Genomic DNA, 57066 nt, shown 5'->3' on the forward strand with positions numbered 1-57066 from the left:
CAGTTCGAGCAGTTGCGGGCGGAGGGCCGTTACGAGGGTCTGCGCTCGGCCATTCTCGCCCGCGATGAAGCCCTTGCCGGCTCGATCAACCCGATGCTGGCGCGGCATGGCGAGACATCGGAAGCGCGCCAATACAGCGGCCGCGCCGTCGAAGGAGATTGGGTCTGCCCGTTCAGGGGGCGCGAGACTGGGACCAGGGCCGGCGACTCCGCTCTTCGGGATGGCCGCGATGCCGCCTGACATCGCCCTCCCCCCGGTCCGACGCCACGAGATCGCGCCCCGCAGTGGCGTCGCCTTCGTGCTCGCCAAGGGCGACCGCCTCACTGTGATCGACCCGAACGGCGAGCAGGTCGCCGATCTTCTGGCCTTCTCCGCGGCCGACCGCGAGGAGGTGATCTCGTCGGGCCGGACCCTGGATTACGCCAGCCGCATCTACCTGACGACGGGCGACCCGATCTACTCGAATCGCTCGAACATCCTGCTGCGCATCGTCGAGGATACGGTGGGGCGGCACGATTTCCTGCTGACCCCCTGCTCTGCGGACACCTTCCGCATCATTTACGGCGACACGCATCCGCACCACGGCTGTTTCGGCAATCTCGCTGCCGCGCTCGCGCCCTACGGCATCGAACCGGACCGTATCCCGGTGGCCTTCAACGTGTTCATGAACGTCGTGGTGAACGGCGAGACCGGGGAATTGAAGGTCGAGCCGCCCCTCAGCCGGGCCGGCGACCGAGTGACCTTCGAGGCCGAAACCGACCTCATCATCGGGCTCACCGCCTGCTCGGCTCTGCAATCGAACAACAATGCCTTCAAGCCGATCCATTACGAGATCCGGCCCGCAGGTGCGCCCCCGCAATCGCCCTGACCCTGCGCCTTGTGCTAGGGGCCCCGCTGCCCCGGACATGAGATCAGCGTCATGACGACCACGAAGCCCGCCCTCGCCCGCGCCGTCGCCTATGCCGATGGCGGCTGTGATCCGAACCCGGGCCCGGGGGGCTGGGGCGTGGTGATCGAGGGACCGGAGGGCAAGATCGAGCTCTGCGGCGGCGACCGCGCCACCACCAACAACCGGATGGAACTGACGGCGGCAATCAAGGCCCTGTCGCATTTCCCCGCCGGGTCGGCGATCGAGATGCGCTGCGACAGCCAGTACGTCATCAAGTCGGTGACCGAATGGATGCGAGGCTGGAAGGCGAAGGGCTGGCGCACCAGCACCGGGCCGGTGAAGAACGTCGAGCTGATGCAGGAGCTCGACGCCCTCAACGCCGCCCGCGACGTGAAGTGGACCTGGGTGCGGGGCCATACCGGCAATGTCGGCAACGAGCGCGCCGACCGGCTGGCGGCGCAGGGTCGGCGGCAGGCCCTCGGTCTCGCTCCGGCCGGCGAACCGGTTCCGTCCCCCGCCGTCCCGGCGGTGGTGCCTCCTCCGGGCGTGGCGGCGGAAGCGCCGGCCCCTGCCCCCCGCACGACGCCGGTGGCGATCGATCTCGGCCTCGGCCTCGACGTGTCGCGAGCGGCCAAACTCGGCGGGCTGACGCCTCAGGCCTTCGTCGAACGCGCAATCCGCGTGGCCCTGAAACTCGGGCCGGACGGCATCGCCCGCGTGCTGGATGGCGGTTCCGCCAAACCGTGAGCCTCGGGCAAGCCGTGAGCCTCGGGGCGGATTTTTATGCGAGGCCGGCGGCGGCGGTCGCCTCCGACCTGATCGGATGCCGCCTCCTCGTCTCTGGGATCGGCGGGCTCGTCGTCGAGACCGAGGCCTATGACCGGAGCGACCCGGCCTCCCATAGTTTCAACGGGCCGACCCGGCGCAATGCCAGCATGTTCGGGCCGCCGGGCCATGCCTATGTCTACCGCTCCTACGGCATGCATTGGTGCCTCAACCTCGTCTGCGAACCGGGGAGCGCGGTACTGATCCGCGCAATCGAGCCGAAGGAGGGGATCGAGACCATGCGCGAGCGGCGCGGGCTCGACGCCCTCCGCCTCCTCTGCGCGGGACCGGGCCGCCTGTGTCAGGCCCTGGCGGTGACGAGCCTGCAGGACGGTCTTCCCCTCGACCGGCCGCCCTTCGAGCTGGAGCGACGGGACGCGACGCCGGAGATCCTGGCCGACCGCCGCATCGGCATCACGCGCGGGGCGGACACCCCCTGGCGCTTCCTCCTCGCGGGCTCGGCCTATCTCAGCAAGCCGGTATCGCGCCGACGGGAATAGGCCGGCCATCGAGGGACACCGGAGCCCAGGGTCGTTTCGGTCTCAATCGGGGGTGGCGGCGGAGCGCCGCCGATAGGCCTCGGCATTCTCGAGATCGGCGATGGGGGATAGGAGCGCGCCGTCGAACTCATCGAGGGAAAGTCCTCCCGCTACGCGGCGCGGCCAGTCCGGATTGGCGAGAGCTCCGCGTCCGAGAGACACGAAGTCCGCTTCGCCAGCAGCCATGAGACCGGCCGCCCGCGATGGCCGATGAAGACCACCATTGGCAATCACGGGTCGACGGCCGTGGCGCTTGGCCAGAGCCGCCAGACTTGCCGTCGCCTCGAAGGCGGGCTGCCACGCCTCATGCTCTGTCGTGTGCAGATAATCGATGGCCAGGCCGCCGAGCGTACCGAAGATGGCAGCGGCCTCGTCCTCGCCCCCGCTCCATTTATGCGTGAGGTCGTTGACCTTGCCCTGGGAGATGCGGAGGCCCACCACGAAATCGAGCCCGACAGCCTTCCGGACGGCATCCACGACTTCGACGATGAGGCGCATCCGCCGGACGACGTCGCCGCCGTAGCGATCCTGGCGCAGGTTGGTTCCCTCGCTGAGGAACTGGTCCAGGAGGTAGCCGTTCGCCGCGTGGATCTCGACACCGTCGAAGCCCGTATCCCGTGCCCGAACCGCCGCCTCGGCAAAGCCGATCACGACGGCCCTGACGTCCGGTTCCGACATGGCATCGGGGATCGGATACTCACCGCTTCCGCGATAGAAGATCATCTGCCGGCCCTTGGGCCTCACCGCCGAAGGTCCCCTGGTCCCGGTCCGGAACGCGTTCCCCTGTGAGAGGGCCCCGGCATGCATCAGCTGTGCGATGATCCTCGCACCGTGCCCATGCACGCCCTCGACGATCGGCTTCCAGGCATCGCACTGTCCGGTGTCGGTAAGACCCGGCTGGAACAGGTAACCCTGAGAATGCGCCGTGTCGGTGTAGAGGCCCTCGGTGATGACGAGGCCGAAGCCACCGGTCGCGAAGGCGGCATAGTAATCCGCCATGCGTTGCGTCGCACGGCCATCCGACCCGGCGCTGACCCGCGTCATCGGGGCGACCGCCATTCTGTTCCGAAGCGCCATCGGTCCGATGGCCGACGGCGTCAGGAGACGGCGCAGGGCGTCGGGATCCGGCATCGTCGCCAGCGCATCCACCTCAAGCACTCCTGACGCTGACGGCCGCGATGGCCTCGATCTCGATCATGGCCCGGGGATCGTAGAGCGCCTTGACCTCGGCGATGGTGTCGGCGGGATAGGGCGCGGTGAAGTACCGGCCGCGCAATGCCACGACGTCCCGGAAGTGGTCCATGTCGGTGACGAAGATCGTCACCTTCACCACGTCCTTCAGGCTCGATCCGCCAGCCTCCAACACCCTGCGGAGGTTGGAGAAGGCCTGCTCGCCCTGCGCCATGAAGCCACCGTCGACGATCCGCCCGTCATCATCCGCCCCGGCCTGGCCGGAGACGAAGAGAAGGCCGCCATACCGAATGCCCTGCGACAGCAGGAAAGGCTCATAATTGTCGGGCTGCGTGATGATGCGTTCCAGCATGGTCGTCTCGCTTTCGATGGACGGGAAAGCGGCATGAACCCATCTTGCCCCAGCCGCTCCGATGGCGGAGAGGTGGGCTCGAATCCGGAGCGCGACAAACTCCAAATCCTCGGGTGATGGATGAGCGGATCTCATCTCGGTCTGCGACGCCGCCTACCGCCGCTCGGCGCTCTGCGTGCTTTCGAAGCCGCGGCACGACACGGGAGTTTCAAGCTTGCGGCGGCCGAGCTCGCGGTGACGCCAACCGCGATCAGTCACCAGATCCGCGGCCTCGAAGAGAATATCGGACTGAGCCTCTTCGAGAGACGGGTCCGCCAGGTGATGCTGACCGAGGCCGGTCTCCAGCTATACCCTGTCCTGCGCGAGGGGTTCGATGCCTTCGAAGCCGCCATTGCCCGCCTGACGCGAGTGCGGAGCCGCGTACAGATCACCATCACCGCCACGAGCGCGTTCACGGCGAAATGGCTGGTCCCGAGGGTGTCCGGCTTCCGGGCTCTCCATCCGGATATCGACCTGCATCTGCTGGCCTCGGATGACGCCATCGATCTCGATGCCGCCGGCGCGGACCTCGCCATTCGCTACGGGCGCGGCCCCTATCCGGGCCTCTCCGCCGAGGCGATGTTCGCCGATCGTTTCGCGCCTGTGGTCAACCCTCTCCTCCGCAAGATCGCCTTCGACGACCTAACGGGCGACGATCCTGAAGCCGCGCCGCTCATCCATTTCCGTTGGCGAAGGAAGCATCCGCTGAACCCGACCTGGGAAACCTGGTTCGATCGCGCGGGATTGCCTTGTCCATCCCGGCCCGGCCAGATCCGCTTCTCCGACGAGGGGCACGCGATCCAGGCCGCGGTCGCGGGCCAGGGGGTCGCCCTGTTGAGCCTCGCCCTCGTGGAAGCGGAACTGGCGGCGGGCCAACTCGTCCAGCCGTTCGGGCCGGTTCTGGACGGCCATATCTACCATCTCATCACCAGCGAGGCAGGCCTCTCGAAACCCAGCGTACAAGCCACGACCGAATGGCTGCGCGCGGAGGCCGCCACGTTCCGGGCGCGGATGGAAGGCCATCCTTCGACCTGACATACCTGTCCTCGCGATATCGGGCATTGAACGAGCAAGGCTCTATCTCGGCAGGGCCAGACCATGACCGGAGAGATGTCGCGGGGATTCTACGGAATCTTGGCGCTCTCCGCCCTCGCCACGTCTGATGTTGCGTCCTATACCGCACTCGACCCGCGCGAGCGCCCCGCTCCTGGTTTCGCCGGACGCCCCCGCACCCCATGGAGGGCGCTCCCGCCCAACGAGGGTATTGCCCGAGCCGATGCCGCCCCACCTGCTCCTCGCCATCGCCGCCATCCTGCCCTTCCTCGGCAGCGTCGTGGCGATCTGCCTGCCGGGCCACGCACGCAACGCCGCCGCGATCGTTGCGGGTGTCGTGATGGTGACCTGCCTCGCCTGCATCGGGCTCCTTTACCCCGCCATCGCAGGCCCGGACCCCGTCATCTGGGCGGTCGACTGGCTGCCGACGTTGGGCGTCCGCCTCGTGCTGCGGCTCGACGGGCTATCCTGGCTGTTCGCCGTCCTGGTGCTCGGGATCGGCGCGCTCGTGGTCCTCTATGCGCGCTACTACATGGCGGAAGCGGACCCGGTGCCGCGTCTGTTCTCGTATTTCCTCGCCTTCGTCGGTGCGATGCTGGGCATCGTGCTCTCGGGCAACCTGATCCAACTCTTCGTCTTCTGGGAATTGACGAGCATCGTCTCGTTCCTGCTCATCGGCTACTGGTCCGACAACGCCTCCGCACGGGACGGCGCGCGGATGGCGCTGACCATCACGGCGGCCGGCGGCCTCTGCCTGTTCGTCGGTCTGGTGCTCATCGGGCAGATCGTCGGCAGCTACGACCTCTCGGCGGTGCTCGCCTCGGGCGACGCGATCCGCAACAATCCGCTCTACGTGCCGGCCCTGGTTCTGGTGCTGGCCGGCGCGCTCACCAAGTCGGCGCAGTTCCCGTTCCACATCTGGCTGCCGCGCGCCATGGCGGCACCGACGCCGATCAGCGCCTACCTGCATTCAGCCACCATGGTGAAGGCCGGCATCTTCCTGATGATCCGGTTCTGGCCGGTGCTGGCGAACACCGAGGCCTGGTACTGGATCGTCGGCACCGCCGGCATGATCACGATGCTGGTGGGCGCGTGGAGCGCGATCTTCCAGCACGACCTCAAGGGTCTGCTCGCCTATTCCACCATCAGCCATCTCGGGCTGATCACCCTGCTCCTCGGCCTCGATTCGCCGCTGGCCGTCGTGGCGGCGATCTTCCACACGGTGAACCACGCAACGTTCAAGGCCTCGCTGTTCATGGCGGTGGGCATCATCGACCACGAGACCGGGACGCGCGACATGCGCCGCCTCAGCGGTCTGTGGCGGGCCATGCCCTATACGGCGACGTTGGCGATGGTCGCCGCCGCCGCGATGGCGGGTGTGCCGCTCCTCAACGGCTTCCTGTCGAAGGAGATGTTCCTGGCCGAGGCGGTCGACAACGCGGACGGCCACCTGCTCAATCTCGCCTTGCCGGTGCTGGCGACGTTGGCGAGCGCCTTCACCATGCTCTATTCCGTGCGCTTCATCCGGCAGGCCTTCTTCGGACCCGCCCCGCACGACCTGCCGCACGCGCCCCACGAGCCGGTCCGCTGGATGCGCATCCCGATCGAGCTGCTGGTCCTCGTCTGCGTCGCCATCGGCCTCGTGCCGAACCTGACGATCGGTCCCCTCCTCGCAGGCGCGGTCCGGGCGGTCCTCGGCGAGCGGACCCCCGATTACGACCTCGCCATCTGGCACGGCTTCAACGCGCCGCTTGCACTCAGCATGGTGGCGCTGCTGGGCGGCATCGCGCTCTACGTTGCGTTCGGGCGGCGAATCAACACCAATCCCCGCGGCGGCCCCTGGCTGATGGACCGGATCGACGGCGGCTGGCTGTTCGAGCGGACCATGACCGGCCTCGTGAACGGCGCGCGGCGCCTGGAAGCCGGGCTCGGCGCCGAGCGGCTCCAGGCGCAGTTGCGCATTCTCTTCCTCACCGTGCTCCTGGCCGCATTGGTGACGGGAGCCGCACGGGGGCTCGACCTGTTCGCGCCGGGCAAGACCACGGAGTTCGACCCGGCCTTCGCGCTGATGTGGCTCGTGGGCGCGGCCTGCGCCATCGGCGCGGCGGAGCGGGCGAAGTACCACCGGCTCTCCGCCGCCATCTTCGTCGGCGGGGCGGGCCTCGTGAGCAGCCTCACCTTCCTCTGGCTCTCCGCCCCGGATCTCGCGGTGACGCAGATCCTGGTGGAGATCGTCACCACCGTGCTGCTGCTGCTGGGCCTGCGCTGGCTGCCCAAGCGCGACGCGGCAATTCCGGCGCCGGCTTGGGAGAAGACGCGGTCCCGCCGTCGACGGATGATCGATCTCGGCATCGCCGCCTTTGCCGGCCTCGGGCTCGCCGGCCTAGCCTACGCGGTGATGACCCGGCCCGCCGTCGACGGGATCGCCCGCTGGTTCATCGAGGAGGCCTACCCGCAGGCGGGCGGACGCAACGTCGTCAACGTATTGCTGGTGGATTTCCGGGCCTTCGACACGTTGGGCGAAATCTGCGTGCTGGGCATCGTCGGCCTGACGGTGTTCGCGCTTCTCCGGCGCTTCCGCCCCGCCTCGGACAGTCTCGGTCCTCCCAAGCAGCAGGTGAACCACGACGCCTATGACGATGCCCGCGAGGGCCGCGAGCTCGGCGACACCACCGCCGATGCTCTCCTCGTCCCGCGCGTGGTGATGACGTGGCTGTTCCCCTTCATCGTCCTCCTCGCGCTGCACCTGTTCCTGCGCGGCCACGACCTGCCGGGGGGCGGCTTCGCGGCGGGCATCGCGCTCACCATCGCCTTCATGCTGCAATACATGGCTCAGGGCGCGCAGTGGGTCGAAGAGCGGCTGCGGATCCAGCCGATCTCGTGGATCGGCATCGGCCTGCTGGTCTCCGTCTCGGTCGGCGCCGGTTCCTGGCTGTTCGGGCGTCCGTTCCTCACCGCCTATTTCGCCTATTGGAAGCCGCCTCTGCTCGGCAAGGTCCCGATGGCGAGCGCGCTTCTGTTCGATCTCGGGATCATGGTGCTGGTGGTGGGCGCGAGCGCGCTGATGCTCGTCGCCCTGGCTCACCAATCCCTGCGGCGCACCCGCCCCGCCGAGGCGGGGGTGGAGCGGGTCGTCGAGAAGGAGCCCGCCTGATGGAGATCGTGCTGTCCCTGGGGATCGGCGTCTTCGCCGCTTCGGGCATCTGGCTGATGCTGCGTCCCCGCACCTTCCAGGTCGTGCTGGGCATCTCGCTGCTGAGCTACGCCGTCAACCTGTTCATCTTCGCCATGGGCCGGCTGACGGTGGGCGCCCCGCCGGTGCTCGGAGCCGGGGCCGACATCGTCTCCGTGGACGATCCGGTGCCGCAGGCCCTGGTCCTCACCGCCCTGGTGATCGGCTTCGCGCTCACCGCGCTCTTCCTCGTCGTGCTGCTCGCCGCCCGCGGCATCACCGGCAGCGACCATGTGGACGGCCGCGAGCCGCATCTGGCGGAGCCGAATCCAGAGAACCCGCATCCATGAACGCCACGGTTCTGAATGCCCCCCTGGTCAGCGACTGGACCGACCATCTTGTCGTCCTGCCCATCGTTCTGCCGATCGCGGTGGCCGGGGCGATGTTCCTCATGGACGAGCGCCGGAGTCGGCTGAAAGGGGCGCTCAGCCTCGCCACGGTGCTGGCCCTCCTCGGCATATCCCTCATCCTCGTCTGGCGCGCGAGCGAGGCCGCGCAGATCTACCGCCTCGGCAACTGGGCCGCGCCCTACGGCATCGTGCTGGTGGCAGACCGGCTCTCGGCCCTGATGCTGGCGCTCGGCAGCGTGCTGGGCCTATGCGCCCTGGTCTTCTCCTTCGCCCGCTGGGGCCGGGCGGGTCCGCGCTTCCACGGCCTGTTCCTCCTGCTGCTGATGGGCGTCAACGGCGCCTTCCTCACCGGAGACCTGTTCAACCTGTTCGTGTTCTTCGAGGTGATGCTGGCCGCCTCCTACGGTCTCGTCCTGCACGGATCGGGCGAGACGCGGATACGGGCCGGCCTCGGCTACATCGCGGTCAACCTCGTCGCCTCGCTGTTCTTCCTCGTCGGCGTCAGCCTCATCTACGGCACGATGGGAACCCTCAACATGGCCGACCTCGCCCGGCGGCTCGCGGCGCCGGAGGCAGGGGAACTCGCTTTGTTCGAGATCGGCTGCGCGATCCTCGGCATCGCCTTCCTGATCAAGTGCAGCGCCTGGCCGCTCGGGTTCTGGCTGCCCACCACCTACGCGGCAGCGAGTGCGCCGGCGGCCGCGATCCTTGCGATCCTGAGCAAGGTCGGCATCTACGTGGTGGTGCGCCTGAGCCTGCTTCTGTTCGGCGCGGGACTGTCGGAGGGGTTCGGACAGACCTGGATCCTCGCCGCCGGTCTCGCGACGATGGCCTATGGCGCCATCGGCATCCTCGCCGCGCGCGACCTCACGCGGGCGGCGGGCTATGCGGTGATGATCTCGTCGGGCACGGTGCTGGCGGCCTTGGGGAGCGGCAGTGACCGGGCGCTCTCGGGGGCCCTGTACTACCTCCTCGGCTCCACCCTCGCGGCGGGTGCCCTGTTCCTGCTCGCCGAAATCCTGCAGCGCGGCCGCGACCCGCTGGAGGCCGCCCAGGCCGTCTTCGCCGACGAGTACCGCGACCCGTTCGACGATGCCGACGCCACCGAGATCGGCCGGGCGATCCCCGCTGCGGTGGCGCTCCTCGGGAGCGGCTTCCTCGTCTGCACGCTGATGTTGGCGGGGGTTCCCCCGCTCTCCGGGTTCGTCGGCAAGCTCGCGATCTTCACGGGGCTCACCACGGGCACGATGACCGCGTCCGCCTGGTGGCTCATCACCGCGCTGACCCTGTCGAGCTTCGCCACGCTGATGCCGATGGTGCGGCTCGGGATCAAGAACCTCTGGGTTCCGAGCGACGACCCGCCGCCGGTCCTGCGCCTTTCGGAATTCACCGCTCTCGCCGGCCTGCTCGCCGCCTGTGTGGCGCTCGCCCTTTGGGGCGGCCCGGCCCTCGCCTATGCCGACGAGACCGTGCGCTGGCTGGCCCAGCCGCAGGATTACGTTCGCGCCGTCCTCGGGCCGACCCGGGAAGGCGGTGGATCGTGAGCCGCCTCCTGCCCTACCCCATCCTGTCGGCCTGCCTCGCCGCGACCTGGCTGCTCCTGAACGCGCCGCTCTCACCGGGCAACGTCCTGCTGGCGCTGCTGGTCGGCCTCACGGTTCCGGCCGTCATGCTGGCGCTACGGCCTCCCTCGGTGCGGGTGCGGGCGCCCGGCACCCTCGCGCGGCTCGCCGTGATCGTGCTCTACGACATGGTGCGCTCGAACATCGATGTCGCCCGCATCATCCTCGGGCTTCGCGGCGGCGAGCGGCGGACCGGCTTCGTCACGATTCCCCTCGACATGCGCGAGCCGTTCGGTCTCGCGATCCTATCGATCATCCTCACCGGCACGCCCGGCACCCTCTGGGTCCAGTACGATTCCGACACGGGCTGCCTGCTCATTCACGTGCTCGACTACACGGATGGCGAGGAATGGGTGCGGCGGGTGAAGGACCGCTACGAGCGCCCCCTGATGCAGATCTTCGTCCCATGAGGTTCTTCCCATGAGCGCCAACACCGTTCTCGACTGGGGCCTCGGCTTCGCCCAGGGGATGCTGGTTCTCGCCATGGCGCTCGCCGCATGGCGGATGCTGCGCGGCCCCCGCGCCCAGGACCGGATCCTCGGTCTCGACACCCTCTACCTCAACGGCATGCTGGCGGTGGTGGTCCACGGCATGCGCACCGGCAGCGGCCTCTATTTCGAGGCCGCCCTGATCCTCGGCATGATCGGCTTCACCGCCACCGTGGCGCTGGCGAAGTTCCTGATGCAGGGCGAGGTGATCCAGTGAACGACGCTGAACTTCCAGTCTGGGCCGCGTGGCTGGTGGTGGCGCTGGCGATCGTCGGAGCGGGTTTCTCGCTCACCGGCGCCTTCGGCCTCATCCGCCTCCGTACGTTCTACGAGCGCGTCCATGCCCCCACCCTGGGCGCGACGCTGGGCATGGCGCTTATCCTCATGAGCTCGATGCTGCTCCTGTCCCTGATCGAGGGCCGCCTCGTCCTGCGTGACGCCCTGATCGGCGTGTTCCTCACCGTGACGACCCCGGTGACGCTGCTGCTCCTCGCCCGCGCGGCGGCGCAGCGGGACCGCCACGAGGGCAATCCCGGCGCACCGCCCGAGGTGTGAGACCCTACGCCTCAAGCCTCCACCGCATTCCCACGGATCAAGTCGCGCCCGGCATAGATCCCGCCCACGGTCTCCATATCGAGCCGCTCGGCGTCGCGGCGGCGGACTTCGGCCATGACCGCGCTGGCGGAATCCGGCTCGTCACCGATGGCCAGGAGTGCCTGCTCGCCGAAGGCCAGGGCCGATTCGAGCGTCTCGCGAAGCTGGTAGGCGACTCCGGCATGGATGAGCTCGATCGCGTGCTCGCGGTCGCGGGCGCGGGCAAGAACGGGAACGAGGGGGAACTCGGCCCTCGCCAGTTCGGCGATCCGCCGCGCGGCCTCGCGGTCGTCGATGCAGATCAGGATCGCCCGTGCCGTGGCGGCCCCGGCCGCGTGCAGGATGTCGAGGCGCGTACCGTCGCCGTAATAGACCTTGAAGCCGAATTGTTCGGCGACGCGGATATAGGCGGGGTTGGTGTCGATGATCGAGACCGAGCAGCCGCGCGAGATCAGCGGTTGGCTCACCACCTGCCCGAATCGGCCGAACCCGATGATGAGGGCGCTGCCCACGAGATTTTCCGGCACCTCGACGCCCTCCGTCGAGACCGAGGCCTTGGGACCGAAGCGGTCGAAGGCGATCACCATCAGCGGCGTGACGGCCATGGACAGGATGATCGTCGCCGTAAGGATGGCGTTGGTGGTGCCGTCGATGATGCCCGCGCTCGCGGCGGCGGCATAGAGCACGAAGGCGAACTCGCCGCCCTGGGCCATCAGGGCCGCACGCTCCATTGCCTCGGGATGCGAAGCGCGCAGGAGACGGGCGATGGCGTAGATGACGACGCTTTTCACCACCATGTAGGCGGCGACGCCCATGAGGATGAGCGCCCCATTCGCGGCGATGACCGTGAGGTCGAGGGACATGCCCACGCCGAGGAAGAACAGGCCGAGCAGGATGCCCCGGAACGGCTCGATATCGGCCTCGAGCTGGTGTCGGAAGCTCGATTCCGAGAGCAGGACGCCCGCCAGGAACGCACCCATGGCCATGGACAGCCCGCCGAGCTGCATGGCCAGAGCCGAGCCGAGCACGACGAGGAGGGCCGCCGCCGTCATCACCTCGCGGGCCTTGGCCGCGGCCAGCAGGCGGAACAGCGGGTTGAGCAGCCAGCGCCCGGCCGCCACCAGGGCGGCCACGGACCCAAGGGCGATACCGATGCCATAGACGCGGTCCATCGTGCCGGTCGCCTGCCCGCCGGGGGCCAGAAGTGCCACGATGGCGAGGAGCGGCACGATGGCGAGGTCCTCGAGCAGGAGGATCGCCACGATGCGCTGTCCCTTCGGCGTCGAGAGCGACCCGCGCTCTTCGAGAAGCTGCATGACGATGGCGGTGGAGGTGAGGACGAAGCCGGTGCCGGCCACAAAGGAGATCGCAGGCGAGAACCCCATGGCGATGCCGACGAGCATGAGCGCAACGATGCAGACGCCGACCTGGGCGAGGCCGAGGCCGAAGATCTCGCGCCGCATGCCCCAGAGCCGCGACGGCTCCATCTCCAGCCCGATGATGAACAGGAACATCACCACGCCGAGTTCGGCCACATGCAGGATGGCGTGCGCATCCGAGAACAGGCCGAGGCCGAACGGGCCGATGGCGAGCCCCGCCACGAGGTAGCCGAGGACGGAGCCGAGGCCGATCCGCTTGAACACGGGCACCGCGACGACGCCGGCGGCGAGAAGCGCCACGACCTGAACGAGTTCGCTCGCGGCACCGGATGCTTCAACTGCCATGACGTCGATATGTCCTCTCGGAGGGGATTCGCGGGCGAGGCCCCATCGGCCCCGCCCCGTCTTCACGCATCAGGGGTAGCGCACGGGCGGGGGTGATTCCGGCAAAGGGATGAACTCGGATTCGCCGGGCACGGTATCGAAACGGGCCTGGCGCCAATCCTCCTTGGCCTGCTCGATCCGCTCGGGGCGCGAGGAGACGAAGTTCCACCAGAGATGGCGCGGCCCGTCCATGGGCTCGCCGCCCAGGACCATGAAGCGTGCGGCCTCGGTGGCACGCACGCTGATGCGGTCGCCGGGATTGAAGACGAGGAGCTGGCCGGGGCCGAACCCGTCGCCGGCAATGTCGATGTCGCCGGAGACGGTGTAGATCGCGCGCTCGTCATAGGTCGGGTCGAGGGGCAGCACGGCGCCCGCCTCCAGCATCACGTCGGCATAGACCATCGGGCTCGAGGTCCGCACGGGCGATCTGGCGCCGAAGGCCTCGCCGGCGATCAGCCGGACGATCTTGCCCTCGCCGGTGAGGACCGGCAGCGCATCCGCATCGTAATGTTCGAAGGCGGGGGCGGTCTCCTCGTCCTTGTCGCTGAGCGCGACCCAAGCCTGGATGCCGAACAGCTTCGAGCCGGTCCGGCGCAGCCCGGCGCCGGTCCGCTCCGAATGGGTGATGCCGCGACCGGCCGTCATCCAGTTGAGCTCGCCCGGACGGATCGGCAGTTCGGTGCCCAGGCTGTCCCGGTGCATGATCTCGCCGTCGAACAGGTAGGTGACGGTGGAGAGGCCGATATGCGGATGGGGCCGCACGTCCATGCCCTGGCCGAGGAGGAACTCGGACGGCCCCATCTGGTCGAAGAAGATGAACGGGCCGACCATCCGGCACTCCGTCGACGGCAGAGCCCGCCGGACGGAGAACGAGCCGAGATCCCGCGAACGAGGGACGATCAGGGTCTTGATCGCATCGCAGGAAAAGTGATCGCCCGGAACCGGGTCGTCCGCACTGTGCCAGCTCATCGCCCGTTTCCCTTCTGCTTAATCCGATTGACGTCTCTTGCGGTTTGCGAGGCAGGCATCCGATCCGCAGCACCGTTCCCGCCGGTCCACCAGATCGGTCGGGCTATACGCTCGCTCCCGGCGCCGGGTCTTGAAGAATGCCGGCATGTCCGCCTCGAATGGGTTATCGAGCATCTCTGCTCTCGATGAAACAGAAACGATGGAAACCGATCGTTTCGGAAAATACGCTCTCGCCTCGTCACCTTTGCGCCGCGAGGTTATTGAGGATCCTACAAACCGCACCCATAGAATCCTTCGCAGAACCCGGGTTTGGGAACCTCCCGAAGTGAGACCGCCGAAGTCATCGCGCTCGATTTCGTTGGAGCTCGAGCTCGGAGCGGGCCGAGCCGGTCCGGTCCAGCGGCAGAGCGCGAGGCGCGCCGCGAAGACGCAAGCGGCGGTGTTCGCTCGGAAGCCCTCAAACGGGTCTATGGCAGTCGGTGCGAAAACGGATATCGGCAATGGCGCTTCACGATGAACAGCCCGGCGTCGCCATCTCGATCAGCGGCGGATAAGTCACCTGTCTCGCGGGGGTCGGTCTAAACTCACGGCAAACGGAACCGTGTAACAGGAAGGCTGTGGAATTTTTTGAACGAACATCAGTTAAAGACATTACGTGCATATTTCAGCGGCACCGTTACTTTTAATGAGTTCGCTTTTACTTCTTTTGGAAACGGTGGAAATCTTGAACCCGTTTTTACAGTCAACAAAGCCATCCTGTCGAAATCGGGCGACCCAGATGAGTTGACGACATTTGATTCCACGACGTTCCCGTCCCTTCCGACAATGAAGTTGACGACAACAATCACGTCCGAGTTAGATATGTACATTCTTCTCGCAGATTGATGTCTTATATAAACATACCTGGCCAAGGTACCGAGATATTTTTGCTGTATGGTCGGCCCAAATTCATTGTCTTCGGCTTTGGATGCTTCGGGATAAGAGCCTAGAATTGCGCAAAAGCCTGCAATTGCAATGGCAAAGAATTTATAAAACATGGCATCCTCCACCAACAAGCGCAACCAAACTGGTTTATACGCTTGATCTGTGCAAGCCTAGAATCGGCTCTTCCTTGCCGTACTGAGGACAGTCGCTCTCGAGGAGAACCCATACAAACGAAAGATCCCGCCACGGCTTACACCGGGCGGGACCAATTCGGGGAGTGAATTATCGTCGGAGCGTGACGCTAATTCTAGTAACCGTAGCGATAGGCTCGCCGACGATAATTGTGTTCCTGCCGGCGCAGGTGGGCGTCGTAACGCCGTTCACGCGCCCATTCGCGCCGAACCTGCTTCCGGTACCGATAGCGCTGGTACCCTTCGCGGCTGTAGAACTGCGCCTTCTCGACAAGAGCAGGCTGCTCGAGCTGGACTGATGACGGCGGCAATGGCGCAGCCTGGGCTGCCGAGGCGAAGCCCGCGACGGCAGCGACGGCCAGGAGAACCAGTTTTGAACTCGTTCGCATCGTTTTCCTCCGTGAAGCTCACGAGATGCGTCATGGCCCTTCAAGCATGAACGGAGCATTGACGCCATTCGCACACGCAAACACGGATTCGTGAGGCAGCAACCGGGCAGAACCACCCCCGCTTTGAAAAGGCGGCACCGTTCAGATGCTTGGCGCGCATCGTGATGTGGCGACCAATGCCGCCTCGACCGATGCGCGGTGGGACAGATTCTCTCATGCCAAACCTTTACCTCGGTGAGCCCGCCCCATGGCCGTACTCACCACGGCCCGCTGGCCGGCCGCCGCGTGGTCGCGTCTCGATGAGGTGGGCTCATCGGCACTTGATATAAGCCTGGATCACGCGGCGGTGACGCCACGAAGGACGACAGGTCGAGCGTCGTCGGCCGTACGAACGGCAGCAGCACCAGCGAGGTTCACGCCCCGGGCAGTCGCAGGCTCATCGTCGCTTCTCCGAAGTGTGCCCGACCGAATGCCGCAAAGCTTCTCGGACGCCCTGGGAACGCTATAGGAAGGTGATAAGATTTTCCTATGGTGGAGAATCCGTAAAATGATCCGGGTTAGGAACCCTTAAACCCGCCGTATTTACCATGCGGTACCTGAGCCTCTCGGATCGCGGGATGCTCACAGGTTCAGACGAAACGCATGGCGAACGGACGCAAGGGACGCGGGCGGGAGGAGCCGAACTTCGACGTGCCGGAAGGGCGCATCGGTGGGCGGGGCGACCTCGACCTGCGGCTCAGCGGCGACGATCGCGCCGGAGGCGGTGTGGGAAGACGCGCGACGAGCAGCAACGGCCAGGGCGAAGGCCCCCGGCGCCCCTCGGCGCGGGCCAAGACACCGGCCCGGAAGCCGCGCCGGCGCTCGTTCCTGGGCGGTCTCTTCTACGGCACGCTCGTGCTCGGCCTGTGGGGCGTCATCGCCATCGCGGGGCTGGTCGCCTACCACGCCTCGCAACTGCCGCCGATCGACCAGCTCGCCGTTCCGAAGCGCCCCCCCAACATCGCCATCCTCGCCAGCGACGGCTCGCTCCTGGCCAATCGCGGCGAGACCGGCGGACGAGTGGTGAGCATCGGCGAGTTGCCGCCCTATCTGCCGCGCGCCTTCGTGGCGATCGAGGACCGGCGCTTCTACAGCCATTTCGGCGTCGACCCGGTGGGCATCGCCCGCGCCGTGGCCCAGAACGTCACCCGCCGCGGCGTCTCGCAGGGCGGATCGACCCTGACGCAGCAGCTCGCCAAGAACCTGTTCCTGACGCCGGAACGCTCGGCCTCGCGAAAAATCCAGGAGGCGATCCTCGCCCTGTGGCTGGAGCATCGCTACACCAAGGACGAGATCCTCGAACTCTACCTGAACCGGGTCTATTTCGGCGCAGGCGCCTATGGCATCGAGGCCGCCGCCCAGCGCTATTTCGGCAAGCCCGCCAAGGCGGTGACGCTGGCAGAAGCCGCCATGCTCGGCGGCCTCGTCCAGGCTCCCTCGCGCCTCGCCCCCAACCGCAACCTGCCCGCCGCCCAGGCGCGTGCGGCCCAGGTTCTCGCGGCCATGGAGGAACTCGGCTTCGCCAAGCCCGCCGAGGTGAAGCTGGCGCTGGCGACTCCGGCGCGGCCGGCGAGCAGCCGTGGCGGCGGCTCGGCCAATTACGTGGCCGATCTCGTCATGGACGTCCTCGACGACTTCCTGCCCAAATTCGACACCGATATCGTCGTCACCACCACCGTCGACACCCGCCTCCAGAGCGCGGCCGAGAAGGCGCTCGTGGACGAGCTGAACCAGAAGGGCTCGCGCTATAACGTCGCCCAAGGAGCCGTGGTCTCGATGAAGCCGGACGGTGCGATCCGGGCGCTCATCGGCGGGCGCGACTATGCGCAGAGCCAGTTCAACCGGGCCACCACCGCCAAGCGCCAGCCGGGCTCCTCGTTCAAGCCCTTCGTCTATCTCGCCGCCGTGGAGCGGGGCCTGACCCCGGACACCGTGCGCGACGACGCGCCGATCAGCATCAAGGGCTGGAACCCGGAGAACTATTCGCGCGACTATCGCGGGCCGGTCCCCTTGCGCGAGGCGCTGGCGCTCTCGCTCAACACCGTGGCCGTGCGCCTCGGCCAGGAAGTCGGGCCGAAGGCCGTGGTCCAGGCGGCCCAGCGCCTCGGTATCTCCTCGCCGCTACAGGCCAACGGCTCACTGGCGCTCGGCACCTCGGAAGTGACCCCGCTGGAAATGGTGGGCGCCTACGCCGCCTTCGCCAATGGCGGCACCGGCGTGAACCCCTACGTCATCGCCAACGTGAAGAGCACGACGGGCAAGGCGCTCTACCAGCGCAAAGACACCAATCTCGGCCGGGTAATGAATGCCGAGACCGTCTCGATGATGAACGCGATGATGCATGAGACCTTCGTCTCGGGCACCGCGAGGAAGGCCGAAGTTCCCGGATGGGACCTCGCCGGAAAGACCGGCACCAGCCAGGATTTCCGCGATGCCTGGTTCATCGGCTACTCGTCGACCCTCGTCACCGGCGTCTGGCTCGGCAACGACGACGGGGAATCCACCAAGAAGGTCTCCGGCGGTAACCTGCCCGGCGAGATCTGGAAGACCTACATGACGGTGGCCCTCAAGGGCCAGACTCCGACGATGTTGCCGGGCGCGAACCATTGGCGAAACCGCGCCCCCGCGGAGGTTCCGGCCACCACCGGAAGTGCGCCGGGGGGACTTATCGGCGCCCTCCTCGGCGAGCCGCAATCCGCTGCCCCGCCGCCCCGCGTCGCTGCCAACCAGCGCGCCCGCGGGCCGAGCCAGGACGACCGGAATTTCCTGGAGAAGCTGTTCGGCGTGGGAGAATAGGCGAGGAAGAGAAGCGCCTGCCGAAGGCGGGCCGGACCGTCTGAGTTCGGTCGGCCTCTATAGTCCGACGAGACCCTTCAGCGCAGCGTTGATCCGGTCCTGCCAGCCGGGGCCGTCCTTCTGGAAATGCTCCAGCACGGCTCTGTCGAGGCGCAGGGACACCATCTCGCGGGCGCCGGGCGGGCTGAGCGGCGCGGCGGGGGCGCGTTCGGCGGGTTTGGGGGCGTCGGGCGCCTTGGTGGTGGCGGCCTTGAAGGCGGCTTCCGCCGCCTGGCGGGGGTCGCTGGCGCGACGGGTCCGATCGAATGCCATGGGTCGGTTTCCTGGTGAGGCTCTCTGGCTCAGCTCGCGGAGCGCTTGCGCTTGGGGGCCGGCGCGGGAGCAGCGGCCTTCGCCTCGGCATCGGCGGCTTCCTTGGCGAGGCGAAGCGCGCGAAGCTTCACGGTGCGCTCGTCGATGGCCTTCACCGATTGCAGATGCTCCGCCATCGCCTCGGCGCCTTCCTTGGCCATCCGTTCGGCGCGCTCGGCGCGCTCTTCGGAACGGGTCCGGGCGTCAGTTTCGTCGCTCATCGTCGTCCTTCCTCGCTCCCCTCGCCCCGCGTACCATCCTTCGATCGCATCATCCGGCCCTGGCAAGGGCTGCATCGGCGAATTCGCCGCTCGCGCCCGCTCGCGCGGCGCGTGACATCGACGATCTCGGCGGGTGCCAGCGGATGGGAAAACCCACGATCGGCGGCAAGGGAGGGTGATCCACACACCCTTCGCACGGGACCGGCTTCAGGCGGGATTATCGGGGCATAGCACGTCCGGAGACCAAAAAGCGAACCCTGGCAATGACCCGCAGGGGCAACGCCGACAAATCCCGGTGGATGGCCCGTCAGAACGCCGCGATGAGAACGATTCCGGCGACCGTCAGCACGGCGCCCGCGATCCGTGCCTTACCCGCACGGTGCTCTCGCATTCCGAGCCCGCCAAAATGCTTGATGGCCAGGATCAAAGGGATGGAGCAGGGCCGGGCTCAGGTCGGAGCGTTTTCGAACGGAGGAGATCACGGCAGGAGGAGCAGGCCGGCCAGCGCCAGGATCAGGGCCGGAGGCATCACCAGGAGGCCGAGCGTGAGGAAGCGCCAGAAGCCAACATTCTCGCCTTCGCGGCGGATGGCGGTTAGCCACAGGATGGTGGCGAGGGATCCGGTGACCGACAGGTTGGGGCCGAGATCGATGCCGATGAGGATCGCCCCGGCGACTTTCTCGGAGACATCGGCCTGCTGCACGGCCGCCCCCGCGATCAGGCCGGCCGGCAGGTTGTTGACGAGATTGGAGAGTACCGCCACGAGCGTGCCGCCGCCCCAGGCGGCCGCATCCGGCGAGATCTCGGCCGCGCGCTTGAGATGATCGGCGACCATGGTCAGCACGCCGGTCTTCTCCAAGGCCTCGACCAGAACGAACAGACCGGCCACCAGGGGCAGTACGCCCCAGGACACGTCCTTAATGATCTCGACGGCTCCGCCGCGCTTGATCGCAAGGACGAGGAGCGTCGTGGCGAGCCCGGCGATGAAGGTCGGTAGGCCGAGTTCGAGATCGTAGGCCGAGGCGGCGATGAGCGCCCCGGCGGTGGCGACGATGCCGAGACCGGCGACTTTGCCTGTGCCCGAGAGCGGTGTCGCCGCGACGTCCTTCGCAATCAATTGCCGCCGCAGGACCGAGTTCTGGGTCAGGCGCAGAACGATGTAGGTGGCGACGATGGCCAGGGCCGAAGGCAGGGCGAACCGGGCGAGCCATTCCATGAGCGGCGGCATATGCGTAGCGTAGACGACGAGGTTGGCCGGGTTCGAGATCGGCAGCACGAAGCTCGCCGCGTTGGCGATGAAGGCGCAGATGAAGAGGTAGGGCAGAGGCTCGGCCTCCGCCGCCTTGGCCGCCGCATAGACCGCCGGCGTCAGCACCACGGCGCAGGCATCGTTCGAGAGGAAAACCGTGACCACGATGCCGACGAGGTAGACGAGGAGGAACAGGCGCGTCGCCGATCCTCTGGCTTGGCGCACGGCGATGCCGGCGAGCCAGTCGAAGAGCCCCTCCTTCCTGGCGATCTCGGCAAGCAGCATCATGCCGACGAGAAACAGGTAGACATCCGTCCCCTTGCGCACGCCGTCCCAGGCCGCGTCCGGCGAGATCAGGCCCAGCACCAGCAGCGCCCCGGCGCCGAGCGCGGCCCAGACCGCCTCCGGCCAGGCGAAAGGCCGGGTAATGACCCCGAGCGTCGCCAGTCCGGCGATGATCCAGATCACCAGATGCGGCGTCATGGGAAGTGCGAACATGGGCGGACGAGATCCTGTATGCGGCGGAAGACCGGCGCCACGGGGCCGGTACCGATCGTTTCGGACGAGCCCCAGCTTGGTACGGAGGAGGCCCTTCTCTGGCCATGCGCCGATGGAAGAAGCGGCGCTGCCGATCCCGTTCGAGATCGGTCGCCCCGTCAGGCGGGGGAGACCACCATCGGCTCCGGCCCGCCGCCGCTCGGTGGCTTCGAGGCGGTTTTCGGCGGCTCGAAGCCGTAGGTCTCCGGCATGGCGACGAGGTAAAGGACGAACCCGGCCGCCGCGATGCCGGCCAGGACAAGGAACGCCGTCGAATATCCCGCCGACACGATGATGAGACCGGCCAGCGTCGCCGAGAACGAAGCGCCGAGTCCCTGTGTCGTCGCGACGGCCCCCTGCGAGACGTTGAACCGTCCGGTGCCTCGGGTGAGGTCGGCGACGACGATGGGGAAGAGCGCGCCGTAGATGCCGGCTCCGATCCCGTCGAGGAGCTGGACGGCGACGAGGTAGAACGGATTGTCCGAGAAGGTGTAGAGCACACCCCGGATGGCGAGCACGCCGAAGGCCACGAGGAAGATTGGCTTGCGCCCGATCGCGTCGGCCTTGGCGCCGACGAAGACCGCCACCGGCACCATGACGAACTGTGCGGCCACGATGCAGACCGAAATGAGCGAGGTAGCGCTCTCCTTGCCGGACAGCTTGGTCAGCAGCTGGCCCACCGAGGTCAGCATCGCCGCGTTGGATAGGTGGAAGATCGCCGCCAGTAATGCGAACAGCATCAGGGTGCGGTTCTGCAGCAAGGCCCGGATTCCGGAGGTTTGCTCACCGCCCTCCTCCGCCGATTCGTCGAGGCCGCGCGCGAGATCGTCGTCGATGTCCTTGGCCGGCACCATCAGCATGGCGCCGACGCTCAGGACCGCGAGCACGGCCATGAGCCAGAACACCACGATGGGTCCGAAGAAATAGGCCGTCGAACCGGCAATGGCGGCCGAGACCGCGTTGCCTGCATGGTTGAAGCCCTCGTTGCGGCCGATGCGCTTGGAGAACATCTTCGGCCCCACCACGCCGAGGGTGATCGCCGCGAGCGCCGGCGGGAACACAGCCCCGGCGATGCCGGCGACGGACTGGGTCGCGGCCACCAGATAGAAATTGGTGACGAAGGGAAGGAGCAGGCAGCTCGCCGTGACAGCCAGCGCCCCGGCAATGACGATGGCGCGCTTGTGGTTGGTCCGGTCGATCAGAGCCCCGGCCGGCGTCTGAGCGATCAGTCCGGCGATGCCGGCGATCGTCATGATCATTCCCGTCGTCGCCTCGTCCCAGCCTTGGTCGGGACCGCGCACGGCGATGAGGTAGATGGCGAGATAGGGGCCGAGCCCGTCGCGGACATCGGCGAGGAAGAAGTTGAGGGCGTCGAGCCCGCGCAGCGTCCGCTGCGACGGGGCACGCACGCGAGTCTGGTCGGCGGCCGTGTGGCTCGTCATCCGATCGATCCTTGGCGGGAATGTCGTGTTGGGGGGATCGATCGTCGCGCGTCCATGGCCGGCGAGCCGCGACCTTGCGTCGATCGCAGCGGCAAGTAGCGAGCCGAAACGATGGTTCCTGGCCGCCGCCTGAAATCTCCGTGAACGCAGCCGCACGCTCGCGGCCGGCGACCCATCCTGGACGGAACGGCTCACCCCGGCGGCCTTCTTCCATCGGCGAGGAAGAAGCCACCGGCGGCGGCACCTGGTGTCAGAAGCTGCGCTTCTCGCGGATGTCGCCGTCGAACCCGACATGGAGCAGGCGTTCGCGCCCGTCCTGGCCCTTGGCCGCCATGTCGAGGTGGCGCGGACCGCGCCCGGTGACGCGGATGTCGGAATAGCCGGCCGCCTCGACCTTAGCGGTAAGCGCGGGTGCATCGATCTCGGGGCCGAGGCCGACCTTGTCCTTCGCCCAGTCGAGGCCACCGGGCTTCGAGCCCCGCGCCGGACCGAGCACCACCGTCTTGCCATCGGCTCGGGTGATGAGGGTGGCGTGGAGGAAGCCGTTCTCGAAGCGGCCCTGCACCGTGACTGCCTCACCCTTGGTGACGAGGGTGCCGCCCTCGCCCTGCTTGCCGGTCTCGACCAGGGCACGGCCGGAGCCGTCCTGCAGGATGAACTTGTTGCCGAAGATCTCCGCCACCTCGCCCTTGGCCGCGATGGCGGCGGAAGGAGCGAGTTGTGCGACGGTGACCGGCGCGACGGGGGTGAGGGTCACGCCGGAATTCTGCGCCAGGGAAAGGCCGACGGCCCCGAAAGCGAGGGGAGCCGCGATGGCGCCGACGATCCAGCCGCGGCGCGAGCGGCGCGGGGCGGCGGGGCTCGGCATCTCGGTGGCGGTTCCGTCGATGGTCTTCTCGGTCGTCATGGTGTCGATGTCCTGGAAAAGCGGATCCCCTCTCGGGTTGACGCCGTTCTAGGCTCGCCCCTCCAACCCGATCTGAACCGCGCGGTTCAGCCCCGGTTAAAGCGCGGCGCGTAGGCGCCGGGGCTGCCCCTGCATCCCCAAGGATACGGATTCCGATGAAACTCCTTCTGGTGGAGGACGATGCGGCGCTCGCGGCCGAGATCGCCAAGGCCCTGCGCGCCGAGAATTTCGCCCTCGACCACGCGGTCAACGGCGAGGACGGCCAGCATCTCGGCGAAACGGAGACCTACGACGCCGTGGTGCTCGATCTCGGCCTGCCCAAGCGCGACGGCGTCTCGGTGCTCCAGGCCTGGCGGGCCGCCGGGCGGACCGTGCCGGTGCTGATCCTCACCGCGCGGGACGGCTGGAGCGACAAGGTCGCGGGCTTCAAGGCGGGGGCGGACGATTATCTCGTGAAGCCGTTCCGGGTGGAGGAACTCGTCATCCGCCTGCGGGCCCTGGTGCGCCGCGCCTCGGCGCACGGGGCCAACCGGATCGTCTGCGGGCCTCTCACTTACGATGCCGGCCTCGGCACGTTCGAGCGGGATGGCCTGCCCCTGAAGCTGACCGGCCTCGAATGGCGGGTGCTCTCCTGCCTGATCCTGCGCAAGGACGGGGTCGTGCCCCGTGGCCAGCTGATCGAGCGGGTCTATGACGGCGACGCGGAGGTGGATTCGAACTCGGTGGAGGTCATCATCACGCGCCTGCGCCGCAAGATCGCGCCGGCCCGGATCGAGGGCGTGCGCGGCCACGGCTACCAGCTCCTGCCGGGGGAGACACCATGACCCCGCCGCGACCTCGCCACGGGCCGCCTCATCCGCATCGCGGCTCCCTGCAGCGGCGGTTGATCCTTGCCGCCCTCGTCCTCGTCACCGTCGCCCTCGTTGTGGCGGGAATCGCCATCGGCTTCATCCTGCACCGCTTCGTGCGGGGCCAGCTCGACAGCCGCCTCGACAGTCAGATCGTCGCCATCGCATCGAGCCTCGAGCGGGGCCGCGACGGCCGCCTCGCCCTCGGGCGCAACCTCGACGGCCCGCCCTTCGACCGCGACCGGTCGGGCTGGTCCTGGCAAGTCCGGCAGGGCGACGCGATCCTTCGCTCCGGCTCCCTGGAAGGCCGCGACCTCACCGTTCCAGAAGACGACCGCCCGGATGGCGGGGGTCGACGCCGCGACCGCCCCCGCCCGGCCGACGCCGTCGACCCGTGGGGCAACCCGGTGATCCTGCGCATTCTCACCCTTCCGGATGCGGCGGGGATCGGCCCGGCGACGATCGTCGCCTCAGCGCCCATGGCGGCCCTGCGCGGCCCCGTCCGGGAGGCGAGCCTTACCCTGGCGCTGATCCTCGCCGTGCTCGGCCTCTGCCTCCTCGTCGGCCTCGTCGCGCAGGTGCGCCTGGGCCTGCGACCGCTGGAACGCCTGCGCCGAGACCTCGCGGAGGTTCGCGCGGGCAAGCGCGCACAGGTGCCGGAGGCGCAGCCGGCGGAGATCCGCCCCCTGGTGCGCGAGGTGAACGCGCTTCTCGGCGAGAACGCGGCGAATCTCGAACGGGCGCGCACCCATGTGGCCAACCTCGCCCACGGACTGAAAACTCCCCTGGCGACCCTGACCATGGCGCTTCGGGATGGGGAGCGCGACCCCGACGGCCGGCTGGCGACCCTCGTCTCCGGCATGGATGGGCAGATCCGCCATCATCTGCGCCGCGCCCGCACGGCGGCCCTCGGCGGGGCCACCCGCGAGAGGACGGCGCTGCAGGCGCCCATAGCCGATCTACGGGCCACCTTCGCGCGGCTCTACGCCGACAAGGGCATCGCCTTCGCCGTGGAGGTACCGGATGGCATGGCCGTGGCGTGCGACGGCCAGGATGTCGACGAAATGCTCGGCAACCTCATCGACAATGCCTGCCGCTGGTGCCGGGCGCGAGTTCGGATCGCCGCCTCTCTCTCCGAACGAGGCGTCACCGTCACCGTGGAGGATGACGGGCCGGGTCTCGACGCGGATGCGGCTGCCGGGGTCCTCGGGCGCGGCAAACGTCTGGACGAGACAGTACCCGGCCACGGGTTCGGCCTGTCGATTACTACGGAACTGGCAGAACTCTATGGCGGCTCGCTCCGCCTCGATCGCGGGACCTTCCATGGTCTTCGCGCTCGGCTCGACTTGCCGGCCTGACTCCATGTGGCGGTCTGAATGGCCTCCCGCGAAATGGCGGTTTCAACCGCACGGATTCTTTAGAGAGACGGCGCACCTTGAACGGGACGAAGCGGGCGGCATATCCCCTGCTGTGAAGGGTCGTCCCGCTCCGCATGCGCCTCGCCTTCGTCTCGGGATGGCACGATGAGGACACAGGGCGGAGGACAGGTGGCCCATTCGGGCTCGTGCGGGAGGTTCTGAATGTCTGAGATCCACCACGACGTCATCGTCATCGGCGCGGGCCTCGCCGGAACTACCGCGACCATCGCGCTCGCCAAAGCCGGGTACGACACGGCGATCATCGACACTCACGCGGTCTATCCCCCCGATTTCCGGGCGGAAAAGCTCGGCGTGCCGCAGATGGACCTGTTCGAGAAGCTCGGCTTCGGCGAACTGGCGCGGGCCGTGACGACGCCGGTGGACGAGGTTTGCGTCACGCGCTTCGGCCATCTGGTCTCGCGCCATGCCGTGCGCGAATACGGCGTCCATTACACGCCCCTCATCAACGACCTGCGCGGCGCCCTGCCCGCCTCCTCGCCCCTGGTGATCGGGCGCGTGGCGGAGATCGAGACCGGCCCGGAACGGCAGACGGTCACCCTCGCCGATGGCAGCGTGCGCACCGCGCGGCTGGTGCTTCTGGCCACCGGGCTCGGTGACGTGCTCCGGCGCAAGGTCGGCATCGGCAGGACCATGATCAGCGAGAAGCACTCCCTGTGCTTCGGCTTCGACATGGCGGCCCCGCCCTCGTCCTTCGGCTTCGAGTCCCTCACCTATTACGGCGAGGGCGCGGACAATGCGGTGGCCTATGTCACGCTCTTTCCCATCGGCCCGACGATGCGGGCCAATCTCTTCGTCTATCGCGCACTCTCCGATCCCTGGGTGAAGGAGTTCCGCAAATCGCCCGAGGCACTGATGAGGCAGGCCATGCCCGGCCTCGCCCGCCTCTGCCCGGACCTCACCGTCACGGGCCCCGTAGAGATGCGCCCCATCGATGTCGTCCAGGCGGCCGATGCGGAACGCGACGGGGTCGTTCTCCTCGGCGACGCCTTCCTGACCCCATGCCCGATCCCCGGGACCGGGATCGGCAAGGTGCTGACCGATGTCGACCGGCTCTGCTCCGAGCACCTGCCGCGCTGGTTCGCCACCCCGGGAATGGGCAAGGACAAGATCGCCGAATTCTACGCCGACCCGATCAAGCAGACCTCCGACCGGCAATGCCTTCAGGCGAGCCTCTATGCCCGCCAGATCACAATCGGCAGCGGCGCCGTATGGACCCTGCGGCGCCTGCGCAACCGCGTCGGCCGTTACGGCCTGCATGCCCTCCACCTGCTGCGCACGGCCTTCGCCAAGCCGCGAGGACCGGCGATCGGGCGCACCAAGACCGTCTGAGCCGGGCTATCGCCCCCTGCGCCAACGGGGGGAGCGGGCCGAGCCGTCGATGAATTCGAAGGTCGAGGTGCGGTTGAGGGTGTGGAGACGCGTACCGAGAAAGAGCGGGCCCGACCGCAGGATCGTCTCCACGGTCTGCGCATAACCCTCGTCGTCGAGGCGGTCGATCCGTGCGAGCGCCAGGGCCTCGCCATAACCCAGGCGGCAATCCTGGACCGGGCGGATCAGGGCGCCATCCCGCTCGACGATGCGTCCCGCCGGCCGCGCCGAGGCGATATCGATGAGGACCGGGTTGTGCGCGTGCGGCGTCCAGGGCCCACGGAAATCCGGGGCAGACCAGAGATGCAGGCTGTCGTGGTAGGAGCCGAGAACCGTCCCTCCGCCGACATCGGCGGCCTGATCGCGCACCGTCGCGAACATCCACCAGCGGCCGTCCCGCTCCAGCAGGGTCGGATCGCTGACGGTGATGCCGCTGATCAGCGTCGCTTCCTTGACCCATCCGCCGGGAAAAGCAGTCGCGCGGTAGAGGTCGACCGTGCCGTTGGCGCAGCTCTCCGGGATCATCCAGAACGACCCCTCGCGCTCGAACACGAACGGGTAGGACAGGTGATGCGGCTCCTCCAGCACCGGGACCGGCGTTCCGACCGGGCCGTTCGCATCGAAGGCCACCGCCGAGATCAGCGCCTTGCCCGTCGCGTGCGGGAAATCCTCGACGAAGAGGATCGTGCGGCCCTCGTGCTCGACGCCGAAGGGATCGGCGTAGAAGCGCAGGCCGTCATCCGCCAGGTCGCGCCAGCCCGATGAGGGATGGGCGCGCAGATCGATGAGATCGGGGCCGGCCAACCTGCGCCAGCCGACGCGCCAGTGCGGGGCGCGGTAGCAGAGGTAATAGAGACGCCGGACGACGAGCCGCGCCGCCATTTTCGCGGCGCGGGTGCCGATCGTCTTCACGGTCAGGGCGGGCGCCTCGGGCGACACTGGGACGCCGTCCCGGAGAAGCGGCCGGGCGCCCGACAGCGCGCCGACGATGAGCGTCATGCTGCGGATCAGCCCATCCTCGAACGCCGTGAGTATGGTGCCGCGATCCTCGGCGCCGAAGCGCCCGGAGGCGATGATCCTGCCATCCGTGGAAAGGGCCGCCACGGCGGAGCGGCCGGCGAGGAGCGCGGCGAGAAGCGCGCCCTCGCCCGCCACCCCGTCGAAGCCGAGGCGCCAGACCGGAAGGTCCGGGCCGCCCTCCGCATCGCCGCAGAGATCGAGGATGCAGGACGCAGCCGCCGTGGGTTCGGGATAAGCAGCCAATGCGCTCCCCGGAACGGGGGCGGACAGACCGCCGAGTGACAGCCGGTTCAGCAGGGCTTCGAGGCGGAACAGCAGCGCGGCGTTGTCCGGCAGGCCCCCAGGCCCTGGCGAGCGGTCGACCTCCACCTCGAGTCCGGGAAGTGCTGCGAGCCGTTGCAAAAGGCAGAGATGCCACCGGCGGGGGGCGCGTCCATCCAGCCTCAGTCGCAGGCGCATCGTCGATCCCCAGACAGTCGAAAGCCGAGGCCGATGGCCGTGGGCCGGTGGGATCGGTCCGACCCTGGACGTTTCCTCATTCTGCCAGGTTACGGCATCACGATTGAGAAACCCTTCACCGCCATCGGCGCGAAGGGGCCGCGGGGGGGAGATGTTAATGTTTCACTAACCATATATTGGAGGGAACGGGCGAAGATCGGTGAAATCCCCAGGTGTTGGTGAATCGTCAGTAAAATCAGATCATGCCTATATCTGAAGGACGGGCTGTATCCCGGTCACGGCCCGAGCATCCGATGGCACAGATGGACAGACACATCGCGGCGGCGGATTGGATCGGTCGATCGAGTATCGACCGGCCACCCGCGTCCGAGCCCGACAAGAGCGCCGAGATCGGGGATCTCTGGCGCATTCTGTACGTGCGCCGGGCTTGGGTGCTCGGAACCGCCGCTCTGCTCACCTTCATCGCGGTGGCCTACGGCTTCCTTGCGCCGCCGCTCTATGCGGCCACCGCCCAGATTCTGATCGACCCGCGCGACAAGCAGATCGTCACCAACGACGTCAATCCGGTGGCGATGGCGCCGGATGGCGGCGTCATCCAGGTCGAGAGCCAGGCGCGCGTGATCGAATCCGATTCGGTCCTGACCCGGGCGGCCCGCGAGGCCGGATTGCTCGATGACCCGGATTTCGGCGGCGTCGGCAGCGGCTTCATCAGCTGGACCCTGCGCACCCTCCAGGGCGAAAGTTCCGCCCCGAGCACCGATGCCGCCGCCGAGGCCCGGGCCGTCCGCGCCCTGCGGCGCAAGCTATCGGTGAAGCGCGCCGACAAGGTCTTCGTGGTGGATGTCGTCGTCACCGCCGGCAACCCGGACAAAGCCGCCCGGATCGTCAACGCCATCGCCAGCGCCTACCTCAAGGACCAGACCTCCTCCCGTGCGGATGCGGCCGCGCGGGCCTCGGCCGAATTGGGCGCGCGCCTCGACGACCTGCGCAAGCGCGTGAACGTCGCCGAGAACAAGGTCGAGAAGTTCAAGGCCGAGAACGGGTTGATCACGGCGAGCGGCCAGCTCATCAGCGAACAGCAATTGGCCGAGAGCAACAACCGCATCGTCGCCGCCCGCGCCCGCACGGCGGAGGCGCGCACCCGGCTGCAGCAGATCAAGGATGCGCGCGGTACCGCGTTCGGACCGGACACAGCCCCGGAAGCGATCCAGTCCGCGGTGATCGAGCGGCTGCGCAGCCAATATGCGGAGCTCGCGAGCAAGGAAGCGGATCTTCGCACCCAGCTCGGCAACCGTCACCCCTACATCGAGTCGGTGCGGACCCAGATGCAGGACGTCAAGCGCCTGACCGAGACGGAGCTGAGCCGCATCGCCCGCTCGGCCGAGACGGATTACCAGCGCGCCGTCGCCAACGAGAAAGCGCTGACCTCGAATCTCGACGAGTTGAAGCGGGGCTCCATCGTCACCGGCGAAGCCTCCGTGCGCCTGCGTGAACTCGAACGCGAGGTGGATACCAGCCGGGCCGTCTACGGCAACTTCCTCAGCCGTTCGCGCGAGATCCAGGAACAGACCGGCATCGACACCACCAATGCCCGCGTCATCAGCTGGGCCCGTCCGCCCGCCGAGCGGAGCTGGCCCCTGCGCCTCCTCCTGTTCGTCGGCGGGCTCGTCAGCGGCCTCGGCCTAGGGGCCGGCCTCGCCTTCGTGCGCGAGTATCTCGACCCCACCGTCCTGTCCCGGCGCCAGATGGAACGGCTCTCGCACACGTCCGTGGTCGCCACCTATCCGGAGTTCAAGGCGGGAAGCGAGCGTCCGGCCAGCGTCGCCGCAAGCCTGACCCTCGACCGGCTGTCCAGCGTGCGCGGCCAGATCCACCCGCCGGGCCAGGCGTTGAGCGTGCTCGTCACCTCGGCGGCCTCCGATGCGGCGGACCGGCGCTCGACACTTCACCTGCTCGCGGCCGTGGCGACGGCGCGCGGCGAGCGGGTGCTCCTCGTGGATGCGGATCTCGAAGCGAGGCCGGAGCAGAAGGCCTACGGCCCCGGCCTCATCGAGGTCCTGCGCGGCGAGGCCGGGATGGCGGCAGCGGCCAAGTCGGATCCCGAGAGTGGTGCCGCGCGGATCGGCATCGGCGATACCGCCAGGGCCTCGCGCGAGGCTCTGAGCCGGGCCAATATCGAGCAGTTCCTCGCGGCTGCCAAATCGAGCTTCGACCTCATTCTCATCGATGGCGGCGTGCTCACCGGAAATCTGCGTATCGGGCCCCTGGCCTCGGCCAGCGACCGGTTGCTGATCGTGGCGAAGAACGGCGCCACGCGTCAGCGCGACCTCCTCGACATCCTCGACGTCTCGGAAGTGCTGGGCCGTCCGGTCTCGGGCAGCCTCTTCGTCGACCGCTACGCTGCGGCGGCGTGACGGGCTGAGCATGAGGAGCGCGGTCCATTACCCGGCTCGACCGCGGAGGGAGACCGGAGCGGTGTCGCGCAGCCCGATGCCGTTCGGCCTGATCGCCCTCACCGTGCTGATCCTCGGCGTATCGGGCGGCATGCTGTGGAATGTCGGCATCAATTACGACGGGCTCACGGGTGCGGCCCCGCAGAAGATCCACCCCTCGACCTATCTGGTCCTCGTCTTGTTCGGTTGGGCCGCGCTGAAGTCGGGCAACCCGGCGAGCTACCTCGTCTATGCCGTGCAGGTGCGGCCGGCGGGGATGCTGCTCGCCGTCTGCAGCATTGGGCTTTTCTTGCACATCGTCCTGCGAAGCGGGCCCGGTATGGCGGGAGCGCTGGACACGTTCCTGCTCCCCGGCCTCTTCGCCGTGCTGCTGGCCGATCGCGACGCGCTGACCTGGAGGCGCCTCGAACTGACGGTGCATGCGGTGATGCTCGTCAACGCCCTGCTCGGACTTACCGAATTCGCGACGAAGACCCTGTTCTTTCCCTATCGGTTGGACGGTCAGGTCTTCGCCACGGATACGCGCTCGGCCGCACTTCAGGGGCACCCCCTCGGCAACGCCACCCTCACGGCCTGCTACGTCCTCGCCCTCATCGGGGGAGGCGGACGCATGACGGTTCCGCAACGCCTCGCGATGATCGGGCTGCAACTCGCCGCCCTCGTCGCCTTCGGCGGGCGCTCGGCCATGGTGGTCACGCTGATCTTCGGCGGCGGCTACGGTCTCTTCGCCCTGCACAAGGTGCTGAGCGCGGGCCGGATTCCGCTCCTGGCGGCAGCGGCGGGGATCTTCCTGTTCACCCTCGTGCCCCTCGGCATCGGCGGCCTCGCGGCCGGCGGGTTCTTCGACGCGCTGCTCAGCCGGTTCATGGCGGATGGCGGAAGCGCCAATGCCCGCGTGGAGATGCTCGACCTCGTCGCCAGCATTCCGTTTCGCGAATTGCTGGTCGGGCCGGATATGAGTCTCGTGGATTCGCTACGGCGCGTGAGCGGGCTCGAATGGGGCATCGAGAACCCCATCGTCCGAACCCTCGTCTACCAGGGCATCTTCATGACGGTCCTGCTCACTGCCGCGGTGACGCTCTACATGATGGAACTGGTTCGGCATTGCCGCACCGGCACGTTCCTGCCCGTGATCGCCTTCGTCATCCTGGTGAACACGTTCGAGGGGATCGGCGGCAAGACCACGCTCCTGGCCAAATTCGCCATCCTCCTCCTCGGCCTGTTCCACGCGGTCAGCGATCGTCCGCCGGAACGCGCAGACCGAGGGCGGTGACGATGGCCGGATCGAAGCGCTTGCTGGCATCGTCCATCAGCCCCATCCCGTCGAACAGGTTCCAGAACGCCCAGGGGAAGCCCTCGGCTTCGGCCGCCTCCCGCACGTCGCGGACGTAGCGCGCCCGGTCGTCCGCTTGAGCGGCGACGTAGCGCGCATCGCTGCGCAGGGCGCCGAACTCTCCGAGGACGATATTCGCTGGCGCTATGCCGTGGCGGCGGGCCCATTCCCCCACCATGGCGAGGTGGCGGGCGAGGTATCGTTTGTCCGGCTGGGCGGCGAAGTACTCGCCGAGCTTGGCCTCGGTCAGGGCGTAGGCGTCGCGCTTCGCCTCCGCCGACAGACCGGCATCACCGGCCATCCGGGTCCGCACGGCGGTGAGCGTCGTCTCGAGGCTGCCGGCGGAGGCGGGCCAGGGCACCGCGTTGAGCGCGCGGTAGACCGGCTCCCGCATCCAGGGCGCCCCCTGATGGCTGAACAGGTAGGGCTCGTAATAGTGGAAGGTGAACAGGAGCGGCGCGAAGCGGGCAAGCGGCGCGGGGGCGAGGGCGGTGAGCCCGGTGATCATGCTGCCGCAGGCGCCGCAGGCCACGAGGGTCAGGCGCGGGGCGACCCGGCGGGCCTCGCCGAGGAGATCGTCCTGGATCGTCAGCCACGATGCCGCGCCGCAATCCTGCGGCGGCTCGTTGACGGGCTCCAGCGCCAGCCGCTCGGGGGCGATCCCCTCCAGCATGCGGGCGAGGTCGGAAACGAAGCGGCGATAGGCGGGAAAGAGCGGCGCGCCGGGATCACCGTAGAAATTCTGAGGGTTCCAGTGATGGGTCGCACCGTTGGCCTGGACATTGACCAGGACCGCGAGATCCGCGCGCAACGCCGCTTCCACCGCGGCCCTGAGCTCGGCCATGAGATGCTCGCGCTCCTCCGGCGCGGCTGCAGCGAAGGGGCCGGGATCGACGGGCAGGCGCAGGAAGTCGAACCCGGCCGCTCGCAGACGGGCGAGGTCGCGTCCGGTCGGGACGGGCCGGCCCTCTTGGAACGGAGGCGTCCCGTAATCCGTGCGAGGGGCCGGAAATTCCCGCGTCAGGGAGAACCAGGGCCAGGTGTTGACGCCGCGCCTCAGGCGGAGCGGCGGCGGCGGGGCGGCGGCGGCCGGGACCCGTGCCGCCGTCCATGCCGCGGCCGCGAGGATCGCCCTGCGTGTGGGCGCTGGCCTCACGAAGCTCGATCTCGGCTCTGGCCTCCCACCGCCATCGGCATAGGGGCCGGAGGGAGATGGGCGGACGAGGTGCCGGCGTGCTTCGACTCCTGGCCCGCCGGTGCGGCGAAGCCTCCGAGCGCCATGGCCTCGGCCTCGTACTGCTTCAGGATCTCCGACCATTCGAAACGGTCGGCGGCACGGGCGAGCGAGGCGACACCCGCCCTTCTCGCCGCGCCGTCGTCCGCGATCAGGGTTTCGATGTGCCGCTCGCAGGCATCCGCATCGGCGAAGTAAAACTGCTCCTCGCCGGCTGTCCCCCGGTTGAACGGATTGTCATGGGCGATCACCGCATTGCCCGCCCACAGAGCCTCCACCAGGGACGGGTTGGTACCGCCCACCGTATGCCCGTGCAGATAGGCCCGCGCATGGAAGCGCAGGGATCTGATCGTCTCGGATTCATAGATGGCGCCGGGAAAGAGGACCTCGTCGCTGGCCGCTTCCCTCACGGCGCGGTGATAGGGATTGCTGTCGGAGAACGTACCGAGGACCACGAGCCGCATGCCCCGCACCTTGCGCGAGAAGGCATCGACCATGGTGAGGATGTTGTTGTCGGGCTCGATCCGGGCGATCGAGGTCATGTACCGCCCCGGCTTCAGGCCCATGGCCTCGATGGGCCCGGTCGGCGCCGCCGAGATCGGATCGCCGCCATACGGGATGGTGGCGATGGCGGATCGCGGACGGCGCGTGGCCACATGGTCGGCGATGGCGGGGTGGTCCGCCACGAGGCGGTGCGAAGCCCAGGCGGCGATCCATTCATTGGTCCAGAACCAGGCGCGCACCGCCATGGACCATTTCGGCCGCTTCCACTCGATGCCGTCCATATTGGTGATGATCTTCGCGCCGGAGAAGCGCAGATACGGCAGGAAGACCGCCCCGTTATAGCCGAGGACGAGGCTGACGCCGCCCCGCCTGGCGGCGTCGCGCACGCAGTGCCAGTCGAAATCCAGGGTCGCCCGCGGGCCGCTGGTGGAGACGGCCACATGGATGAGCTCGACGCCTTGCCAGGTGGTCGTGCGGAAACGCTCCGTCACCGCCTCGACCTCGTCCTGGCAATAGACCGCCACGTGCCAGCCGCGCTTCACGAGAAAGAGCGCGAGCTTCTCGGCGAAGGTTTCAAAGCCGCCATGGGATGCGGGAATGCCACGCGTCCCCAGGATCAGCAGCGAGGGCTTGTGCGACGGCATCCGAGTCTCCTTTAGCCCCCAACGGTCCCGAGACGGGACATGAGAATCATCTCCAGGCAACCATGCGCCATGATTACGCTGGGTGAGGTTCTTGCTCGGTAACGATTGAAAACATCGTGGCATGTCATCTTGGGGCAGTTGAGGTTGGGATTGAGGTCGAGTCGGCATGCGCATCACCTGCGTCCACCAGGGATACGAGCTCTATGGGTCCGACCGCAGCTTCGTTGAGAGCGTGCGGATCATCCGCGCGGCCTATCCAGCTGCCGTCATCGACGTCGTCCTGCCCCGCACCGGCCCCATCGTGGGTGCCCTCGAAGGCGTTGCCTCGCGGATCGTCTTCGAGCCGCTCTGGATTCTCCGGCGCCGCGACTTGCCGCGCCTCGCCACCCTCGGCCTGCTGACGCTTCCTGTAGCGATGCTGCGCGCCTGGCGGCGGCTGCGCGCGAGCGACCTCGTCTATATCAACACCTCGGTGGTGGCGGATTATCTCCTCGCCGCCCGGCTCTGCCCGGGTCGTGCCATCGTGCATGTCCACGAGATCCCGCAGGGCGCCACCCTGAAGCTGCTGCGCGGGCTGATCCGCTGGAGCGGGGCCGACATCGTGTTCAACTCCCGCGCCACCGCAAAGGCCTTCTCGCTGATCTCCAAGGTCGCCATGCGGGTGGTCTATAACGGTATCGCGGGGCCCGAGACGCCACCGGCCTCCACCTATGACGGCTCGCGTCCCCTGCGCCTGCTGATGCTGGGCCGGATTAGCCGCATCAAGGGCCAGGAAATCCTGGTCGAGGCGATCCGCTTCCTTCCACCGGAGGTGCGCGGGCGGATCGAGGTCCGCATCGTCGGCAGCGCCTTCGAGGATACGGAACGGGAAGAGGCGCTGGGCCGCCAGATCGCCGATGCGGGGCTCGGCTCGATCATCCGCCTGTCCCCCTTCGTCGACGATCCATCCGATCTCTATCGCTGGGCGGACGTGGTGACGGTGCCGTCGCGCCTGCCGGAATCCCTCGGCCGCGTGGCGATCGAGGCCATGGCCTATGGCCGCCCGCCCGTCGTATCCCGCATCGGCGGGCTGACGGAAGTGGTCGAGGAGGGGTCAAGCGGCTGGGTCGTCACGCCCGACGATGCGCCGAGCCTGGCTTCCGCTCTGGAGCGCATCGTCACCGATCCGGCTTCCTGGCAGGAATTCCCGGCGGCCGCCCGTGCCCGCTACGCGGCCCTGTTCGGTGAGGAAGCCGCCGCGGAAGGGCTGGTGGCGATGATCCATGCCCGCATCGGCAGTCGCGCGGGCGCCGATGCCAACGCCGTCGCGGCGAGCTGAACGCCATGCACGGTCTGAACCGCCTCGCGCGCCGCTTCATCCTCATGCTGGGGGGCGAAGTCACCCAGAGCGCCTTCCATTTCGGGATCAATATCGTCCTCGCGCGAAGCCTGAGCCCGCACGATTACGGGCGCTTCGCCATTCTCTTTCTCGTGGGTGGACTGGCGCTCACCTACATCCGGTCGCTGGCAGGCGTGCCGGCCACCATCACCATTCCGCCGCGCGCCGGACGACGCGCGGCGCGTGGTTTCGATGTGACCTTCGGTACGGTGGCGGTCATCCTCTCCGCGGCGATCGGGGCCGGGGTCTGCGCGGCGCTGATGGCCACTTCGGACATCAACGCCCTCGCGGGGAGCCTCTTCGTCGGCCTCTGGTCGCTGCGCAGCTATCTTCGCCTCGCGCTCTTCGCCAAGCACCGGCCGGCGATCTCGGGGCTGGGAGACGTGGTCTTCGCCCTCTCGGGCACCGCCTTTACCGTGGCGATGATCCATTTCCAGGGCGCGCCCGGCCTCGACGAGACCCTGTTCGCCCTGGCCTGCGCCAACGGCCTCGGCATCGTCGCATCGCTCGCGCTGCTACGGGAGCCCATCCGGCTCAGCCTCGGCCGCTCGGTGCGCCGCCGCTACGGGGCGATGATCCCGACCCTGTCGTGGTCGCTGGTCAACGTCACCACCGCCAACGTCCAGGGCCAGGGGCAGAGCCTTCTCGTGGCCGCCATCGCGGGGCCGGCTGCCTATGCGCCGATGGCCGCCACCTTCGTGCTGTTCTCACCCCTGCGGCTCTCGGCATCCGCCCTCATCAACATGGTCCAGCCCGAGGTGGCGGGCCATCTCGCCCGAGGCGACTTCCCCCTCGCGCGCCGCTTCGCCTTCATCTGCTCCGGCCTGCTGGGGCTCGGCTGCATCGCCTACGGCGTGATCATCCTCTGGGCGCTCGAACTCATCGAGCACAAGCTGTTTGCCGGCCAGTTCACGGCGGCGCCGATGACGCTGATCGCGGTGGCGGCCTGGGCCATCGTCACGGTCTCCCTCATTCATGCGCCGATGAGGGTGCTGATGGAGACGATGCAGGAATTCCGTCCCCTGGCGGTCATCGCGGGCGTGAGCGTGGGAATCGGCGCCGTCGCCGTCATCGGCCTGCTCCTGATCGCCCAACCGGCTTGGTCGCTCTTCGGCGTCCTGGGTTCGGAAGTCGTGGTCCTGGCGGGCTGCCTGTGGATGCTGAAGCCCTGGAGCTCAGCCCGTCACCCGATGCAGCCCGGCCTCGGCGGCGATCTCGAAGCGAGGCCCGGGCGATGACCCTCGACTCTCTCGGCGAGGCCCCTCGCGCCATCCATCGCGGCATGTCCGCCGCCCAGGCGGAAGCGGTCCGCCATACCACGATAGCCAGGACATCCCAGTCATGAGCGTGATACCGGAACGTCCCGCACCGACGCTCCCTGTCTCCGCCCGCCGCTACAGCGCCCGCCTGCATACGACGATGGCGACGGTCGCCGATCTCTGGAGCCGGCTAGAGACCGACGGGACTGCCACGGCCTATCAGCGTCTCGATTGGGCGACGGCGGTGGCGGAGCGTCTGAGCACCGAATCCAAGGCCGAGCCGATTATTGTCGAGGTGGTCGACGCCAACGGACATCCGGTCATGCTGGTCCCCCTGGCGCGCCTGCGCCGGCGCGGCCACCGCGCGATCACCTGGCTCGATCTCGGGGTCTGCGACTACGCGGCGCCGATCCTCGCCCCCGGGATCGACCTCTCCGCCGACGAGATGCCCCAGGCCTGGACGGCGATCCGGGACGTGCTTCCCCGGACCGACCTGATCCAGATCAGCCGGATCCCCGACGATGTGAATGGCCGGCCGAACCCGTTCGCCTTCCTGCCCGGCAACCGCCGGATGGACATGCAGGCCTCGGGCGTCGCCATCGAGGGCGATGCCGAGACGCTGCTGTCGCGCCTGTGTCGTCCCAGCACCCTGAAGGACATGGCCAAGCTGCGCCGCCGGCTGGAGCGTGCCGGCGCCGTCACCTTCGTGGAGGCGCGAAGCGCCGGCGAGGTCGACCGGATCTTCGATGCGCTGGTCGAGCAGCGCCGCTCGCGTTTCGCCGAGATCGGCCGGTTCAACCTTCTCTCCCGGCCCGATGTCGAAGCCTTCTACCGCGACGGCGCTCATCGGGGGCTGACCGGCGGACCGGTCCGCCTGTTCGGATTGGCGGTCGACGGAGAATGGATCGCCTGCGCCTACGGCCTCGTCCATGGCGGCACCTTCCATGGCATCCTCCTGACCATGGCGGGCGAGGCCTGGCGCAACACCTCACCGGGCCTCCACATCGTCGCGGAAACCCTGCGCTGGGCCCGCGCCGAGGGACTCGGCTATTTCGATTTCACGGTCGGCGTGATGCCCTACAAGTCGGATTTCGGGGTTCAGACCCGAGATCTGAGCGAGCTCTTCGAGGTCGTGACCCTGCGCGGCCATCTGGTGAAGCGCCTGATCGCGGGAACGGAAGCCTCGAAGATCTGGCTGCGGGGCCATCCGGAATGGTTTGCCCGCGCGCAGAAGGCGCGCCGGTGGCTCCGGCGCAAAGTCGCCTGAGGGGACCGGCCGGAAGCCGGCCGCCGGCGACGAGGGGTAAAGCCAGGCCTATCGCTTCGAGCGATTAGCCTGCTGCCCTCGTCCGTACCGGTTGGCCTACCCGCCCGATGATGCTAGGGGAACACGTGGTGAGTCTCCGTAGCTCAGCTGGACAGAGCACAGGTTTCCTAAACTTCAATTGGGCGCCGCGATGGGAAACCGCGCGGCGGATCCGCTCAAATTCGGGGAACGCCCAAGGCTGGCACGCGTGCTGGCACGGCCGATCCCGAGCCAAGCCCCGGACTCATCCGGGGAAGGTGTAGAGACTAGACGGGCGGCGCCTAAAGATCGCGACGGGTCAATCCCCACCGGTCCATGGCGAAGGGATAGTCCAGACCACGAACGCTCCTGCACGGAGCGGCGGCGGAAGCCGAAGTGGGATGAAACCTGGGGTCGCAGGTTCGAGACCTGCCGGGGACGCCACCTCTCCATTCTCGACGTATCGTCCATATCCTGGACAAGATGACGGCTCGGAATAGCACACCGCGCCGTGCTTTTTCGGGTTGGGTTGAACCTGCGAACGTGGAAGAAACAGTAGCTGCGAGCGCCCTGAGCGACGACGATCTGCCCAAGTGCACGGCTCGCGACAGGATTCATGAGACTGCACGGGATCCGACATGGCTGGACAAAAGACCGATGCACGCGATGTCCATGTCGGCCTGCGCATTTCCGAGCAGAGGAAGAAATCGGCCCTGACCCAGAAGCGCGTCGCCCAGAGCTTCGGCATGTCGGCAGCGCAGCTTCAAAAATACGAGAAGGGTATCAATCGCATCAGCGCGATCCATCTCGAGATTCTCAGCCGGATGACCGGTATGCCGATCGAATATTTCTTCGATGGCATGGAGCGCAGCGACGATGTTCCGGCTCAGGGGTTGAGCGAGGCACCGCAGCGGGCTTTCGTGAGGCAGGAGGGTCCGCAGGCCCAATGGGTCGGCCTCGTCGATGTCGTCGCCAAGCACGTGACGGAGCATTTCTCCGACGCCAGCCGCCGGGAATTCGCTGCCGCGATCCACGCCCTCGACGAGAAACTAAACGGCTGATCTAAAGTATGTTTTGTTCGTTTTAGCGGATACGTTCGGTTTGTCGTCTTGACCGGTCGAAGTGGGAGTGCCAGAAGCTCTCCGTTCCGAATACCGGGTCTAACGCTGCCGAGGCGAACCCGAAACCGGGGGGCCCAGATGCCGCGTTCCAACTACCTGTTCACCAGCGAGTCGGTCTCCGAAGGCCATCCGGACAAGGTCTGTGACCGGATCTCGGACACCATCGTCGATGCCTATCTGGCGGCGATGCCGGAGGCCCGCCTTGGGGTCGAGACCCTTGCCACCACCAACCGCATCGTCATCGCCGGCGAGGTGCGCGGACCGGATTCCGTGACCTTCGAGCACCTGGAGCACCTCACCCGCGAAGCGGTGAAGGACATCGGCTACGAGCAGTCGGGCTTCCACTGGAAGAACAACGACATCGCGATCCATCTGCACGCCCAGTCCGCCGATATCGCGCAGGGCGTGGATTCGTCCGGCAACAAGGACGAGGGCGCCGGCGACCAGGGCATCATGTTCGGCTACGCCTCGGACGAGACGCCCGAGCTGATGCCGGCGCCGATCTACTACGCCCACAAGATCCTCAAGGACCTCGCCGACGCCCGCAAGGCGAAGCAGGGTGACGCGGCCAAGCTCGGCCCCGATGCCAAGAGCCAGGTGACGGTGCGCTACCAGAACGGCCGCCCGGTCGGGATCACGCAGATCGTACTCTCCACCCAGCATCTCGACGAAACCCTCGATTCCGCCGACGTGCGCGACATCGTCGAGCCTTACATCCTGGCGGCCCTGCCCCAGGGCTGGGTCGGCGAAGAGACCGTCTGGCACGTCAATCCCACCGGAAAGTTCGTCATCGGCGGTCCCGACGGGGATGCGGGCCTCACCGGTCGCAAGATCATCGTCGACACCTATGGCGGCGCGGCACCGCACGGCGGCGGCGCCTTCTCGGGCAAGGATCCGACGAAGGTCGACCGTTCGGCGGCCTACGCCGCGCGCTACCTCGCCAAGAACGTGGTGGCCGCCGGTCTCGCCACTCGCGCCACGATCCAGCTCGCCTACGCCATCGGCGTAGCCAAGCCTCTCTCGATCTACGTGGACCTGCACGGCACTGGGACTGTGGACGAGGCCAAGCTCGAGACCGTGCTGATGGACGCTCTCGACCTCTCGCCCCGCGGCATCCGCATCGCACTCGGCCTCAACAAGCCGATCTATGCCCGCACTTCCGCCTACGGCCATTTCGGCCGCAAGCCCGAGGATGACGGCGGCTTCTCGTGGGAGCGCACCGACCTCGCCGACAAGCTCAAGTCGGCCCTGTCCTGACCCGTGACGTACGGGCGGGATGATCTCCCGCCCGACGAGGGCGGGGCCGGAGGCGAGGGCGCGGACCGCGCCTTCTACGGCCGGCGCAAAGGCAAGCGCCTGCGTGCCGGACAAGAGCAGCGGCTGGCCGAACTGCTGCCGCGCCTGCGCGTGGCGTTGCCGAAAGCAGGCGCGAGGCTCGATCTGCCCGCGCTCTTTCCAGATCCGGTCGACGAGGTCTGGCTGGAAATCGGGTTCGGCGGCGGCGAGCATCTCGCCGCCCAGGCCGCGCTTTACCCGCAGGTCGGCATCATCGGCGCGGAGCCTTTCGTCAACGGCGTCGTCAAGCTGCTGCGGGCCGTCGATGATGGCGACCTCGGCAATGTCCGGATCTGGGACGAGGATGCCACTCGGCTCCTCGCCGCCATTCCCGATGCGAGCCTCGCCCGCGTCTACCTGCTCTATCCCGATCCCTGGCCGAAGCGCCGCCAACGCAAGCGGCGGTTCGTCTCGGACGAGACACTGGCCGAGATTGCCCGGGTCCTGAAGCCCGGCGGCGTCTTCCGCTTCGCCAGCGACATCGACGATTATGCCGGCTGGACCCTGGTCCGCGCCGCGCGTTGCGACGCTCTCAGCTGGACCGCCGAAGCCGCCACCGACTGGAAACGCCCCTTCGCGGAATGGCCCGGCACCCGCTACGAAGCCAAGGCAATCGCGGCGGGCCGGGGCCCGACCTACCTGGAATTTCGTCGCGTCGGCTGATCGGTCGGGAGCGATGCGGCCGCGCCGAGCTCGGGCGCGATCGAAATTCGGCCACCGGTGACGGGTGCGCTCCGGCACAGCTTTTTCGTCGTAAGCCCTTGCGGCGCAGAGCGTTGCGTCTTCAGATACCGTGGCAACGAGCATCCGGGGCTACCGGAGCGAGTCTTGTGCCCCATACGAGTCCAGGGGCGCCGCCGAGTGAGGGTGCGGAGTGGGCAGCGGATCTGATCGAGGATCGCCAGTGCTTGGGGATGCGCGCTCCCCGGCCGACCCATATCGGCGCGGCTTCGAGGAGGCCGGGATCGGCCTGGTGATTGTCGATCACGCCACGAATCGCATCTACGATGCCAACCGGTTCCTGACTAACCTTCTGGGATACGAGACTGGAGACCTGGCAGGCCGGCCCGTCAGTGTGTTGGGCGACGATTCCGGCCTGCTCTCCGCCGGCATCCGGCGCTGGACCACCGAGAGCGGCACCCCCCTGGACGTCCGTATCCGGCCATCCTCAGCCACGAACGAGGGCGTCTTCCACACCTTCGTGGTGGAACGGGTCGATGCCGACGATATCGTGCGCTCGGAGGAGAACCGCGCCGCCCTTACCGCCGCCGGGCTCGGAGAATGGCGGATCGATTTGGCCGACGGGCTCCTCAGGGTGTCGCGGCGCGCGGCCCATATCCTCGGCTTCCCGCCCGGCACGTCGCTGACCTGGCCGCAGGTCGCCGAGCTGATGGACGCGCCCGAAGTGGAAAGAGTGAAGACGACCGTCCGCGCCGCGATGAGCGACGGCACTCCCTTCGCCATCGAAGCCCGCCTGCGTCGGGCGGGCGACGACGTCGAGATCCGGATCAGCGCCAGGGGGCAGGCGATCGGTGCCGTGGGCGGCCGGTCCGGAATCGTCGTCGGCGTACTGCAGGATGTGACGACGCGGGTGGAGGCGCGCGACGCCCTCCGCGAGAGCGAGGAGCGCCTGCGTATCGCCACGTCGCTGGCCGAACTCGGCATTTTCGAATGGCACATGCTGGACGACCAAGCCGTCTGGGAGAACGAGCGCATGTTCGCGATCTTCGGGCGACACCCCGAAGAGGGAGCTCTGGGCAAGCGCGAATTCCTCAGCACCGTCCTCCATCCTGATGACCGGCCCGCATTCCGCCAAGCGATCTCGACGGCTTTGCGCGAGGATTCCACGCTACAGGCCAGCGGCCGAATCCAGCGCGCGCATGACGGTGCGTGGCGCATCATCGACATGGCCGGGCGCTTCGAGAGCGATGCCCCCCATCGCCTTCCCCGCCGCCTCATCGGCGTCGTCGCCGACGTCACCGAGCGCAGGATCGCCGAGGAGCGGCAGGCGCTACTGATCCGTGAATTGCACCACCGGGTGAAGAACACGCTGGCGACCGTCCAGGCCATCGTCGGCTCGACCGCCCGCACCGCGTCGAGCATCGAGAGCTTCTACGAGGCTTTCGTGGGGCGGATCATGTCGCTGGCCCATACCCATTCGGTCCTCACCGAAGATACCTGGCAGACCGCGTCCCTGCGCAACCTTCTCGAGAACGAGCTCAGGCCCTATGGCGACGGTGCGTCGGACGGGCCGGGTACCAAGCGCATCGCACTCGACGGGCCGCCGGTGGACCTCGCCTCCGAGATCGCGGTCCCGATCGGCATGGCGATCCACGAGCTGACCACCAACGCGGCGAAACACGGCGCGCTCTCGACGCAGGAGGGACGGGTCGCCATCACCTGGAGCGTCATGGAGGATGCAGGCGGCAAGACGCTGCATCTCGAATGGTCGGAATCCGATGGGCCGCCGGTGCGGCCGCCGACCCGCCAGGGTTTCGGCTCACGCCTGCTACAGCGCGTGCTCACGGCCCAGGTCCGCGCCGACATCGCTGCGAGCTATCCGCCCGAAGGGTTCCGCCTGACCATGACGGCGCCGCTGCCCGCCCGGACCGAGGGGCTGAACCCCTTGGCCTGACCGGATGTCACGCCGCTCCGCGCGCAGCCCCGTCTTCGCCGCCCGCCTCGACGAAGGCCTTGAGCTCGTCGAGGGAATCGAAGGTGAACTGGCCGCGCGGCGTATCCGCCTCAATGGAGCCGTTCGAGTACATCACGTAGGTGTTGCCACCGGACGCGTAGGTGCCCACCACCGCAAGACCGCCCTTGGCGGGGCTCGCGGCCGGATCGGCTTCCTCGGGCGGCGGCGGCGGGGCGGGCACGGGCTCCGGCGCAGTCTCCGGCTCATCCACGACGGACGATCGCAGGCCCAGGGGCTCCTCCCGATCGGCCTCGCGGGGCGGCGATGGCGGCACTGCGACAGGCGCGGGGGATGCGTCCGCGACGATGGGCGCGGGCTCCGGTGCCGGAATGACCGTATCGACCATGGCCGTCGGCTTGACCGCCCGAGGTGGCTTGTTCGGCTTGATCCGGCGCGCCGGTGCGGACTCGGGCTCGACCGCGCGGATCGAATTCTGCCGGGCATCCTCTTCGGGGGGAGGCGGCGGTTCGGGCAGGAGATCCGGCAGGATGGGCGATGCCGGGTCGCTGCCGAGGGGCAATGCGGGCGCGGCCTCGTCGGCGAAATGGGGCGGCGATGGGAGCCTCGGCTCGGCGAGCCCCACCGCGCTCGGGCGCTGCCGCCCGGGGGAGACCGGCTCCTCCGCGCCATCGGCCGCGCCGAGCTCCGGCGGCTCGATCCGGCCCCGTGCCTCGAACACCGAAGGATCGACGCCGAGCCCGGCCGCCTGCTCCAAAAGGACCCGCTCCAGGCGCTTCAGGTAGGTGGCGACCACGGCAAGGCCGAGGAGGAGCGCGCCGGACGACGCCGTGGCGGCCCCCGCGATGGTCATCGTCCATCCGCTTTCCAGCCTGACATAGGGGAAGCCCTGGACGACGGAGGCGATGCCGCCGACGATCATGACGACGGCAAGCGCGAACAGCGCGAGGATCATGGAACTCTCTAAACAACGCCCGCACATCGGAAGTGCGGCGCACACAGTAAGGCCCGGCCCGGCTTTTGCAAAATCGATAAGCAGGGAGGTCCCCGCTCACCGTGCGATGCCGGACGCCCGTTGCCCTTGGCGGAGGAGCGACTTAGGTACGAACGCGTTGGCCGGATGACGGCGCGACCCTCGCATCCCTCGGAGCGAGACCCGCCATCCTGTGCCACCAGACCCGGGAGACCTGCCGATGACCTTCACCCTGCCCGAACTGCCCTACGCCTACGACGCGCTCGGCCCCTACATGTCGAAGGAGACCCTCGAGTTCCACCACGACAAGCACCACAAGGCCTATGTCGATACCGGCAACAAGCTGCTCGAAGGCACGGGTCTCGAAGGCAAGACCGTCGAGGAGATCGTCACGGCGTCCTACGGCACCAACCAGCCGCTGTTCAACAATGCCGGCCAGCACTTCAACCACCTCCATTTCTGGAACTGGATGAAGCCCAATGGCGGCGGCGCGGCCCCGGCGGCCCTGGCCGCGAAGATCGACGAGGATCTCGGCGGCTTCGACAAGTTCAAGGCGGACTTCATTCAGGCGGGTGTCAGCCAGTTCGGCTCGGGCTGGGCCTGGCTCGCGGTCAAGGACGGCAAGCTCGCGATCCTGAAGACCCCCAACGGCGAGAACCCGCTGGTCCACGGCGCCAAGCCGATCCTCGGCGTCGACGTGTGGGAGCACTCCTACTACATCGACTACCGCAACCGCCGTCCCGACTACCTCAAGGCGTTCATCGAGAACCTGGTGAACTGGGAATACGTCGAGAAGCTCTACGGCGAAGCGTCCAAGTAAGTCTTTTCGATTCCGGCGCCGCGGGACTCCCGATCCGCGGCGCCGTCGCGTCCGCCTTGTCGGACCCGCGTCCGATCCCTCTCCCCTCTGCGGGAGAGGGTGCCTGCGGAGCAGGCGGGTGAGGGGGCGGCCCCTCCGGATAACGCGCTCCCCTCTCCCGACCCGCTTCGCGGGCCACCCTCCCCCGCAAAGGGGGGAGGGATCGCGACGTCGAGGTCGATCCCATCATGATCCGCAGCATCCTCTCCGTCGGCGGCTGGACGCTGGTCTCCCGCGTCACCGGCTTTGCCCGCGACGTGGTGATGGCGGCCGTGCTCGGGGCGGGGCCGGTGGCAGACGCCTTCGTCGTCGCCTTCCGCCTGCCGAACCATTTCCGCGCCATCTTCGGCGAGGGGGCGTTCAACACCGCTTTCGTCCCGGCCTATGCCGGCCTTTCGGAGACCGGCGAGGAAGGCGCGGCCAGGCGCTTCGCCACCCGCGTCTTCACCCTTCTGCTACTGACGCAGATCGTGCTGCTCGCCCTCGCGTGGTCGGCGATGCCCTGGGTGGTGCGGGCCCTGGCGCCGGGCTTCTCGGACGATCCCCTGCGCTTCGATCTCGCCGTCGCGCTGACGCGGATCACCTTTCCCTATCTCCTGTTCATCACCCTGGTGACCCTGCTGTCGGGCATCCTCAATGCCCATCGCCGCTTCGCCGTGGCGGCGGGAGCGCCGGTTCTCCTCAACCTGTCGATGCTGGTGGCCCTGGCGCTGGCGGGGTTCTTCCCGAACGCCGCCTATGCCGCCGCCTGGGGCGTCTCCGTCTCGGGCGTGCTGCAATTCGGCCTCGTCTGGCTCGCCTGCCGGCGCGCGGGCATCGCGCCGGAATTGGGGAGGCCGACCTTGCGCGATCCGGCGATGACGCGGTTCTTCAAGGTGCTCGGTCCGGCGGTGATCGGCGCGGCCGGCTTCCAGATCGCCTCCTTCGCCGACACGATCATCGCGAGTTTCCTGCCCACTGGAGCGGTCTCGGCCCTCTACTACGCCGACCGGCTGTACCAGCTGCCCTTCGGCGTCATCGCCATCGCGGCGGGAACGGTGCTGCTTCCGGAGATGAGCCGGCGGATCGCCAAGGGCGACGTTGCGGGGGCGCATGCGGCGCAGAACCGGGCGGCGGGCTTCTCGCTGGCCCTGTCGGCCCCCTTCACCATCGCCTTCCTCACCCTGCCGGGCCTGATGATGACGGCGCTGTTCCAGCGCGGAGCGTTCAGCGCCGAGGATGCCGCCCGCGCCGCTTCGGTACTCGCCGCCTACGGCCTCGCCCTGCCCGCCGTGGTGCTGGTGCGCAGCGCGGTGGCGAGTTTCTACGCACGCCAGGACACGATGACGCCGCTCATCGCCTCGCTCGCCTCCATCGCCCTCAACGTCGCGCTCAAGATCGTGCTCACCGGCCCCTACGGCGTGACCGGACTGGCGCTCGCCACCGCCATCGGCCAATGGCTGAACCTTGCGCTCCTCGTGGGGCTTGCCTGGCGCCGGGGTTGGACGGCACCAAGCCGGGGCCTCGGCATCACAATGATCGGCGTGGTCGTCGCCTGCGCCGCCCTCGCCGCCACGGCGATCTACGGCCTGCCGATTGTGGAACGGTCGTTACCGGCCCTGCCGCATTTCCGCGAGATCGTGGTGCTCGGGCTTCTCGGGCTCGTCGGTGCCCTCGTCTACGCCGCCTTGCTGCTGGGAACCCTACGGGCCTTCGGCCTGCGCCTGCGCCGGGCCTGATCCTCTCGGATCAACAGCCCCGGCAGATCCCGTTCAGGACGCGGTCCAACTGCTTCTGCCGGTCGGTCCGCTCGTTCGGATCGACGATGGGGGCGCCGGCCGCACCCGGCGGAACGGTCTGGCCCGTGGTCGACGTATGAGGCGCCGTGACGGTGGTTTCAGGTCCGCCCCCCGTTCCGGTGACGGCGGCCCGTGCTCCAGACAGGCCGACAAGGAACGACAGACCGAGAGCAACGGCGATGATGCGACCGTGACGTCTCGATCGCTCTGAACCCTCGTATCGATCTCGCATCATTCCTCCCCGCATCGTGTCGGCGGCGTGCCAGCACAGCCTGTGCTTTCGGCTTGCGCGCCTCTCTCTGTATCGAACCCGAAAAACCGGTGACAAATCAGACGGGTTCCAGAATTAAATCACCGGCGATACGGGGATTAATCTCGTCCGACCGGCTGGTTCTCCGTATCGGGTCGCGCAGGCAAGGTGAGCCGCACACGGCAGTCCCGGTGTTACTGTCCGGCCCGCCCCCGCATCGAGGCCGGTTGGCCGGGAAGACTCAGCCTGAACCCCGTATCGTGAACCGCATCTCCGTCGATGCGGTAGACGCCGATGGTTCGGTCCACGTAATTGCCGATATAGATATGCAATCCCGATGGACTGAAGGCGATGCCTTGCGTCACCGCCCCCGCCTCGGCCTCTCCCGTGCGGCGGACGAGCCCCGACGGATCGATGGTGAGCAGCGCCACCGCCCCGGTCGGGGTGTAGCCGGGGCCGCTCGCCGGAGCGCTCGATCCGCGCACCACGGCCACCGCCGCGTGCCGGCCATCGGGCGAGATCGTCAGGGTTTCGGGCGTATCGCCGATGCCGAGGTGATCGGTCACCACCGGGCGTGGCGCATCGGCTCGGATCACGCTGACGCTGTCGGCGTGCCCGTCGCTGGGCTCGGGGCCGGTATTGGCGGCGAGCGCCAAACGCCCGTCGGGCGTGACCTCCAGGCCATAGATGCCGGCACCGACGGGAAGGTCGAGGGCCGAATCGTAGGTGGCTTTGGCGCCGTCGAGGGCGAGGACACCCACCTTGGCGGCCTTGTTCTTGGCCACGAACGCGCGGCGCCCGTCCGGGGCGATGGCCAAAGCCGCCGCCTCGTCGCCCACATCCACGGTGGAGGCCACCCGCACGCTGGTGCCCGTAATGGCGAGGATCGTGACGCTGCGGCCCTCGCGGTTGGCCACGAAGGCGACATCGCCTGTTCGCGCGATGGCGAGGCCCGAGGGCTGGCGCCCGACGCGGATGGTCTCCACCAGACGCGGCGGGTTCGCGAGGAGGTCGATCACGTGGAGCCGGTCGTCCGCCTGCGCGTACCAGGCCTCGCCCTCCTGCCGCATGAGAACCGAACTCGCCATCAGCCCGAGCCGTCCGTCCGGGGTGATCTGCAGGTTGGTGGGCGGCCCGTAGACGGAATTGTCGAGAGGCAGGACATGGGCGAGGCGGGGGCGGGCCTCGTCGCTCACATCGACGATGGCCAGCGCATCGCGTCCATTGGGGCCGTTCCGGCCGCCTTCGGGCAGGAAGAAGGTTTTTCCATCGAGGCCGACGAGGAGATAGGCCGGCGCCTCGGCGGCGCAGGCGGGCGTGAGGCCGAGGAGCCCCGCCATGAAGATTCCGACGAGGCGCATCGTTCTCACTCCCAGCCGTCGCGGACGAGAGCCGCCGTGCCACCGCACCTGCCGATCCCGATGCGACGAAGGCATAATGATCCAGGACCGGAAAGGTTTGCGGCGGATCAGGCGCCCGCTGTCATGCGGCCCGGACCGTGGAGAGGAATTGCGACATCGCGGTATCGAGCTGGTTGAACTGCAGTGACAATTCCGAGGCCGAGGCGAGAACCTGGGCCGAGGCGGCCCCCGTCTCCTCGGCGGCCGAGGCCACGGCACTGACGTTGTGGGTGACCTCCCTGGTCCCGGCCGAGGCTTCGGTGACGTTGCGGACGATCTCCTGGGTCGCCGCACCCTGCTCCTCCACGGCCGCAGCGATGGAAGCGGACACGTCGTCGATCTCACGGATGCGCTGGGTGATGCCGGCAATCGCCGAGACCGCCATGCCGGTGGAAGCCTGGACGCGTGCAATCTGGCCGGTGATCTCCTCGGTGGCCTTGGCGGTCTGGTTCGCCAGTGCCTTCACTTCTGAGGCGACCACCGCAAAGCCCCTCCCCGCCTCGCCCGCGCGCGCAGCCTCGATGGTGGCATTCAGCGCGAGCAGATTGGTCTGGCCCGCGATCGTCGAGATCAGGGACACCACATCGCCGATGCGGGCGGTGGACTCGCTGAGATCGCGAACGAGCGCGGCGGTCTCGGCCGCTTCGCTGACGGCACGCTGGGACAGGCTGGCGGAGCCTTGCATCTGGCGGCCGATCTCCTGGACCGACGAGCCGAGCTCCTCGGCGGCGGAGGCCACCGTGGTGACGTTGGCGGCGGCCGTGTCCGCCGCGGCCGCGGCATTACCGGAGCGTCGGGCGGTCATCGTGGCCGTGGCACTCATGCTGCCCGCCGTGGCCTGCAACTCCGTGGCGGCGGCGCTGACCTGAGTGGCGATGCCGCCGACCGCGGCCTCGAACCGATCGGCCATGTCGAGCATGACCGCCCTGCGCTGGGCCTCGGCGCCGGCGCGCGCGGCTTCGGTCTCCGCCTCCAGGGCACGGGTGCGGATGATGTTGTCCTTGAACACCAGGACAGATTTTGCCATCGCGCCCACTTCGTCCATGCGATCGACGCCGGGGACGTCGATGTCCGTGCCCCCCCGAGCGAGAACATCCATTGCCGAGGTCATCCGGCGCAGGGGGCGGATCACGGTGATAACCAGCATGATGGCGGCCCCCGAGGCCATGAGTGCGGCGATGGCGACGAGGACGATGGTCGCCATCACGGCACCGTCATAAGCCGTCTGCGCATGAGTGCCGCTCTCGCGCGCGGCGCGCGCTTCGTAGGTGACGAGCTTCTGAAGCTCGGCCAGCACCGCGCTCATACCCGTCGACATGGTCGTGTTGTAGGTGCGCTGGGCCTCGGCCAGGTTCCCGGTTTGCGCCTGCATGATGATGGTGTCCTGCAACGTCGAGTAAGCGACCCATTGAGTCTCGAACGCCTTGTACAGCGCCCTCTCCTCGTCCGTGTCCAAGCGAGGCATGTAGGCGGCCTGGACGTCGCGCATCTCATCGGCACGCAGTTTGACCGTGGCGGCAGCGCTGGCGCGTAGCTCTGGCGTATCTGCATTGATCAGACGCCCGCCGCTCACCCGCTGCCGCAGGGCAAGAACCTGGATCTTGCCGAGCATCTCGGTGTTCGGCAGGTGATCGTCCCGAATTTCCCGCCCGATATCGTTGACTGAGTGAAGGAAATATAGTGATGCCCCTGCGAGCAAAAGGGATAATAAAAATATAACCCCGAAGCTGGCTACAAGCCTTGTCTGAACGGATACCGATCTCAACAACATCGCAGCAGCGCCCTTGAAATTCTCGATTCTAGGGAACACTGAGCTTATTAACATACCGTAACTCCAGTAATCACCGATCGCCCCTTCGCCACCAGTGATTGCTTGGTCGTTCAATGTCCGTTCTTGGATTGAACGGGGCCGAGGCTGCAGGGAGCCAACACTGATAAGAGCGGAGCATCAGCCGACGTCATGATCGGGCGCTCAGTTCGGTCTCACCTCGGCCTTGTCTCATCTCGGCCTGAGTTCAATCCGGCGCGCGGCCGAGCGCCCTGCGTATCAGCCGCTTGGCATCCTCGCTGCCCCAATCGGCCGGTCCTTTCATCACGCCGAGGATACAGCCCTTGGCGTCCACCAGCATCGTCGTGGGCAGGCCGAGCGAACCGGTCGCCTTCTGCATGGCCGGCAGCACCCGCCCGCCGGGATCGGCATAGTAAGCGAGGTTCGTGATCCCATTCTCCTTCAGCCATTGCGGCGGCTTCTCGAGATTGCGCGTGTCCACGTTGATCGCCGCGACGGTGAAGTCCGTCCCCCCCAGCATCTGCTCGAGCCGGTCGAGGGCCGGCATCTCGGCCTTGCAGGGCGCGCACCATGTCGCCCACAGATTCACCAGCGCGAGCCGCCCCTGCAACTGGGCGAGCGTCCGGTCGGCGCCGTCCGGCCCCTTGAACACGAGGTCCGGCGCGGCGCGCGGAACCTTGGAGACTTCCATGGCCGCCACCTCGCCACGGGCATGGGGCGCGATGCGCGCGATCGTCTCCACGGCACCACGGCACGGTTCTGCCACCGCCTCGCTGTTGCCGCCGGTCGGACGCGTCCCGTATACGGCGAGACCGCCCGCGATCAGGACGGCGACGACGGCTCCCGCAGCCAGGGTCGCCTTGGCTCCGGGCATCATCGTTGCGTCGCCCGACGGGTGGATGGGGCGGCCGAGAGGAACAGTGTCGACATGAGCAACCGGATGTGGGGCGGGCGCTTCGCGAGCGGCCCCGCCGAGATCATGGAGGAGATCAACGCCTCCATCGGATTCGACAAGCGCCTCGCACCCCAGGACATCCGCGGCTCGCTGGCGCATGTGGCGATGCTGGGCAAGGCGGGCATCCTGCCATTGGCCGATGTGGCAGCGATCGAGGACGGTCTCAAGGCCGTGCGCGCGGAAATCGAGGGCGGCGGCTTCGTCTTCAAGCGCGAGCTCGAGGACATCCACATGTCGGTCGAGAGCCGGCTCACCGAGATCGTCGGCCCCGCGGCCGGGCGCCTGCACACGGCCCGCTCGCGCAACGACCAAGTCGCCACTGACATGAAGCTCTGGGTGCGCGACACCCTCGACAACCTTGACGAGCAGGCCACCGGCCTGCAGCGGGCTCTGGCCGAGAAGGCGCTGGCGCACGCCGCTACGGTGATGCCGGGATTCACCCATCTGCAATCGGCCCAGCCCGTCACGTTCGGGCACCATTGCCTGGCCTATGTGGAGATGCTGGCCCGCGACCGTGGCCGGTTCCGCGATGCCCGCGCGCGGCTCAACGAGTGCCCGCTCGGAGCCGCGGCGCTGGCCGGCACCTCCTTCCCCATCGACCGGCACGCCACGGCGGCGGCGCTCGGGTTCGACCGGCCCACCGCCAACTCCCTCGACTCGGTAGCCGACCGCGACTTCGCCCTGGAATCGCTCTCCGCCGCCTCGATCTGCGCCGTGCACCTGTCGCGCTTCGCCGAGGAACTCGTGGTCTGGACCTCGGCCCAGTTCAACTTCGTGAAATTGTCGGACGGCTACACGACCGGCTCGTCGATCATGCCACAGAAGCGCAACCCAGATGCGGCCGAGCTCGTCCGCGCCAAGTCCGGCCGCGTCATCGGCGCGCTGACCGGCCTGCTCATCGTGATGAAGGGCCTGCCGCTGGCCTATTCGAAGGACATGCAGGAGGACAAGGAAGGCACGTTCGACGCGCTGCAGGCGCTCTCCCTGTGTCTGGCCGCCATGACCGGCATGGTCCGCGACCTGGAGCCCAATGCCGAGGTGCTCGCCCGCGCCGCCGGCTCCGGCTACGCCACCGCCACGGACCTCGCCGATTGGCTGGTGCGCGAACTCGGCCTGCCGTTCCGCGAGGCGCATCACGTCACCGGCCGCCTCGTCGGCGCTGCATCCGCCAAGGGGATCGGGCTGGAGGAATTGGCGTTGTCCGAGATGCAGGCAGCCGAGCCGAGGATCACCGATGCGGTCTATGCGGTGCTGGGCGTGGAAAACTCCGTTTCCAGCCGCACCAGCTATGGCGGCACCGCGCCGGACAACGTGAGGACGCAGGCCACACGCTGGCTGGCGCTGCTCGACGCGCCAGCCGCGACAGCGTGATTCACAGGGCGACAAAAAAGCTCGGCCGGAGCGGATGCGTTCACGGTCGAGCTATGTGATCCTGCCTAAAGCTCGGACCCACGCACGCCGGAGATGTCGATGCCCGTCGAGAGTTGGATGAATCCCGAAGACACCGCCGCCCTCGCGGCGGAAGCCACCACGCTGATCGATACCGTTCTGGCCCGCCTGCCTGAGGCGGATCGGGCTGCGTTCTGGGCATCGATCCGCAAATGCTACAACACGCCCTACAACGACCCGAAGCCCCGCGCCCTGCCCGTCCGCGACGTGATGGAAGCCAATGCCACCGCACCGCATATGGCAGCCTCGATCGCCGATCTGTCGGCCATCGCCGAGCCGCCGCGGGTGGAGATGGCAATGGGCGCCATCCTCGCGGGACCGACCTTCGCACCGGAGGCGCACCCGGCCTGAATCGTCCCAACGCGCCGACCCCATTCGCGCGGAGCTGCCGGTCGATCCGGCCCGGCGTGAACGACTGATGGCGTCTCGCCGCAATTCCGCACAATTTTACAGCCTGTGTCGGGACAGCCGCTTTGGCTGCCAGTCCGTCCTTCGCGGCGCAGATTTGCCCTCCACGCTGTCGGCGGGCCTTCTTTCGTATTCGAGAACCTGAACACGATGCAGCATCCTCTCCGCCGCCTCCTCGCCGTCAGCGCCTCGGCGGCTGTCCTGGCGACCCTCGGCCCGGCCTCTCTCACCGCTCCCTCGCCGGCACTGGCGCAGCAGGAGGCCGCCACCGCAGCCGAGGCTCCGGCCAAATCACGGGGGCGCGGGCGAGAGAAGAAGAAAGCGGTCAGCGCGCCGGGCATGCAGCAGGCGACGCCGGTCGCCATCTTCGGGGACTGGAACGTCTTCGCCAACGGCCAGGGCAAATCACGCACCTGCTACGCCATCGCTCAACCCCAGGCCCGCACACCGAAAACGCTCAAACGCGACACCGCCTACTTGTTCGTCACCATCCGCAAGGGTGACAACGTGCAGAACGAGGTCGCGGTCATGTTCGGCTTCCCGCCCAAGCCGGCCGCCAGCCAGGCAAAGGCCAATGCCACGGCCGCCTCCGATCCGATCCTCAGCCTCGGCAGTTCGCAATACGGCTTGGTCGTGAAGGACGAGAATGCCTGGCTTCAGAACCCGTCCGAAGAGGCCCGCCTCGTCGGCGAGATGGCCAAACTGGCCAAGGTTCAGGTCAAGACGACGTCCATGCGCGGCACCTCCACCAGCGACGAATACGCGTTGGCGGGCTTCGGTGACGCGATGAAGCGCGCCCGCGAGGAATGCAAGTAAGACCAAGCCTCAACGAGGCGCGCGAGTGTCCACTGCCGCTCACTCGCGCAGCCGGGCCTCGATGAGAAGACGTCATCGAGGCCCGCTATCAGGAACCGCGTTTTGCGGCGCGGGCAGGATCAGGCACCGCCCAAGGCCGCCCGTGTGAGTGCGTCGGCCCCGATATCCTCGGTGCCGTTCATGCCCAGTGTTTCGATCAGCCGGCCACGGGCGCGGCTGACACGGCTTTTCATCGTTCCCACGGCGACACCGCAGATCTCGGCGGCCTCCTCGTAGGTGAAGCTCTGCGCGCCGACGAGGACGAGGGCCTCGCGCTGGCTCAGCGGCAGCAGGTCGAGGGCGGCCTGGAACTCCCGCATCTCCACCCGGATCTCCTGCTCGGGCAGGCTGGTGAGCCGCGCGGCATGGACGCCGTCGGCATCCTCCACCTCGCGCTTGCGCTTGCGTTGCTCGGAATAGAACAGGTTGCGCAGGATGGTGAACAGCCAGGCCGTCAGGTTCGTGCCCCGCGTGAAGCTGTCCGCCTTGGTCCAGGCACGGACCAGCGTGTCTTGAACGAGGTCGTCGCTGCGATCGAGATCGTAGGTCAACGAATAGGCGAACGCTCTCAGGGCCGGAATCGCACCGAGCAGAAGCTCACGCATCTCGGTATCGGCGCCCGAGGGCGTACCGACGGGATGGGTATGGCAGCTCATCATGAGGTCTCCCGCGAAGCAGGCTTGGCCGCGAGTTCGGCGAGAAGGGTCTCGAAACGGTCGGGGAGCGGCAGATCCAGGACGTTGCCGTAGAGAATGCGGAGGTTTCGGCCGATCCGGCGCCGGGACTCCGTGTCCATGCCGGCTCGGTCCATGCCCGATCGGTCCATGCCGACTTGTGCGACGCCCAGACCGGGGCCGGCCATGGCTTCCGCTTCCGCAGACGACGCTTCGCCGCCGCAGGCGTGGTCACGGGGGACCCGTTTCCCCACGTCCAGCACCTCGAAAGGGCTGTGGATATCGCTGGCGTCGATCGTCATGGTTCTCCACCGTTATGTCGGTGTCGGTCCTAGTGACGAGCGCTTTAACGCGTTCTGAAAAATGTATTCAGAAACCTTTAAGCTTGTAAAAGCAGCGTCTCTCGCGCGATTCGATGTGTTGAAAGACATCTTATGCGGAAGCACAGCCAGATCAAGCTGAGCCGTAGATCCACACTACATTTACAAATCTGGATGGATGCTGAACGAGAACGGTTCCCCGCGCGGGGATGATGAAGGCCGGACCGACCGATTCACGAATCCTAACGGTTTTATGCGCCTCGACGCGGCGCGTAGGGACATCGATCGCGCCGCCTGAAATCGAGCGGAAATATGAATTTCCGGCCTCGAATGTCCCTTCGGTATCGCACGGTTGTGCACCGCACGGGGCTGCCCGTGCGGCGCGGAACCGCCATCCAACGGGATCATTGGCCCTGCTGATACAGGAGGTCCGATGCCGATCATCCAATCGCTCGCAGGCGATGCGATCCGCTGGCTCACTTGGCTGCCCTGGTGGACGCAGACCCTCGCTCTCGTCGCCGGGTGCTGTGCCGTGGTCCTCCCGCTGCATGGCGTGGTGTTCCGCGCCATGCAGCGCGCGGTGGCGGATCGGAGCCTGTTCTGGCGCTCCCTGGTCTCGCGGACGCATGGGCCGAGCCGTCTCGCGCTGCTGATCGTTTCCGTCACGGCGGCGTCGTCTGCCGCACCCCTCTCATGGGACGTGCGGATCGTCCTCAACCAGATCCTCGTCGTCGCGCTCGTGGCGCTGGCCGGCTGGTGCTGCGCCACCGCGCTGCATATCGCGACGGTGATCTACCTGCGCCGGTTCAAGCTCGACGCGGAGGACAACCTTCTTGCGCGCAAGCACTTCACCCAGATGCGAATTCTGGAACGCGCCGGCGTGACGCTCGTCGCGCTGCTGACCATCTCCATCGCGCTGATGACCTTCGAGCCGGTCCGGCAGTACGGCGTCAGCCTGCTCGCCTCGGCCGGGGCGGCGGGGCTGATCCTGGGTCTCGCAATGCAGCCCGTCCTCTCGAACCTCGTGGCGGGCATCCAGATCGCGATCACGCAGCCGATCCGAATCGAGGATGCGGTGATCGTGGAGAACGAGTGGGGCTGGGTCGAGGAGATCAACTCCACCTATGTGGTCATCCGGCTCTGGGACTGGCGCCGCCTCGTCCTGCCGCTGACCTACTTCATCCAGAAGCCCTTCCAGAACTGGACCCGCGAGGGCGCCTCGCTCATCGGCAGCGTCTTCCTCTATGTCGATCACCGCGCGCCGGTGGAGGCGATGCGGGCGAAGCTTTCCGAGATCGCGGCGCAGTCGCGTCTTTGGGACCGCAACGTCGTCAATCTCCAGGTCTCGGACGCCAGGGAGAGCGTCATCGAGATCCGCATGCTGGTGAGCGCCCGCAACGCTCCGCAGGCATGGGACCTGCGCTGCGAGGTGCGCGAGAAGATGATCTTCTTCCTGCAGACGGAATATCCCGGTGCCCTGCCGCGCCAGCGGGCGGAATGGATGCAGGCGGAGGCCGCGCCCCTCGCCCGGCAGGAGCCGGAAATTCCGCGCCGCGCGGCGTAACCCGCCGCCGCCGGGGAATTTTACCCGATCCCCGGTGGTATGGCTCGCCGAGCCCGCCCGTCTGGCCCATAAGGCGAGCGGAAGACCCGAGCCACGAGGACGAACCTTGACCGTCACCCAGCTGACCCACCACGACCTCGACGGCTACGGAGCCTCGACCATCGTCGGTGCCTTCCTCGACGTGTCGCGGATCGTCCATATCCCGCGCTATGCCGATGTCGGCCCGGTGGTCGACGCGGAATTGAAGCGGCTCTCCCGCGCCCAGGCGCCCGAATGCCTGATCATGACGGATCTCGGCCTGGAGGCCGTGGCCGTCACCTTCATCACCCGGTTCACTTCCATGAACCTGCGTCGCGACGAGGCCGCGCGGCACCGGCTGATCGTGCTCGACCACCATGCCTCCTCCCTCGACCAGCTGCGCGACCAGGGCCTCACCCTCGCGCCCGTGCCGGAGAGACCCGGCCTCACCAAGGTCGAACTCTCCGACCCGAACGTGATCGTCCTCAT

General features: G+C 67.8%; 52 protein-coding genes (2 of these 52 running past the window's edge). 31 read left to right on the forward strand and 21 right to left on the reverse strand.

The window, feature by feature from the left end; translation table 11 throughout:
- The 4 genes in view from gntA to RQI43_RS16625 are tightly spaced (at most 51 nt apart) and all read left to right on the forward strand, a layout consistent with a single transcriptional unit that may run on beyond the window.
- A protein-coding gene (gene gntA / locus RQI43_RS16610) for a guanitoxin biosynthesis heme-dependent pre-guanitoxin N-hydroxylase GntA (protein WP_056427872.1) crosses the window boundary here: on the forward strand, window positions 1-240 show its 3' portion. The gene continues 489 nt to the left of window position 1, outside the view; the window shows 240 of its 729 coding nt (coding positions 490-729); the start codon falls outside the window, past its left edge; its stop codon occupies window positions 238-240.
- Entirely contained in the window at window positions 221-868 is a 648-nt protein-coding gene (locus RQI43_RS16615; RefSeq protein ID WP_311275868.1) for an urea carboxylase-associated family protein, read from the forward strand. Before gntA ends, RQI43_RS16615 begins: the two co-directional genes overlap by 20 nt.
- A 51-nt stretch (window positions 869-919) precedes the next feature.
- Complete coding sequence (rnhA, locus tag RQI43_RS16620) at window positions 920-1636, forward strand: ribonuclease HI (RefSeq protein ID WP_056427876.1); 717 nt, start codon at window positions 920-922, stop codon at window positions 1634-1636.
- A 14-nt stretch (window positions 1637-1650) separates the two neighbouring features.
- Entirely contained in the window at window positions 1651-2214 is a 564-nt protein-coding gene (locus tag RQI43_RS16625) for a DNA-3-methyladenine glycosylase (protein WP_311275960.1), read from the forward strand.
- A 42-nt stretch (window positions 2215-2256) separates the two neighbouring features.
- Here the strand turns inward: RQI43_RS16625 and RQI43_RS16630 are convergent, their stop codons facing one another.
- Entirely contained in the window at window positions 2257-3402 is a 1146-nt protein-coding gene (locus RQI43_RS16630; RefSeq protein ID WP_244478111.1) for an NADH:flavin oxidoreductase, read from the reverse strand.
- A 1-nt stretch (window position 3403) separates the two neighbouring features.
- The gene (locus RQI43_RS16635; protein ID WP_056427882.1) at window positions 3404-3796 is read right to left on the reverse strand and encodes a RidA family protein; all 393 of its coding nucleotides are present in this window, start codon (window positions 3794-3796) and stop codon (window positions 3404-3406) included.
- A gap of 120 nt (window positions 3797-3916) precedes the next feature.
- On the opposite strand from RQI43_RS16635, the gene RQI43_RS16640 reads away from it, so the two are divergent.
- From RQI43_RS16640 to mnhG, 7 genes are all read left to right on the forward strand, one after another.
- Entirely contained in the window at window positions 3917-4870 is a 954-nt protein-coding gene (locus RQI43_RS16640; RefSeq protein ID WP_200930129.1) for a LysR substrate-binding domain-containing protein, read from the forward strand.
- Window positions 4871-5111: 241 nt separating this feature from the next.
- Window positions 5112-8042 (forward strand): monovalent cation/H+ antiporter subunit A, encoded by a 2931-nt coding sequence (locus RQI43_RS16645; protein ID WP_311275869.1) that lies wholly within the window; start codon window positions 5112-5114, stop codon window positions 8040-8042.
- Window positions 8042-8410 carry a Na+/H+ antiporter subunit C gene (locus tag RQI43_RS16650; protein ID WP_018041828.1) on the forward strand — a complete coding sequence of 123 codons (369 nt, stop codon included), beginning with the start codon at window positions 8042-8044 and terminating at the stop codon, window positions 8408-8410. The genes RQI43_RS16645 and RQI43_RS16650 overlap by 1 nt, the downstream gene beginning before the upstream one ends.
- A complete protein-coding gene (locus RQI43_RS16655; protein ID WP_311275870.1) occupies window positions 8407-10014 on the forward strand; it encodes a monovalent cation/H+ antiporter subunit D in 1608 nt (535 codons plus the stop codon). The genes RQI43_RS16650 and RQI43_RS16655 overlap by 4 nt, the downstream gene beginning before the upstream one ends.
- Window positions 10011-10502, forward strand: coding sequence for a Na+/H+ antiporter subunit E (locus tag RQI43_RS16660; RefSeq protein ID WP_311275871.1), 492 nt, complete (start codon window positions 10011-10013; stop codon window positions 10500-10502). Before RQI43_RS16655 ends, RQI43_RS16660 begins: the two co-directional genes overlap by 4 nt.
- A 10-nt stretch (window positions 10503-10512) precedes the next feature.
- Entirely contained in the window at window positions 10513-10797 is a 285-nt protein-coding gene (locus RQI43_RS16665) for a K+/H+ antiporter subunit F (protein WP_018041825.1), read from the forward strand.
- Window positions 10794-11135, forward strand: coding sequence for a monovalent cation/H(+) antiporter subunit G (mnhG, locus tag RQI43_RS16670; protein ID WP_056427896.1), 342 nt, complete (start codon window positions 10794-10796; stop codon window positions 11133-11135). The genes RQI43_RS16665 and mnhG overlap by 4 nt, the downstream gene beginning before the upstream one ends.
- A gap of 11 nt (window positions 11136-11146) precedes the next feature.
- Here mnhG and RQI43_RS16675 read toward each other — a convergent pair whose 3' ends face one another.
- The 4 genes from RQI43_RS16675 to RQI43_RS16690 all read right to left on the reverse strand — a co-directional run bounded on the left by RQI43_RS16675 (window position 11147) and on the right by RQI43_RS16690 (window position 15410).
- Window positions 11147-12898, reverse strand: coding sequence for a monovalent cation:proton antiporter-2 (CPA2) family protein (locus RQI43_RS16675; protein ID WP_056427899.1), 1752 nt, complete (start codon window positions 12896-12898; stop codon window positions 11147-11149).
- Between the two features lie 69 nt (window positions 12899-12967).
- On the reverse strand, window positions 12968-13906 hold the full coding sequence (locus RQI43_RS16680) for a pirin family protein (protein ID WP_056427903.1): 939 nt from the start codon (window positions 13904-13906) through the stop codon (window positions 12968-12970).
- Window positions 13907-14544: 638 nt separating this feature from the next.
- Complete coding sequence (locus tag RQI43_RS16685) at window positions 14545-14943, reverse strand: energy transducer TonB (RefSeq protein WP_082470428.1); 399 nt, start codon at window positions 14941-14943, stop codon at window positions 14545-14547.
- A gap of 194 nt (window positions 14944-15137) precedes the next feature.
- Window positions 15138-15410 (reverse strand): hypothetical protein, encoded by a 273-nt coding sequence (locus RQI43_RS16690; protein WP_082470426.1) that lies wholly within the window; start codon window positions 15408-15410, stop codon window positions 15138-15140.
- Window positions 15411-16052: 642 nt separating this feature from the next.
- Here RQI43_RS16690 and RQI43_RS16695 point away from each other — a divergent pair.
- The gene (locus RQI43_RS16695) at window positions 16053-18245 is read left to right on the forward strand and encodes a PBP1A family penicillin-binding protein (protein WP_311275872.1); all 2193 of its coding nucleotides are present in this window, start codon (window positions 16053-16055) and stop codon (window positions 18243-18245) included.
- A 57-nt stretch (window positions 18246-18302) separates the two neighbouring features.
- On the opposite strand, the gene RQI43_RS16700 is transcribed toward RQI43_RS16695, so the two are convergent.
- The 5 genes from RQI43_RS16700 to RQI43_RS16720 form a co-directional block, all read right to left on the reverse strand.
- The gene (locus RQI43_RS16700) at window positions 18303-18557 is read right to left on the reverse strand and encodes a BrnA antitoxin family protein (RefSeq protein ID WP_311275873.1); all 255 of its coding nucleotides are present in this window, start codon (window positions 18555-18557) and stop codon (window positions 18303-18305) included.
- A gap of 29 nt (window positions 18558-18586) precedes the next feature.
- Entirely contained in the window at window positions 18587-18817 is a 231-nt protein-coding gene (locus tag RQI43_RS16705; RefSeq protein ID WP_056427912.1) for a hypothetical protein, read from the reverse strand.
- 478 nt (window positions 18818-19295) lie between these two features.
- On the reverse strand, window positions 19296-20564 hold the full coding sequence (locus RQI43_RS16710; protein ID WP_056427918.1) for an arsenic transporter: 1269 nt from the start codon (window positions 20562-20564) through the stop codon (window positions 19296-19298).
- A gap of 158 nt (window positions 20565-20722) precedes the next feature.
- Complete coding sequence (locus RQI43_RS16715; RefSeq protein WP_056427922.1) at window positions 20723-22045, reverse strand: MFS transporter; 1323 nt, start codon at window positions 22043-22045, stop codon at window positions 20723-20725.
- Window positions 22046-22295: 250 nt separating this feature from the next.
- Entirely contained in the window at window positions 22296-22952 is a 657-nt protein-coding gene (locus RQI43_RS16720) for a DNA-binding protein (RefSeq protein ID WP_311275874.1), read from the reverse strand.
- A gap of 155 nt (window positions 22953-23107) precedes the next feature.
- Between RQI43_RS16720 and RQI43_RS16725 the strand changes: the two genes are divergently transcribed.
- The 3 genes from RQI43_RS16725 to RQI43_RS16735 all read left to right on the forward strand — a co-directional run bounded on the left by RQI43_RS16725 (window position 23108) and on the right by RQI43_RS16735 (window position 26568).
- Window positions 23108-23776, forward strand: a complete 669-nt coding sequence (locus RQI43_RS16725) for a response regulator transcription factor (RefSeq protein ID WP_311275875.1) — start codon at window positions 23108-23110, stop codon at window positions 23774-23776.
- On the forward strand, window positions 23773-25158 hold the full coding sequence (locus RQI43_RS16730) for an ATP-binding protein (RefSeq protein ID WP_311275876.1): 1386 nt from the start codon (window positions 23773-23775) through the stop codon (window positions 25156-25158). The genes RQI43_RS16725 and RQI43_RS16730 overlap by 4 nt, the downstream gene beginning before the upstream one ends.
- A 222-nt stretch (window positions 25159-25380) precedes the next feature.
- Window positions 25381-26568, forward strand: a complete 1188-nt coding sequence (locus tag RQI43_RS16735) for an NAD(P)/FAD-dependent oxidoreductase (RefSeq protein ID WP_311275877.1) — start codon at window positions 25381-25383, stop codon at window positions 26566-26568.
- 6 nt (window positions 26569-26574) lie between these two features.
- Here the strand turns inward: RQI43_RS16735 and RQI43_RS16740 are convergent, their stop codons facing one another.
- Entirely contained in the window at window positions 26575-28086 is a 1512-nt protein-coding gene (locus RQI43_RS16740; RefSeq protein ID WP_311275878.1) for a formyl transferase, read from the reverse strand.
- 302 nt (window positions 28087-28388) lie between these two features.
- Here RQI43_RS16740 and RQI43_RS16745 point away from each other — a divergent pair, with 302 nt between their 5' ends.
- Both RQI43_RS16745 and RQI43_RS16750 read left to right on the forward strand, forming a co-directional pair.
- Entirely contained in the window at window positions 28389-30500 is a 2112-nt protein-coding gene (locus RQI43_RS16745; protein ID WP_311275879.1) for an exopolysaccharide transport family protein, read from the forward strand.
- 61 nt (window positions 30501-30561) lie between these two features.
- Window positions 30562-31812: a VpsF family polysaccharide biosynthesis protein gene (locus tag RQI43_RS16750; protein WP_311275880.1), complete on the forward strand. Its 1251-nt coding sequence runs from the start codon at window positions 30562-30564 to the stop codon at window positions 31810-31812.
- Here the strand turns inward: RQI43_RS16750 and RQI43_RS16755 are convergent.
- Window positions 31772-33028 (reverse strand): cellulase family glycosylhydrolase, encoded by a 1257-nt coding sequence (locus RQI43_RS16755; RefSeq protein WP_311275881.1) that lies wholly within the window; start codon window positions 33026-33028, stop codon window positions 31772-31774. The genes RQI43_RS16750 and RQI43_RS16755 overlap by 41 nt on opposite strands.
- Window positions 33025-34254, reverse strand: coding sequence for a DUF1972 domain-containing protein (locus RQI43_RS16760; RefSeq protein WP_311275882.1), 1230 nt, complete (start codon window positions 34252-34254; stop codon window positions 33025-33027). The genes RQI43_RS16755 and RQI43_RS16760 overlap by 4 nt, the downstream gene beginning before the upstream one ends.
- Window positions 34255-34420: 166 nt before the next feature.
- On the opposite strand from RQI43_RS16760, the gene RQI43_RS16765 reads away from it, so the two are divergent.
- The 7 genes from RQI43_RS16765 (at window position 34421) to RQI43_RS16795 (ending at window position 43267) form a co-directional block, all read left to right on the forward strand.
- Window positions 34421-35572 (forward strand): glycosyltransferase, encoded by a 1152-nt coding sequence (locus RQI43_RS16765; RefSeq protein WP_311275883.1) that lies wholly within the window; start codon window positions 34421-34423, stop codon window positions 35570-35572.
- Between the two features lie 5 nt (window positions 35573-35577).
- Window positions 35578-36870 carry a hypothetical protein gene (locus RQI43_RS16770; RefSeq protein WP_311275884.1) on the forward strand — a complete coding sequence of 431 codons (1293 nt, stop codon included), beginning with the start codon at window positions 35578-35580 and terminating at the stop codon, window positions 36868-36870.
- A 103-nt stretch (window positions 36871-36973) separates the two neighbouring features.
- Window positions 36974-38158, forward strand: a complete 1185-nt coding sequence (locus RQI43_RS16775; protein ID WP_056427959.1) for a GNAT family N-acetyltransferase — start codon at window positions 36974-36976, stop codon at window positions 38156-38158.
- A gap of 656 nt (window positions 38159-38814) precedes the next feature.
- Window positions 38815-39237, forward strand: a complete 423-nt coding sequence (locus RQI43_RS16780) for a helix-turn-helix domain-containing protein (protein WP_056454015.1) — start codon at window positions 38815-38817, stop codon at window positions 39235-39237.
- 138 nt (window positions 39238-39375) lie between these two features.
- On the forward strand, window positions 39376-40554 hold the full coding sequence (gene metK / locus RQI43_RS16785; RefSeq protein ID WP_311275885.1) for a methionine adenosyltransferase: 1179 nt from the start codon (window positions 39376-39378) through the stop codon (window positions 40552-40554).
- Window positions 40555-40557: 3 nt separating this feature from the next.
- Window positions 40558-41295 (forward strand): tRNA (guanine(46)-N(7))-methyltransferase TrmB, encoded by a 738-nt coding sequence (locus tag RQI43_RS16790; protein WP_311275886.1) that lies wholly within the window; start codon window positions 40558-40560, stop codon window positions 41293-41295.
- Window positions 41296-41506: 211 nt separating this feature from the next.
- On the forward strand, window positions 41507-43267 hold the full coding sequence (locus RQI43_RS16795) for a sensor histidine kinase (protein ID WP_405030644.1): 1761 nt from the start codon (window positions 41507-41509) through the stop codon (window positions 43265-43267).
- 7 nt (window positions 43268-43274) lie between these two features.
- Here the strand turns inward: RQI43_RS16795 and RQI43_RS16800 are convergent, their stop codons facing one another.
- Window positions 43275-44240 carry a hypothetical protein gene (locus RQI43_RS16800; RefSeq protein ID WP_311275888.1) on the reverse strand — a complete coding sequence of 322 codons (966 nt, stop codon included), beginning with the start codon at window positions 44238-44240 and terminating at the stop codon, window positions 43275-43277.
- Window positions 44241-44478: 238 nt separating this feature from the next.
- On the opposite strand from RQI43_RS16800, the gene RQI43_RS16805 reads away from it, so the two are divergent.
- The gene (locus RQI43_RS16805) at window positions 44479-45078 is read left to right on the forward strand and encodes a superoxide dismutase (protein ID WP_018041792.1); all 600 of its coding nucleotides are present in this window, start codon (window positions 44479-44481) and stop codon (window positions 45076-45078) included.
- A 227-nt stretch (window positions 45079-45305) separates the two neighbouring features.
- Complete coding sequence (murJ, locus tag RQI43_RS16810; RefSeq protein ID WP_311275889.1) at window positions 45306-46835, forward strand: murein biosynthesis integral membrane protein MurJ; 1530 nt, start codon at window positions 45306-45308, stop codon at window positions 46833-46835.
- A gap of 10 nt (window positions 46836-46845) precedes the next feature.
- Here the strand turns inward: murJ and RQI43_RS16815 are convergent, their stop codons facing one another.
- The 4 genes from RQI43_RS16815 to tlpA form a co-directional block, all read right to left on the reverse strand.
- Window positions 46846-47130, reverse strand: a complete 285-nt coding sequence (locus tag RQI43_RS16815) for a hypothetical protein (RefSeq protein WP_311275890.1) — start codon at window positions 47128-47130, stop codon at window positions 46846-46848.
- Between the two features lie 209 nt (window positions 47131-47339).
- A complete protein-coding gene (locus tag RQI43_RS16820) occupies window positions 47340-48506 on the reverse strand; it encodes a YncE family protein (protein ID WP_311275891.1) in 1167 nt (388 codons plus the stop codon).
- A 121-nt stretch (window positions 48507-48627) separates the two neighbouring features.
- Entirely contained in the window at window positions 48628-50316 is a 1689-nt protein-coding gene (locus tag RQI43_RS16825) for a methyl-accepting chemotaxis protein (RefSeq protein ID WP_311275892.1), read from the reverse strand.
- Window positions 50317-50560: 244 nt separating this feature from the next.
- Entirely contained in the window at window positions 50561-51208 is a 648-nt protein-coding gene (gene tlpA, locus RQI43_RS16830; RefSeq protein ID WP_056427988.1) for a thiol:disulfide interchange protein TlpA, read from the reverse strand.
- A 54-nt stretch (window positions 51209-51262) separates the two neighbouring features.
- Here tlpA and argH point away from each other — a divergent pair, with 54 nt between their 5' ends.
- From argH to RQI43_RS16845, 3 genes are all read left to right on the forward strand, one after another.
- Entirely contained in the window at window positions 51263-52660 is a 1398-nt protein-coding gene (gene argH / locus RQI43_RS16835) for an argininosuccinate lyase (protein WP_311275893.1), read from the forward strand.
- A 117-nt stretch (window positions 52661-52777) separates the two neighbouring features.
- A complete protein-coding gene (locus RQI43_RS16840) occupies window positions 52778-53089 on the forward strand; it encodes a hypothetical protein (RefSeq protein WP_311275894.1) in 312 nt (103 codons plus the stop codon).
- A 207-nt stretch (window positions 53090-53296) separates the two neighbouring features.
- A complete protein-coding gene (locus RQI43_RS16845) occupies window positions 53297-53962 on the forward strand; it encodes a hypothetical protein (protein ID WP_056427996.1) in 666 nt (221 codons plus the stop codon).
- A 119-nt stretch (window positions 53963-54081) separates the two neighbouring features.
- Here RQI43_RS16845 and RQI43_RS16850 read toward each other — a convergent pair whose 3' ends face one another.
- Both RQI43_RS16850 and RQI43_RS16855 read right to left on the reverse strand, forming a co-directional pair.
- Window positions 54082-54657: a sigma-70 family RNA polymerase sigma factor gene (locus RQI43_RS16850; RefSeq protein ID WP_207413911.1), complete on the reverse strand. Its 576-nt coding sequence runs from the start codon at window positions 54655-54657 to the stop codon at window positions 54082-54084.
- Entirely contained in the window at window positions 54657-54977 is a 321-nt protein-coding gene (locus RQI43_RS16855; protein WP_311275895.1) for a NepR family anti-sigma factor, read from the reverse strand. Before RQI43_RS16855 ends, RQI43_RS16850 begins: the two co-directional genes overlap by 1 nt.
- A 451-nt stretch (window positions 54978-55428) precedes the next feature.
- Here RQI43_RS16855 and RQI43_RS16860 point away from each other — a divergent pair, with 451 nt between their 5' ends.
- A complete protein-coding gene (locus RQI43_RS16860; protein WP_311275896.1) occupies window positions 55429-56559 on the forward strand; it encodes a mechanosensitive ion channel domain-containing protein in 1131 nt (376 codons plus the stop codon).
- Window positions 56560-56665: 106 nt separating this feature from the next.
- Window positions 56666-57066, forward strand: the 5' end (the start) of a protein-coding gene (locus RQI43_RS16865; protein WP_311275897.1) for a dimethylmenaquinone methyltransferase. The gene runs 763 nt beyond the window's last position; 401 of the gene's 1164 nt are visible here — the first part of the coding sequence; it begins with the start codon at window positions 56666-56668; its stop codon lies beyond the right edge, outside the window.

Origin of the sequence: Methylobacterium sp. WCS2018Hpa-22, from assembly GCF_031843785.1 — a bacterium.
In the GTDB taxonomy this organism is placed as follows: Bacteria; Pseudomonadota; Alphaproteobacteria; order Rhizobiales; family Beijerinckiaceae; genus Methylobacterium.

Excerpts from the sequence above, each read along its gene's own strand:
- RQI43_RS16615 (WP_311275868.1), top strand. The coding sequence starts at position 221 with ATGGCCGCGATGCCGCCTGACATCGCCCTCCCCCCGGTCCGACGCCAC.
- rnhA (WP_056427876.1), top strand. The coding sequence starts at position 920 with ATGACGACCACGAAGCCCGCCCTCGCCCGCGCCGTCGCCTATGCCGAT.
- RQI43_RS16635 (WP_056427882.1), bottom strand. The coding sequence starts at position 3,796 with ATGCTGGAACGCATCATCACGCAGCCCGACAATTATGAGCCTTTCCTG.
- RQI43_RS16640 (WP_200930129.1), top strand. The coding sequence starts at position 3,917 with ATGAGCGGATCTCATCTCGGTCTGCGACGCCGCCTACCGCCGCTCGGC.
- RQI43_RS16645 (WP_311275869.1), top strand. The coding sequence starts at position 5,112 with ATGCCGCCCCACCTGCTCCTCGCCATCGCCGCCATCCTGCCCTTCCTC.
- RQI43_RS16650 (WP_018041828.1), top strand. The coding sequence starts at position 8,042 with ATGGAGATCGTGCTGTCCCTGGGGATCGGCGTCTTCGCCGCTTCGGGC.
- RQI43_RS16655 (WP_311275870.1), top strand. The coding sequence starts at position 8,407 with ATGAACGCCACGGTTCTGAATGCCCCCCTGGTCAGCGACTGGACCGAC.
- RQI43_RS16665 (WP_018041825.1), top strand. The coding sequence starts at position 10,513 with ATGAGCGCCAACACCGTTCTCGACTGGGGCCTCGGCTTCGCCCAGGGG.
- RQI43_RS16675 (WP_056427899.1), bottom strand. The coding sequence starts at position 12,898 with ATGGCAGTTGAAGCATCCGGTGCCGCGAGCGAACTCGTTCAGGTCGTG.
- RQI43_RS16680 (WP_056427903.1), bottom strand. The coding sequence starts at position 13,906 with ATGAGCTGGCACAGTGCGGACGACCCGGTTCCGGGCGATCACTTTTCC.
- RQI43_RS16685 (WP_082470428.1), bottom strand. The coding sequence starts at position 14,943 with ATGTTTTATAAATTCTTTGCCATTGCAATTGCAGGCTTTTGCGCAATT.
- RQI43_RS16690 (WP_082470426.1), bottom strand. The coding sequence starts at position 15,410 with ATGCGAACGAGTTCAAAACTGGTTCTCCTGGCCGTCGCTGCCGTCGCG.
- RQI43_RS16695 (WP_311275872.1), top strand. The coding sequence starts at position 16,053 with ATGGCGAACGGACGCAAGGGACGCGGGCGGGAGGAGCCGAACTTCGAC.
- RQI43_RS16700 (WP_311275873.1), bottom strand. The coding sequence starts at position 18,557 with ATGGCATTCGATCGGACCCGTCGCGCCAGCGACCCCCGCCAGGCGGCG.
- RQI43_RS16705 (WP_056427912.1), bottom strand. The coding sequence starts at position 18,817 with ATGAGCGACGAAACTGACGCCCGGACCCGTTCCGAAGAGCGCGCCGAG.
- RQI43_RS16710 (WP_056427918.1), bottom strand. The coding sequence starts at position 20,564 with ATGTTCGCACTTCCCATGACGCCGCATCTGGTGATCTGGATCATCGCC.
- RQI43_RS16715 (WP_056427922.1), bottom strand. The coding sequence starts at position 22,045 with ATGACGAGCCACACGGCCGCCGACCAGACTCGCGTGCGTGCCCCGTCG.
- RQI43_RS16720 (WP_311275874.1), bottom strand. The coding sequence starts at position 22,952 with ATGACGACCGAGAAGACCATCGACGGAACCGCCACCGAGATGCCGAGC.
- RQI43_RS16725 (WP_311275875.1), top strand. The coding sequence starts at position 23,108 with ATGAAACTCCTTCTGGTGGAGGACGATGCGGCGCTCGCGGCCGAGATC.
- RQI43_RS16730 (WP_311275876.1), top strand. The coding sequence starts at position 23,773 with ATGACCCCGCCGCGACCTCGCCACGGGCCGCCTCATCCGCATCGCGGC.
- RQI43_RS16735 (WP_311275877.1), top strand. The coding sequence starts at position 25,381 with ATGTCTGAGATCCACCACGACGTCATCGTCATCGGCGCGGGCCTCGCC.
- RQI43_RS16740 (WP_311275878.1), bottom strand. The coding sequence starts at position 28,086 with ATGCGCCTGCGACTGAGGCTGGATGGACGCGCCCCCCGCCGGTGGCAT.
- RQI43_RS16745 (WP_311275879.1), top strand. The coding sequence starts at position 28,389 with ATGGACAGACACATCGCGGCGGCGGATTGGATCGGTCGATCGAGTATC.
- RQI43_RS16760 (WP_311275882.1), bottom strand. The coding sequence starts at position 34,254 with ATGCCGTCGCACAAGCCCTCGCTGCTGATCCTGGGGACGCGTGGCATT.
- RQI43_RS16765 (WP_311275883.1), top strand. The coding sequence starts at position 34,421 with ATGCGCATCACCTGCGTCCACCAGGGATACGAGCTCTATGGGTCCGAC.
- RQI43_RS16770 (WP_311275884.1), top strand. The coding sequence starts at position 35,578 with ATGCACGGTCTGAACCGCCTCGCGCGCCGCTTCATCCTCATGCTGGGG.
- RQI43_RS16775 (WP_056427959.1), top strand. The coding sequence starts at position 36,974 with ATGAGCGTGATACCGGAACGTCCCGCACCGACGCTCCCTGTCTCCGCC.
- RQI43_RS16780 (WP_056454015.1), top strand. The coding sequence starts at position 38,815 with ATGGCTGGACAAAAGACCGATGCACGCGATGTCCATGTCGGCCTGCGC.
- metK (WP_311275885.1), top strand. The coding sequence starts at position 39,376 with ATGCCGCGTTCCAACTACCTGTTCACCAGCGAGTCGGTCTCCGAAGGC.
- RQI43_RS16800 (WP_311275888.1), bottom strand. The coding sequence starts at position 44,240 with ATGATCCTCGCGCTGTTCGCGCTTGCCGTCGTCATGATCGTCGGCGGC.
- RQI43_RS16805 (WP_018041792.1), top strand. The coding sequence starts at position 44,479 with ATGACCTTCACCCTGCCCGAACTGCCCTACGCCTACGACGCGCTCGGC.
- murJ (WP_311275889.1), top strand. The coding sequence starts at position 45,306 with ATGATCCGCAGCATCCTCTCCGTCGGCGGCTGGACGCTGGTCTCCCGC.
- RQI43_RS16815 (WP_311275890.1), bottom strand. The coding sequence starts at position 47,130 with ATGATGCGAGATCGATACGAGGGTTCAGAGCGATCGAGACGTCACGGT.
- RQI43_RS16820 (WP_311275891.1), bottom strand. The coding sequence starts at position 48,506 with ATGCGCCTCGTCGGAATCTTCATGGCGGGGCTCCTCGGCCTCACGCCC.
- RQI43_RS16825 (WP_311275892.1), bottom strand. The coding sequence starts at position 50,316 with ATGTTGTTGAGATCGGTATCCGTTCAGACAAGGCTTGTAGCCAGCTTC.
- tlpA (WP_056427988.1), bottom strand. The coding sequence starts at position 51,208 with ATGCCCGGAGCCAAGGCGACCCTGGCTGCGGGAGCCGTCGTCGCCGTC.
- argH (WP_311275893.1), top strand. The coding sequence starts at position 51,263 with ATGAGCAACCGGATGTGGGGCGGGCGCTTCGCGAGCGGCCCCGCCGAG.
- RQI43_RS16840 (WP_311275894.1), top strand. The coding sequence starts at position 52,778 with ATGAATCCCGAAGACACCGCCGCCCTCGCGGCGGAAGCCACCACGCTG.
- RQI43_RS16845 (WP_056427996.1), top strand. The coding sequence starts at position 53,297 with ATGCAGCATCCTCTCCGCCGCCTCCTCGCCGTCAGCGCCTCGGCGGCT.
- RQI43_RS16850 (WP_207413911.1), bottom strand. The coding sequence starts at position 54,657 with ATGAGCTGCCATACCCATCCCGTCGGTACGCCCTCGGGCGCCGATACC.
- RQI43_RS16855 (WP_311275895.1), bottom strand. The coding sequence starts at position 54,977 with ATGACGATCGACGCCAGCGATATCCACAGCCCTTTCGAGGTGCTGGAC.
- RQI43_RS16860 (WP_311275896.1), top strand. The coding sequence starts at position 55,429 with ATGCCGATCATCCAATCGCTCGCAGGCGATGCGATCCGCTGGCTCACT.